Origin of the sequence: Pseudobacteriovorax antillogorgiicola (assembly GCF_900177345.1) — a bacterium.
GTDB lineage: Bacteria > Bdellovibrionota_B > Oligoflexia > Oligoflexales > Oligoflexaceae > Pseudobacteriovorax > Pseudobacteriovorax antillogorgiicola.
Window position 1 is genome coordinate 1 of sequence record NZ_FWZT01000033.1, and the last position, 56,810, is coordinate 56,810.

58 protein-coding genes and 1 other RNA gene (1 of these 59 running past the window's edge) are annotated in these 56,810 nt (G+C 47.6%); 40 read left to right on the top strand and 19 right to left on the bottom strand.

Going from position 1 to position 56,810, the window contains the following annotated elements; translation table 11 throughout:
• A partial coding sequence (locus B9N89_RS28385; RefSeq protein ID WP_159455704.1) for an FAD-dependent oxidoreductase occupies positions 1 to 782 on the top strand: 782 nt, incomplete at its 5' end.
• Here the strand turns inward: B9N89_RS28385 and B9N89_RS28390 are convergent.
• Complete coding sequence (locus B9N89_RS28390; RefSeq protein ID WP_132325573.1) at positions 779 to 1,012, bottom strand: hypothetical protein; 234 nt, start codon at positions 1,010 to 1,012, stop codon at positions 779 to 781. The two genes, B9N89_RS28385 and B9N89_RS28390, sit on opposite strands and share 4 nt — an antisense overlap.
• Complete coding sequence (gene rsmI / locus B9N89_RS28395) at positions 1,009 to 1,863, bottom strand: 16S rRNA (cytidine(1402)-2'-O)-methyltransferase (protein ID WP_132325571.1); 855 nt, start codon at positions 1,861 to 1,863, stop codon at positions 1,009 to 1,011. The genes B9N89_RS28390 and rsmI overlap by 4 nt, the downstream gene beginning before the upstream one ends.
• 205 nt (positions 1,864 to 2,068) lie before the next feature.
• On the opposite strand from rsmI, the gene ssrS reads away from it, so the two are divergent.
• The 5 genes from ssrS (at position 2,069) to B9N89_RS32015 (ending at position 8,085) form a co-directional block, all read left to right on the top strand.
• A non-coding RNA gene (gene ssrS, locus B9N89_RS28400) (6S RNA) lies at positions 2,069 to 2,188 on the top strand.
• Between the two features lie 198 nt (positions 2,189 to 2,386).
• Entirely contained in the window at positions 2,387 to 3,583 is a 1,197-nt protein-coding gene (locus B9N89_RS28405; RefSeq protein ID WP_132325569.1) for a pyridoxal phosphate-dependent aminotransferase, read from the top strand.
• A 10-nt stretch (positions 3,584 to 3,593) separates the two neighbouring features.
• Positions 3,594 to 4,664, top strand: coding sequence for a phenylalanine--tRNA ligase subunit alpha (gene pheS, locus B9N89_RS28410; RefSeq protein ID WP_132325567.1), 1,071 nt, complete (start codon positions 3,594 to 3,596; stop codon positions 4,662 to 4,664).
• 33 nt (positions 4,665 to 4,697) lie between these two features.
• Entirely contained in the window at positions 4,698 to 7,244 is a 2,547-nt protein-coding gene (gene pheT / locus B9N89_RS28415; protein ID WP_132325565.1) for a phenylalanine--tRNA ligase subunit beta, read from the top strand.
• Between the two features lie 19 nt (positions 7,245 to 7,263).
• Complete coding sequence (locus tag B9N89_RS32015) at positions 7,264 to 8,085, top strand: peptidylprolyl isomerase (protein WP_132325563.1); 822 nt, start codon at positions 7,264 to 7,266, stop codon at positions 8,083 to 8,085.
• An 84-nt stretch (positions 8,086 to 8,169) separates the two neighbouring features.
• On the opposite strand, the gene B9N89_RS28425 is transcribed toward B9N89_RS32015, so the two are convergent.
• Both B9N89_RS28425 and B9N89_RS28430 read right to left on the bottom strand, forming a co-directional pair.
• Positions 8,170 to 8,532, bottom strand: coding sequence for a fluoride efflux transporter FluC (locus B9N89_RS28425; RefSeq protein ID WP_132325561.1), 363 nt, complete (start codon positions 8,530 to 8,532; stop codon positions 8,170 to 8,172).
• Positions 8,533 to 8,540: 8 nt separating this feature from the next.
• On the bottom strand, positions 8,541 to 10,103 hold the full coding sequence (locus B9N89_RS28430; protein ID WP_132325559.1) for a hypothetical protein: 1,563 nt from the start codon (positions 10,101 to 10,103) through the stop codon (positions 8,541 to 8,543).
• Between the two features lie 154 nt (positions 10,104 to 10,257).
• Between B9N89_RS28430 and B9N89_RS28435 the strand changes: the two genes are divergently transcribed.
• Positions 10,258 to 10,701, top strand: a complete 444-nt coding sequence (locus tag B9N89_RS28435; protein ID WP_132325557.1) for a response regulator — start codon at positions 10,258 to 10,260, stop codon at positions 10,699 to 10,701.
• Here B9N89_RS28435 and bamE read toward each other — a convergent pair.
• Entirely contained in the window at positions 10,691 to 11,032 is a 342-nt protein-coding gene (gene bamE / locus B9N89_RS28440) for an outer membrane protein assembly factor BamE domain-containing protein (protein ID WP_132325555.1), read from the bottom strand. The two genes, B9N89_RS28435 and bamE, sit on opposite strands and share 11 nt — an antisense overlap.
• A 173-nt stretch (positions 11,033 to 11,205) precedes the next feature.
• Here bamE and B9N89_RS28445 point away from each other — a divergent pair, with 173 nt between their 5' ends.
• The 3 genes from B9N89_RS28445 to B9N89_RS28455 are packed head-to-tail and all read left to right on the top strand — an operon-like array spanning position 11,206 to position 12,521.
• Positions 11,206 to 11,817 carry an SCO family protein gene (locus B9N89_RS28445; protein WP_159455705.1) on the top strand — a complete coding sequence of 204 codons (612 nt, stop codon included), beginning with the start codon at positions 11,206 to 11,208 and terminating at the stop codon, positions 11,815 to 11,817.
• Positions 11,818 to 11,829: 12 nt separating this feature from the next.
• Positions 11,830 to 12,246, top strand: a complete 417-nt coding sequence (locus tag B9N89_RS28450) for a copper chaperone PCu(A)C (protein ID WP_132325551.1) — start codon at positions 11,830 to 11,832, stop codon at positions 12,244 to 12,246.
• A gap of 11 nt (positions 12,247 to 12,257) precedes the next feature.
• Complete coding sequence (locus B9N89_RS28455) at positions 12,258 to 12,521, top strand: DUF2999 family protein (protein WP_132325549.1); 264 nt, start codon at positions 12,258 to 12,260, stop codon at positions 12,519 to 12,521.
• 60 nt (positions 12,522 to 12,581) lie between these two features.
• On the opposite strand, the gene B9N89_RS28460 is transcribed toward B9N89_RS28455, so the two are convergent.
• From B9N89_RS28460 to B9N89_RS28480, 5 genes are all read right to left on the bottom strand, one after another.
• Positions 12,582 to 13,733, bottom strand: a complete 1,152-nt coding sequence (locus B9N89_RS28460; protein ID WP_132325582.1) for a cystathionine gamma-synthase — start codon at positions 13,731 to 13,733, stop codon at positions 12,582 to 12,584.
• A 143-nt stretch (positions 13,734 to 13,876) separates the two neighbouring features.
• On the bottom strand, positions 13,877 to 14,191 hold the full coding sequence (gene grxD / locus B9N89_RS28465; protein WP_132325547.1) for a Grx4 family monothiol glutaredoxin: 315 nt from the start codon (positions 14,189 to 14,191) through the stop codon (positions 13,877 to 13,879).
• Positions 14,192 to 14,253: 62 nt separating this feature from the next.
• Positions 14,254 to 15,339 (bottom strand): glycosyltransferase family 9 protein, encoded by a 1,086-nt coding sequence (locus B9N89_RS28470; RefSeq protein WP_132325545.1) that lies wholly within the window; start codon positions 15,337 to 15,339, stop codon positions 14,254 to 14,256.
• On the bottom strand, positions 15,336 to 15,776 hold the full coding sequence (locus B9N89_RS28475; RefSeq protein ID WP_132325542.1) for a GNAT family N-acetyltransferase: 441 nt from the start codon (positions 15,774 to 15,776) through the stop codon (positions 15,336 to 15,338). Before B9N89_RS28475 ends, B9N89_RS28470 begins: the two co-directional genes overlap by 4 nt.
• Positions 15,773 to 16,351: a hypothetical protein gene (locus tag B9N89_RS28480; RefSeq protein WP_132325540.1), complete on the bottom strand. Its 579-nt coding sequence runs from the start codon at positions 16,349 to 16,351 to the stop codon at positions 15,773 to 15,775. The genes B9N89_RS28475 and B9N89_RS28480 overlap by 4 nt, the downstream gene beginning before the upstream one ends.
• 245 nt (positions 16,352 to 16,596) lie before the next feature.
• On the opposite strand from B9N89_RS28480, the gene B9N89_RS28485 reads away from it, so the two are divergent.
• Positions 16,597 to 16,869 (top strand): HU family DNA-binding protein, encoded by a 273-nt coding sequence (locus B9N89_RS28485; protein ID WP_132325538.1) that lies wholly within the window; start codon positions 16,597 to 16,599, stop codon positions 16,867 to 16,869.
• A 36-nt stretch (positions 16,870 to 16,905) separates the two neighbouring features.
• Here the strand turns inward: B9N89_RS28485 and B9N89_RS28490 are convergent, their stop codons facing one another.
• Both B9N89_RS28490 and B9N89_RS28495 read right to left on the bottom strand, forming a co-directional pair.
• A complete protein-coding gene (locus B9N89_RS28490; RefSeq protein WP_132325536.1) occupies positions 16,906 to 17,250 on the bottom strand; it encodes a histidine triad nucleotide-binding protein in 345 nt (114 codons plus the stop codon).
• A gap of 2 nt (positions 17,251 to 17,252) precedes the next feature.
• Complete coding sequence (locus tag B9N89_RS28495) at positions 17,253 to 17,843, bottom strand: D-sedoheptulose-7-phosphate isomerase (protein ID WP_132325534.1); 591 nt, start codon at positions 17,841 to 17,843, stop codon at positions 17,253 to 17,255.
• 112 nt (positions 17,844 to 17,955) lie between these two features.
• Between B9N89_RS28495 and B9N89_RS28500 the strand changes: the two genes are divergently transcribed.
• The 9 genes from B9N89_RS28500 to B9N89_RS28540 all read left to right on the top strand — a co-directional run bounded on the left by B9N89_RS28500 (position 17,956) and on the right by B9N89_RS28540 (position 27,047).
• On the top strand, positions 17,956 to 18,633 hold the full coding sequence (locus tag B9N89_RS28500; protein WP_159455706.1) for a type 1 glutamine amidotransferase: 678 nt from the start codon (positions 17,956 to 17,958) through the stop codon (positions 18,631 to 18,633).
• A gap of 151 nt (positions 18,634 to 18,784) precedes the next feature.
• Positions 18,785 to 19,708 (top strand): flagellin N-terminal helical domain-containing protein, encoded by a 924-nt coding sequence (locus B9N89_RS28505; RefSeq protein WP_132325530.1) that lies wholly within the window; start codon positions 18,785 to 18,787, stop codon positions 19,706 to 19,708.
• Between the two features lie 173 nt (positions 19,709 to 19,881).
• Positions 19,882 to 20,799 carry an arginase gene (rocF, locus tag B9N89_RS28510; protein WP_132325528.1) on the top strand — a complete coding sequence of 306 codons (918 nt, stop codon included), beginning with the start codon at positions 19,882 to 19,884 and terminating at the stop codon, positions 20,797 to 20,799.
• A gap of 16 nt (positions 20,800 to 20,815) precedes the next feature.
• On the top strand, positions 20,816 to 21,910 hold the full coding sequence (tgt, locus tag B9N89_RS28515; protein ID WP_132325526.1) for a tRNA guanosine(34) transglycosylase Tgt: 1,095 nt from the start codon (positions 20,816 to 20,818) through the stop codon (positions 21,908 to 21,910).
• A 169-nt stretch (positions 21,911 to 22,079) separates the two neighbouring features.
• Positions 22,080 to 23,198 (top strand): branched-chain amino acid ABC transporter substrate-binding protein, encoded by a 1,119-nt coding sequence (locus B9N89_RS28520; protein WP_132325524.1) that lies wholly within the window; start codon positions 22,080 to 22,082, stop codon positions 23,196 to 23,198.
• 121 nt (positions 23,199 to 23,319) lie between these two features.
• On the top strand, positions 23,320 to 24,237 hold the full coding sequence (locus B9N89_RS28525; protein ID WP_132325522.1) for an ABC transporter permease subunit: 918 nt from the start codon (positions 23,320 to 23,322) through the stop codon (positions 24,235 to 24,237).
• A complete protein-coding gene (gene livM, locus B9N89_RS28530; RefSeq protein ID WP_132325520.1) occupies positions 24,237 to 25,481 on the top strand; it encodes a high-affinity branched-chain amino acid ABC transporter permease LivM in 1,245 nt (414 codons plus the stop codon). Before B9N89_RS28525 ends, livM begins: the two co-directional genes overlap by 1 nt.
• Before the next feature lies 1 nt (position 25,482).
• A complete protein-coding gene (locus B9N89_RS28535; protein WP_132325518.1) occupies positions 25,483 to 26,337 on the top strand; it encodes an ABC transporter ATP-binding protein in 855 nt (284 codons plus the stop codon).
• A complete protein-coding gene (locus B9N89_RS28540) occupies positions 26,337 to 27,047 on the top strand; it encodes an ABC transporter ATP-binding protein (RefSeq protein WP_132325516.1) in 711 nt (236 codons plus the stop codon). Before B9N89_RS28535 ends, B9N89_RS28540 begins: the two co-directional genes overlap by 1 nt.
• Positions 27,048 to 27,375: 328 nt before the next feature.
• Here the strand turns inward: B9N89_RS28540 and fliG are convergent, their stop codons facing one another.
• Positions 27,376 to 28,377, bottom strand: coding sequence for a flagellar motor switch protein FliG (gene fliG, locus B9N89_RS28545; protein ID WP_132325514.1), 1,002 nt, complete (start codon positions 28,375 to 28,377; stop codon positions 27,376 to 27,378).
• Between the two features lie 252 nt (positions 28,378 to 28,629).
• On the opposite strand from fliG, the gene B9N89_RS28550 reads away from it, so the two are divergent.
• The 16 genes from B9N89_RS28550 to miaB all read left to right on the top strand — a co-directional run bounded on the left by B9N89_RS28550 (position 28,630) and on the right by miaB (position 45,803).
• Positions 28,630 to 29,796 (top strand): competence/damage-inducible protein A, encoded by a 1,167-nt coding sequence (locus B9N89_RS28550; protein WP_159455707.1) that lies wholly within the window; start codon positions 28,630 to 28,632, stop codon positions 29,794 to 29,796.
• Between the two features lie 20 nt (positions 29,797 to 29,816).
• Positions 29,817 to 30,803 carry a tetraacyldisaccharide 4'-kinase gene (gene lpxK / locus B9N89_RS28555; RefSeq protein WP_207912385.1) on the top strand — a complete coding sequence of 329 codons (987 nt, stop codon included), beginning with the start codon at positions 29,817 to 29,819 and terminating at the stop codon, positions 30,801 to 30,803.
• A gap of 125 nt (positions 30,804 to 30,928) precedes the next feature.
• Positions 30,929 to 31,612, top strand: a complete 684-nt coding sequence (locus B9N89_RS28560) for a response regulator (protein ID WP_132325508.1) — start codon at positions 30,929 to 30,931, stop codon at positions 31,610 to 31,612.
• Positions 31,612 to 33,048 (top strand): sensor histidine kinase, encoded by a 1,437-nt coding sequence (locus B9N89_RS28565; RefSeq protein WP_132325506.1) that lies wholly within the window; start codon positions 31,612 to 31,614, stop codon positions 33,046 to 33,048. The genes B9N89_RS28560 and B9N89_RS28565 overlap by 1 nt, the downstream gene beginning before the upstream one ends.
• A 112-nt stretch (positions 33,049 to 33,160) precedes the next feature.
• Positions 33,161 to 34,093 (top strand): PstS family phosphate ABC transporter substrate-binding protein, encoded by a 933-nt coding sequence (locus tag B9N89_RS28570; protein ID WP_132325504.1) that lies wholly within the window; start codon positions 33,161 to 33,163, stop codon positions 34,091 to 34,093.
• Between the two features lie 11 nt (positions 34,094 to 34,104).
• Positions 34,105 to 35,016 carry a phosphate ABC transporter permease subunit PstC gene (pstC, locus tag B9N89_RS28575; RefSeq protein ID WP_200820813.1) on the top strand — a complete coding sequence of 304 codons (912 nt, stop codon included), beginning with the start codon at positions 34,105 to 34,107 and terminating at the stop codon, positions 35,014 to 35,016.
• Positions 35,016 to 35,963, top strand: coding sequence for a phosphate ABC transporter permease PstA (pstA, locus tag B9N89_RS28580; protein WP_200820814.1), 948 nt, complete (start codon positions 35,016 to 35,018; stop codon positions 35,961 to 35,963). Before pstC ends, pstA begins: the two co-directional genes overlap by 1 nt.
• Positions 35,960 to 36,712: a phosphate ABC transporter ATP-binding protein PstB gene (pstB, locus tag B9N89_RS28585; RefSeq protein WP_132325500.1), complete on the top strand. Its 753-nt coding sequence runs from the start codon at positions 35,960 to 35,962 to the stop codon at positions 36,710 to 36,712. The genes pstA and pstB overlap by 4 nt, the downstream gene beginning before the upstream one ends.
• Positions 36,713 to 36,816: 104 nt before the next feature.
• The gene (aspS, locus tag B9N89_RS28590; RefSeq protein WP_132325498.1) at positions 36,817 to 38,619 is read left to right on the top strand and encodes an aspartate--tRNA ligase; all 1,803 of its coding nucleotides are present in this window, start codon (positions 36,817 to 36,819) and stop codon (positions 38,617 to 38,619) included.
• Positions 38,620 to 39,552, top strand: coding sequence for a tetratricopeptide repeat protein (locus B9N89_RS28595; protein ID WP_132325496.1), 933 nt, complete (start codon positions 38,620 to 38,622; stop codon positions 39,550 to 39,552).
• Positions 39,553 to 39,563: 11 nt separating this feature from the next.
• A complete protein-coding gene (locus tag B9N89_RS28600) occupies positions 39,564 to 39,947 on the top strand; it encodes a RidA family protein (protein WP_132325494.1) in 384 nt (127 codons plus the stop codon).
• 95 nt (positions 39,948 to 40,042) lie between these two features.
• Positions 40,043 to 40,513, top strand: a complete 471-nt coding sequence (locus B9N89_RS28605) for a hypothetical protein (RefSeq protein ID WP_132325492.1) — start codon at positions 40,043 to 40,045, stop codon at positions 40,511 to 40,513.
• Positions 40,470 to 41,789, top strand: coding sequence for a hypothetical protein (locus tag B9N89_RS28610; protein WP_132325490.1), 1,320 nt, complete (start codon positions 40,470 to 40,472; stop codon positions 41,787 to 41,789). Before B9N89_RS28605 ends, B9N89_RS28610 begins: the two co-directional genes overlap by 44 nt.
• A 185-nt stretch (positions 41,790 to 41,974) precedes the next feature.
• Positions 41,975 to 42,583 carry an NADPH-dependent FMN reductase gene (locus tag B9N89_RS28615; RefSeq protein WP_132325488.1) on the top strand — a complete coding sequence of 203 codons (609 nt, stop codon included), beginning with the start codon at positions 41,975 to 41,977 and terminating at the stop codon, positions 42,581 to 42,583.
• A 240-nt stretch (positions 42,584 to 42,823) separates the two neighbouring features.
• On the top strand, positions 42,824 to 44,377 hold the full coding sequence (gene ffh / locus B9N89_RS28620; protein ID WP_132325485.1) for a signal recognition particle protein: 1,554 nt from the start codon (positions 42,824 to 42,826) through the stop codon (positions 44,375 to 44,377).
• A gap of 13 nt (positions 44,378 to 44,390) precedes the next feature.
• Positions 44,391 to 45,803: a tRNA (N6-isopentenyl adenosine(37)-C2)-methylthiotransferase MiaB gene (miaB, locus tag B9N89_RS28625; RefSeq protein WP_132325482.1), complete on the top strand. Its 1,413-nt coding sequence runs from the start codon at positions 44,391 to 44,393 to the stop codon at positions 45,801 to 45,803.
• Positions 45,804 to 45,983: 180 nt separating this feature from the next.
• Here the strand turns inward: miaB and B9N89_RS28630 are convergent, their stop codons facing one another.
• On the bottom strand, positions 45,984 to 47,024 hold the full coding sequence (locus B9N89_RS28630; protein WP_132325479.1) for a DUF1573 domain-containing protein: 1,041 nt from the start codon (positions 47,022 to 47,024) through the stop codon (positions 45,984 to 45,986).
• Between the two features lie 164 nt (positions 47,025 to 47,188).
• Between B9N89_RS28630 and B9N89_RS28635 the strand changes: the two genes are divergently transcribed.
• From B9N89_RS28635 to B9N89_RS28640, 3 genes are read left to right on the top strand one after another with little or no spacing between them, the layout of a single operon-like run.
• Positions 47,189 to 47,557, top strand: a complete 369-nt coding sequence (locus B9N89_RS28635; protein ID WP_132325476.1) for a hypothetical protein — start codon at positions 47,189 to 47,191, stop codon at positions 47,555 to 47,557.
• Position 47,558: 1 nt separating this feature from the next.
• Positions 47,559 to 47,828: a hypothetical protein gene (locus B9N89_RS31605; protein WP_159455708.1), complete on the top strand. Its 270-nt coding sequence runs from the start codon at positions 47,559 to 47,561 to the stop codon at positions 47,826 to 47,828.
• Between the two features lie 29 nt (positions 47,829 to 47,857).
• Positions 47,858 to 48,766, top strand: a complete 909-nt coding sequence (locus B9N89_RS28640) for an alpha/beta hydrolase family protein (RefSeq protein ID WP_159455709.1) — start codon at positions 47,858 to 47,860, stop codon at positions 48,764 to 48,766.
• On the opposite strand, the gene B9N89_RS28645 is transcribed toward B9N89_RS28640, so the two are convergent.
• From B9N89_RS28645 to B9N89_RS28665, 5 genes are all read right to left on the bottom strand, one after another.
• Positions 48,763 to 49,431, bottom strand: coding sequence for a hypothetical protein (locus B9N89_RS28645; RefSeq protein ID WP_132325470.1), 669 nt, complete (start codon positions 49,429 to 49,431; stop codon positions 48,763 to 48,765). The two genes, B9N89_RS28640 and B9N89_RS28645, sit on opposite strands and share 4 nt — an antisense overlap.
• 102 nt (positions 49,432 to 49,533) lie before the next feature.
• The gene (locus B9N89_RS28650) at positions 49,534 to 50,100 is read right to left on the bottom strand and encodes an RNA polymerase sigma factor (protein WP_159455710.1); all 567 of its coding nucleotides are present in this window, start codon (positions 50,098 to 50,100) and stop codon (positions 49,534 to 49,536) included.
• A complete protein-coding gene (locus B9N89_RS28655; protein ID WP_132325464.1) occupies positions 50,097 to 50,918 on the bottom strand; it encodes a hypothetical protein in 822 nt (273 codons plus the stop codon). Before B9N89_RS28655 ends, B9N89_RS28650 begins: the two co-directional genes overlap by 4 nt.
• Before the next feature lie 26 nt (positions 50,919 to 50,944).
• Positions 50,945 to 52,600, bottom strand: coding sequence for a caspase family protein (locus B9N89_RS28660; protein WP_159455711.1), 1,656 nt, complete (start codon positions 52,598 to 52,600; stop codon positions 50,945 to 50,947).
• Between the two features lie 131 nt (positions 52,601 to 52,731).
• The gene (locus B9N89_RS28665; protein ID WP_132325457.1) at positions 52,732 to 55,221 is read right to left on the bottom strand and encodes a hypothetical protein; all 2,490 of its coding nucleotides are present in this window, start codon (positions 55,219 to 55,221) and stop codon (positions 52,732 to 52,734) included.
• 231 nt (positions 55,222 to 55,452) lie between these two features.
• Between B9N89_RS28665 and B9N89_RS28670 the strand changes: the two genes are divergently transcribed.
• Positions 55,453 to 56,810: the 5' portion of a sigma-54 dependent transcriptional regulator gene (locus B9N89_RS28670; RefSeq protein ID WP_132325454.1), read on the top strand. The gene runs 34 nt beyond the window's last position; the window shows 1,358 of its 1,392 coding nt (coding positions 1-1,358); it begins with the start codon at positions 55,453 to 55,455; its stop codon lies beyond the right edge, outside the window.

Here is a 56,810-nt window from a genome sequence, read left to right on the forward strand (position 1 = left end):
AAGAGATAGCAGAGGAGTTAAAGCGCTCCATGGAAAATATGGGAGTAGAGTTTCGTTTAGGTTACAAGCTCGACCACATTGAGACCTGCGGCCCCAAGGTGAAAAGCCACTTTAAGAAAGAGGTGATTGAAAGCGATCTTTTCTTTTTCTCTGCGGGACGGGTATCAACCAGCCAGAAGCTAGGCTTGGAAAGGGTTGGGGTGGAAACCAATGACCGGGGTGCGATCTCAGTGAACGACTTTTTTCAAACTGCTGTTCCCAACATCTATGCTGCCGGGGATATTATTGGCCCTCCAGCCTTAGCTTGCACCTCAGTGGAACAAGGCCGTATCGCTATGTGCCATGCTTTCGGCGGCCCCAAGCTTCGCTTTCCAAAGGTTTTTCCCATGGGGGTCTACACAATTCCTGAAATGTCTTCCGTTGGCAAGACCGAAGAAGAGCTGATAGCAGAAGGCAAGCCTTATGTCGTTGGTAAAGCTCACTACGATGAGCTAGCCCGCGGCTACATCCGTGGTGATCATTACGGGATGCTAAAACTCATAGTGTGCCGCGAGACTCACAAGATCATAGGAACCCATATTGTTGGCTCAGACGCCGCCAACCTAGTGCATATTGGACAATGCTTTATGATGAGCGAGACCCCTATTGACAAGATAGTCGACGAGGTCATCTTCAACTATCCAACTTTAGCAGAGGCCTATAAAATTGCGGCAACCCAAGCTGCAAAGGAGCTTGAATCTCACCCAAGGGAATTCAAGAAGAAGGAAAAGCCAGCGGCTTAAGGAGCTTCTTTCTTCGGCTCTTGGAGAGGCGTCGAGGTTTCTTGTCCTTGACTCGGAGTCAAAGTAGAACTGGCTTCAGCTTTCTTTTTCTCCAAGTGAGCCTTCGTGCCACTCCATACGACGGTGAAGACCATCACACTACCACCCAGGAGGCCAATACATAGACCCAAGAGTGTTCGACGTTTAACCTGTGGATTGATAGGTAGTAGCTCAGGCGGAGTCCGTTTCACGATTTTTTTTCCTTTATGGTAATAAGCAATTGATACAAATCCTGGCGAGGTAAGCCACAGTCTTTATATTGCTTCAATATTTCTTTAAAGCGCTTACCAGCATCCAGTTCGGCTTTGAGCTGGTCTTCGAGACGACTTAGATCCATGGTCTCACCTGCATCTGCCGCCCCAAGATTTGCGACCATGACGGCAACCTCCCCCTTCAGGCTTTCGTGTCGCTCACACCAAAGCAAGGCGTCATCAATGGTTAGGCAATGAATTTCTTCATGGAGCTTAGTGATTTCTCGCCCAATAGCGATCTGCGCGCTGCCATGAAATCTCTTAATAAATCCCAAGGACTTCTTGAGCCTTCGGGTTGAATCGTAAAAAATAACCGACCCAGAGTACCCTTGCCAAGACTCAACTTCCCCTTGTAGCGCGGATTCTTTATGGGGCAAAAACCCGACAAATTGAAAGCGATCACTAGGTAGACCACTGGCAGAAACCAGACTTGTTAACGCTGACGCTCCAGGAATAGGAACAACCCGGACACCACATTGGTGCGCTTCTGCGACCAGACGGAAGCCAGGATCTGACACACAAGGGGTTCCAGCGTCTGAGATCAAGGCCATCTGAAGTGAGTTCTCCTTGATCCGGGCAATGAACTGGGGCGCCTTGCTGGCTTCCACGTGATCGTAGTAGCTGATAAGCTCCTTCTTTTCAATACCAATATGACTCATCAGCTGCTTTGCCCTGCGAGTGTCTTCTGCGGCAACTATATCGACATGCTCCAATACTTTTTTGGCTCGCAACGACAGATCGTCAAGATTGCCGATGGGTGTCGCGACCACGAAGAGCGTTGGCTCCGGCATGAGACCTCCTTACGTCATTCGAACACATGGGAATGCAACCTTATAGAGGGGGCTCCCAAATGGAAAGAGAAATTATCAGAAACTGCGCTTCCTCTCGGCTTTGAGGGAACGGGGGCGCTCAGAGCAACGAGCTTTCACTGGCAATCCTAGAAAAGTATGTTAGGTTTACCAACGGGATGTACCAGACGTTCTGATTGATGCAGGTGAACCGATGAATAGTAACTAGGGAGCCTGGATCCAGCCGTGGTGCGCAAGCCCCCCGCTCAAGCGACGGGGGAAGCCTGAAGCGTTTGGGAAGGCACCCACCTGTATGAGTGGTGGGTTCCCCTAGCAAATCAATACGTCTTTAATGGTGCGTCCCACCCCTCTTTTCTCGTCCTAAATACCCTTAAATCTGTTTCCCTCATAATCGTTGAAAGGCCGTGCCAACACCCTCTCACAGGGCCAATTAAGCCTTGTCAATAGCCACCTAAACCTGCTTAATAGGGACAACATACGACCACGATACAAACAGAGGTAGCTCATGGAATTGTCAAAGAGAATCTCGGCACTGAAACCGTCCCCCACTGTAGCACTGAATGGCAAGGCAAAGGAGCTAGCCAGAGCCGGCCATAAGGTATTTAACTTTGCGGTGGGAGAACCAGATTTTACGACACATCCTGAGATTATCGACGTGGCTGTTCAAGCCCTGAAGGAAGGCAAAACAAAGTACGGGCCCGCTGGTGGCAGCCCGCAACTTAAGGATGCGATCATTGAAAAGCTAAAGCGAGACAACAAGCTTAGCTTTAAGCCAGAGCAAATCGTAGTAGGCATGGGTGCGAAAGAGATCCTGTTCCATCTATTTTTGGCGACTCTCAATGAAGGAGATGAAGTTCTTATCCCAGCTCCTTACTGGGTCAGCTACACCGCACAAGTGTTAGCAGCAGGAGCTACACCTGTGATTATTCCTATGCCAGAAGATCATCAAGCACCACGACTCACCCCCGAAATGATCGCAGCCCATGTGAGTCCGAAAACCAAGGCTCTGATCCTGACATCGCCCAATAATCCAGCCGGCTACGTGATCAAGAAAGACGAGCTTCTCGCCATCGGGGAATACTTGAAAGATAAGCCCTGGTGGCTCGTTTCCGACGAAATCTATGAGTATATGTCATTTGCGGAGCCACACCACTCCATTGGTGCATTGGTTCCCGAGCTGCACGATCGCTATATTATCGTCAACGGCCTTTCCAAAGGCTTTGCCATGACAGGCTGGAGAGTCGGCTATATGGCAGGCCCTGAGCCCGTGGCAAAACTAGTCAAAACCCTGCAGACGCAGTCCTCTACCTGCTTACCACCGTTTATCGAGCTAGCATCGGTCGAAGCTCTGAAGCGGGGGGCAAACCTGATGGCCGACAAGATGGACCTTCTAAAAGGACGAAAAAATTTAGCCCAAGAGTTGATCAACTCTATGGAAGATGTCAGTATGGTCCCTCCCGAGGGGGCCTTTTATATCTTCATCGACGTAAGAGACGCCCTGGACAAGGCACCGGGGTATGAGAATCATAACTCTTTTAAATTCAGCGAATACCTGCTTGATACCCATCATGTAGCCATGGTACCAGGAGAGGCCTTTGGTGTTCCTGGCTTTCTACGCCTAAGTTACGCCACGAGTGATGAGGAGCTAAAAGAAGGATTGAGCCGTCTAGCACAGGCTCTTAAAGACGTAAAGAATGGATAACGGATAAAACATGAGTGACGTAACTCTGAACACAATACAAGATCAAGCGAATCAAGTGGAATCGGCTTTCGCTGAGCAAAAGTCAGCGTTAGCAGCCAACCCCTCTGCCAAAGGCGTGGAGGAGCTTCGGGTTGCTTTTCTCGGCCGAAAGGGACAGGTCACCAGCATCATGGAACAGATGCGTAACATCAGCAAGGATGACCGCCCTGAAGCAGGTAAAATCATCAATAAGACGCGCTCTAAAATTGAGTCAGCTATCGAGGAATTGAAGGCTGAAGCAGAGGAGTTTCTGATCCAACAAAAATTGGATCAAGCGCCGATCGATATATCGCTGCCAGTTCAAAGCAGCGGAGCCAAGGGATCGTTGCACCCAGTGACTCTCATGAGACGGGTGCTGCTAAAGGAATTTCGAAAACTGGGTTTCACAGTTTACGACGGCCCGGAAGTTGATTTGGATCTCTACAATTTCTCCTCTTTGAATTTCAAAGATGATCATCCGGCTCGCGATATGCAGGATACGTTCTTCGTCAAAGACTTTGACAAAACGGTCCTAAGAACCCATACGTCGAACATTCAAATCCATGCCCTCATGAATCAACAGCCTCCCCTGAGAGTGGTGTCACCAGGGCGAACCTATCGCTGCGATTCGGATTTAACCCACACTCCCATGTTCCACCAGATCGAGTGCTTGGTGGTTGACCAAAACATTTCAATGGGAGACATGAAGGGTGTCATCGACACCTTTTTGAAGGCCATTTTCGGCGACGACCTCGAAACTCGCTTGCGACCAAGCTACTTTCCTTTCGTTGAGCCCGGGGGAGAAGTCGATCTTCAGTGCGTATCCTGTCGAGGCAAAGGTTGTCGCATCTGTAGTCAGACCGGATGGCTTGAAATTGGTGGTCTAGGGATGATTCACCCTAATGTATTCGAAGCTGTGGGGGTCGATAGTGAGCGCTATACAGGCTTTGCTTTTGGCTTCGGTATCGACCGCATTGCCATGCTGCGTTACGGCCTTCAAGATCTCAGGCAGCTATTTGAGGGTAACCAGCAATTCCTCGGACAGTTTCCCATACAACCATAATTCTTAGTCCAGACAAGCAAAGAGCTAACGTATATGAAAGTTTCAATCAACTGGTTAAATCAATATGTAGACATCGCCGATGTCCCTGTAGATGACATCGCAAAAGCCCTCACCAACCTCGGCCTCGAAGTCGAGGGTAGCGAGGATGCAACGCCCCTGCAAGGCGATGTTGTCGTTGGCAAGATACTGCAAGCTGAGCAGCATCCGAATGCTGATAAACTTCAAGTTTGCCAAGTGGATGTCGGTGAATCTGAGCCACTCAATATTGTTTGTGGTGCCCCTAACGCCCGCGCCGATCTTACCGTCGCAGTCGCCAAAATCGGAGCTGTCTTACCTGAAGATTTTAAAATCAAAGCTGGAAAGATCCGTGGTGAAAAGTCTTTTGGAATGCTCTGCTCAGGATCAGAACTGGGCCTTTCTGATGATAGCGACGGCATCATGGAGCTTGACCCTAAACTAAAAATTGGTCGCTCTATAGTTGATGTATTCAATCTAAAAGACACGGTTCTGGAGATTGGCCTCACCCCAAACCGCAGTGACTGCCTTGGGTATGTTGGCCTTGCCCGAGACTTGGCTGCAAAGCTAGAGCTTGAACTCAAAGAACCATTCGTCCCAAAAACATTTGGTGATGGCACCCTCGAAACATCTGAACATGTGTCAGTTCGAATAGAAAACCAGGAAGAATGTGGCCGTTTCTGCGCTTTATACGTAAGAAATGTTACAGTAATTCCTTCCCCCGTGTGGATGCAATCCAGACTATTAAACTCAGGCATGCGTCCTATCAACTTAATTGTCGACGCTACAAACTATGCCATGTTAGAAAATGGTCAGCCTGTCCATGCCTATGACGAGCGGGATATCGGTGGGCAAGAAATCATCGTGAGGCGTGCAAAAGCAGGCGAGACTCTTGTCACCCTAGACGACCAAACCAGAACCTTAAGTAGCGATGACTTGGTTATCAGCGACGCCAACCAAGCCGTGGGTCTAGCAGGCGTTATGGGCGGTGCCAACAGTGAAGTCAAACCTGATACTAAAAATATTGTGATTGAAGTTGCAAACTTCCACCCTAGCTTGATCAGGAAGAGCGCCAAGCGTCACGGCCTCCATACGGAAGCATCACACCGTTTTGAAAGAGGGGTTGATATCGACCAGGCAGCATTTGTTGCCCGACGGGTGGCACAGCTGATCCAAGACGCCACCAAAGAACAGATCGACCAAGGTATCGAAGCTAATGTTCCCGTGGTTTCAGGGAATCTAATCGACATCTACGACCAAGTCCGGATCAAATCCAAAATCGCCCTCAGGCTCAGTCGGGTGCGGCAAGTCACAGGACTTCGCACGATTTCTCAAGAAACTTGCATCAAGCACCTCCAAAGCTTAGGCTTTGCATTCCTCGATAAGACTGATGATCGCATGCTTTTTGAGGTTCCTACATGGCGTCTTGATATCGAGAGGGAAACCGACCTAATCGAAGAAGTTGTACGTCTAGAAGGCTACGATAAGGTCCCTTATACTCTGCCTCAAATGGAGATCGGAACCCTGCCCGAAAACCCACTGATTGAATTCACAGACCAGTGCAAGTTTGCAATGGCAGAGCAAGGCTTTTCCGAAATCATAAGCTTCCCGTTCATTTCGACTGATGATCTGAAACGATTCAATGTTCCAGAGAAGCACCCGTTTCACCAAACAGTAGCCTTAGCAAATCCATTGGTGGAGGAGCAGAGCTTTCTACGCACCAGCCATTGTTTTAGCCTAGTTAAAGCCTTAGTAGAAAACCGGCGCCACGGTATCAAGGGGTCCCGGCTTTTTGAATCAGCGCGGAACTTCTACAAGATCGACGACAAAGTGGATGCAGCGTATCCTCTATGGAGCTACCTCGACACCAACGGCTGTCATGTGATAGGTCGCGCTCGGCAAGATCACCGACCCATCGAAAGAAATATTGTCGCTGGTATCATCGATCAGCCGTTCCAAGCGAAGTCCTGGAACCAGGTCGAAGTAGCCTCTAGTTTTTTCCACGGCAAAGAGGCCATTCTGGACCTCCTCGCAACCTTCGACATCCGCGATGTCAGCTTTAAAGCAATTACTGCTCAAGACATTCCTTGGCTCCACCCCACAGCCTCTGCCCTAGTCATGTGGCAAGATCAATTGCTGGGCTACTTAGGAGAGCTTCATCCAAGAACAGCTAAAGCAAGCGAGCTGGATTTTGAAAATCCACCGATTGTGTTTGAGTTAGATCTGGAGCCGTTGTACAAGGCTTATCAAGAACTGCGTGCGTACCAATCATCGACGATAAAATTTCCACCGGTCACCCGTGACCTGGCTTTTGTGGTCGGTAAGTCGGTATCTCATGATCAGTTTGCCGAGGCTTTCCAGAGCTTTAATCGGCGTAAAAATTTGAGTTCGTACCGTGTTTTCGATGTTTATCAGGGCGAGCATCTGGATGAAGGCAAGAAAAGCATGGCCTTTAGCCTCCAGTTCCAGTCCGACAAGAAGACATTGACTGACAAGGAAGTTGAGAAAGAAGTGAACGCTCTCATTGATTGGTTCAAAGAGCAGCTTTCCGCAGAATTACGTTAATTTTTTCCATGGAAGAGTAATGACAATGAAAAAAGCATTTCTAATCGCATCCTCAATCGCCGCTATAGCTACTCCGCAAGCTCTCGCTGCAAATGTTGCCACATTTGGCAAGGAAGCGATTTCTGTTAAGGAATACAAGCAAGCTGTCGAGGATCTAGGTGAACGAGGCGACATGGTTAAGAACAATAACCAGGTGCGCACCCAGTTTTTGAATCACATGATCGACAACACGCTCCTTTCAGAAGAAGCGAAAAAAGAAAAGCTTCAAAATTCCGATCGCTACAAGAAAATGGTCGAAGCCGCCCGCAAAGAAATTCTATCAAGACTCTATGTTGAGCAGTACATCGAAGCTAACACTAAGCCAGAAAAGTTAAAAGAATACTTCAAGAATAATAAGAAGCAGTTCAGCAACAAAGAAGTTCGTGCTTCGCACATCCTTCTCAAGGAAGCAGACAAGGAACTTGCCGAAAAAGTTCTCAAGGAAGCTAAGGGTGGTGCCGACTTCGCTGAGCTAGCGAAAAAGCATTCCACAGGCCCAAGCAAATCTCGTGGTGGTGACCTTAACTACTTCGGACCAGGCCGCATGGTACCTGCATTCGAAAAAGCTGCTTTCTCAACCGCAAAAGACAAGGTTCACCCCGAGCTCGTTAAAACTCAGTTCGGCTGGCACATCATCAAAGTTACGGACGTTCGTGGTGGTGACGACGTGAAGTTTGAAGACAAGAAAGATCAGGTTGAGCAAACGATCAAACGCAACGGTCGCAAGGATTTGATTGAAGAGCTTCGCAAGAAAGCCAATGTCAAAGTCAATGAGTCTGTACTAAACGAGATCAAATTCTAATTTGAACTTGAAGCATAACTGCTTACGAAATCCAAGGGCTTCGAAAGGCTCTTGGGCTTCGTAGGCCGACCTAGAACTATACCATTAAGCCACCTGCCTCTGCCCGAGAAATACCCCCAGAGCACAGCAGATAAACCCACCGACAACCGTTACTAAGATCCACGCAGTCAGTAGCCACCATCGCCTTTGTTCAGCCATTTGAAAAAGGTCCATAACGAACGACGACATTGTCGTCAAAGCGCCGAGTAAACCAGTAACAAGACCGAGTCGAACATCCAAAGGCCATGACTGGGCAATGCCATATACATAGCCAATTCCAAAGCACCCCAGAAGGTTGACAAGCAAGGTGCCTGCGGGAAGTGGAGTCCATTGGGCGATCAAGAGCTGGGCTCCGTATCGAGTCAGCGCGCCTATAATAGCTCCACCTGAGATCCAAAGAACTTGCATACCGCCTTTCACATCGCGTAGTAGCGAAACTCCCAATTGACCTCAGACGCCTTTAACGCCAGGTTATCGGGATCTGTAAACCACTCGAATCGAAGATAGTTGACACCTCTCGGTGAGTCAAAGACTAAGTCCAAACGGCCGTCAGCTGGAGCTTTCCTCACTAAGGAGTCACCATTTAGAAACACTTCAACTTCGCTCCCTTTCTTCAAGGGCTCTTCAACGATGATTCGCAGATGAGACTTTTTGCCTCGGAAGATGGTCCCCGAACTACCGCCGTCAAGCAGCACCTGATAGTAACCCTCAACGAAGCCCCACTCAATATCTGGTTTAGGATAGAAGCGAATATCATAGGTATTACCTGGCTTGTCGCGGAAGGGGTTGTTCGGATCAAGACCTACGGATTCAGCCCAGATGCTGATCACTTCATCAACATCCACATGCGGGTTTCCTCTCGAAGAGCTACCTGTAGGCGGCGCTGGCTCAAACGCCATCCAAAGGAAGTCGGGGTGACTCCGACGGCTCTCTCCGACCCACTCACCACCAACCACGCGCCCTTCCCCATCAAGTTCTAGGATGTAGGTATAGACGAGTTTACTGGGATCAGGCTTTGTGCCTGCTCCTTGAAAATCACTGCGAGCCTTTCGATAGGATATAGTCATTTCAATAAATTGCCATGACTTCGCATCAGGATTAAAGACCCATTGATCCAAGTTAAGTCCCAGTCTTTCCAGAGCCAGCTCTTCTGTTGCTAATTCTTCAGAGGTATAACTGTATTCATAGATAGGATAGTTCCACACCTGAATATCCCGATTCATATCGAAGATTACCGGTTGCTTTTTACGCCCTAGAAAGTTGACCAAACCAACATGAAAACTCGCGGGATTTACATCATCACAGTCATCCATGGTGGTGGGGTCAGTGCGAATTGCTGGGAGTGCATCCAACTCACTTTGCGGCTTGCGACATCGATTTCCGGAGATAAATTTAGCCTTGGCATTCATATTGATCTCAGATAGCAGCGCACGAATGTCTCGCGGCTCGAAAAAGTCGATGCAGGTATTGGTTTGCTCACAGCCCACGGGTCGCCCTACAGGCACTAAGGGGTTTTGAAAGCGAGCGGCCGCCACAGATGTTCCATTACAGTGCCCATACCAGCTCGGTTCCTCGCGACTGTTGTACTTGGCTTCCCAATCTGTTGCTAGCAATTCACTGCCATTAAAAACTTTGTCATACTTTGTCAAAGCCCCCTCGATGTTGGTTCCCTTTTGCCTTTCTGGATACCATGAATCAAGGTAAGGGATACGATCTAAGGTCACCGAACCTGATTTAAACTCGTCGAGCTTGCTCCACTCGGTCCAGTAATCGTCTTCGGAACCACCAAAGACCCTTTTGTAGAAATCGCTGATATCCCGCAGCTCCAGCTCATCCCGAGAATAGTTGCCGTAAGGGCTTACCGTATCAAGGTTGTAGGCGCGAGCCCGGGTGCGAAAGTGGTCGCAAGACCAATGTAAGCTCACTATCAACGCCATGGGTAATATTACTAGAGCGGTACGTACCATGGGTGGCTTCACTTCATACTCCCCTGTAAAAATCTGCTTGATTTTATTATAGCTGATAATCTTGGTGAGGTCAGACTGGGGTCCTGTCAGATACTTAGAGATTCTTTCTTAGGACACTTAAGGAATCCACCGATAGCTTGGTAACAGACGAAACAGGCGAAGATTTATGAGTATAAACAAGCAAGATAGCCAAGAAAAGCTCGGGACGATACTCTTAGTGGACGATAACCCTGATATCGTCGAGGTGCTTCAAGAAATCATTGAGACCCATACCAACTTCAGTGTGCAAACTGCATTGGGAGCGAAAGAAGGCTTAGATGTGCTCAAGAATCACCCCATCGATGTGATCATTCTTGATCTTCTCATGCCCGTGATGGATGGGATTGAGATGTTTCAACTCATCCGCAATCGCTCGATCAACGCACCCGTCATATTTTTGACGGGTAAGGGGGATGATGAGAAACAGGCGTTGGCCTTTGAACTAGGGGCTTTCGATTTTCTTCAAAAGCCTGTCAAGGCCCGGGACTTACTTTTACTCATTGACGAAGCGTTCAAGGTTGTCCAGCAGATCCGCACCATCCTATCCAAAAAGCAACAGTCTACGGCTTAGGCGCACGCAACGTCTTCATTCGGTCTTCTTTAAAGCTTGAGTTGAAGGAGAACGAATCAACTGTGTCGTCTTCCCAATACAGCTTTAGCTCCTTTGTTTGAGACTCACCAAAAAGACGAAATTTATAGTAGCCATAAGTCCAAGTTGGCCGGCCAGAAGAATAGCCCACTGCGAAAGGCTGACCTAAAACCTTTTGCACATCTGCTTTTTTGGTCTTATTCTCCTTGATCCAAGCGTAGTCACTAGAGAAATTCTCACCACGGGTGACACAGCTTGTGCTCAATGTTCCTAAAATCAAGCCGCTGACTGCAACTTTAAACATCTGCTTCATGATTGACCCTTTCACTTAACTATCGAAAAATCAGTTCTTTTTCAGGTTACCTAGCACTGTAGCCCCAAGGCTAAGAAAGTCTCAAGTTTTTATCGAAGTCCCTAGCGCTTAGTGGTATACCAACTTCTCCTGGTATCATGTTGAGATCGCTATCTCGGGAGGAAATTCTTCATATGTCTAAGAAATTAGGCTTACTGTTATTTGGAATGTTTTTAGGTGGAGTTTCTGGCACCAGTTACTTTCTTATCAAACAACTCGATTCAGCCAGTATCGAAAATGGCCGGAAATTAAGCGAGAGCCGTCCCCTTAAAGACTTTGACCTCACAGATCAGAATGGGGCCTCGTTCAATAAGAACAATCTACTTGGCAGATGGAGCCTGGTAACATTCGGCTTCACAAACTGTCCTGATGTTTGCCCCTCAGCCATGGCGAGCTACCGTGACGAACTGAAGCTCCTTGAAGACAGCATGTCACGATTGCAATTTATCTTCGTCACGGTCGATCCCGAACGGGATAGCAAAGAACGCCTCAAGAGCTATTTGGAATACTTTCATCCAGCCATCATTGGACTCACTGGTAGCCAAGAGCAGATCAAGAGTTTTGCTGGAATGTTCAGCGTCCACTTTCAAAAGCAGGGTGGCGGCGAAAATTACAATATGGCTCACAGCCCGCAGTTCTTCTTGGTCGACCCTCAAGGTAATTGGACAGCCATGTACAATCCTCCTTTAAGTCGAGGAAAAATTGCTGTAGACCTCACCCGTATCGCATCTAAAGATTCCATATAAAGGTTTGTTGAGATGTTCCATTGTCTTGCCGCATTCTTTGTATCTCTCGTTATATCAAGCTCCGCCTTGGGCTCCATTAAAGTGTCCAAGTCTTGGGCTCGCGAAATGCCTCCAGGGAGCAGCGTCACAGCAATCTATTTGCAAATAGCCAATCAAGGCAAGACTGCGGTCGCACTAAAGTCTGTTTCCAGCCCTATTGGCAAAGCTGAAATCCATGAAACAAAAATGGAAGATGGTATGATGTCGATGGAACCGATTTCATCCGCAACGCTAGGTCCTGGTAAGACTCTTACCCTGAGTCCCAAAGGCCTTCATATCATGATTTTAGGGGTTTCAAAGCCATTGCGTCAGGGAGATGTGATTCCTTTGACTTTGTCCTTTGAAACGGCCCATACTATCAACATTAAAGTTCCCGTTAAGTCGTACTGAAAGGTCAGGTCATGTCACAGATCGCAGAAATCATAAAGCAACTTAATATACCAGAAGAAAAGCTAAAAGAACTTGCCGAAGCTCTAAATTCAAACCCCATGGCAGCGATGGCTTTGGTTCAAGAGCTCAACATTCCACCACAGGTGATGCAGCAACTGATGGCCACAGTCATGGCAAACCCAGCTGCGGTTGTTGAATTCGCGAAAAGCCTAGGCGTTTCAGACGAAGCTGTTCAACAGGTTCAAGACCGGCTGCAAAATCCGCCTAAGAGCTAGACATATTTTTTGCAAAGGAAGCAGAAGATCGCTGGGACGACAGATGTCGCCCCATAGCAATCAGCCATTTAATGCTTGATCAAGGTCGGCGATCAAGTCATCAGCAGATTCAATACCAACTGATAAACGTAGAAGGTTGGGGCCAATTCCAAGCTCTTTACGGAGAGGCTCAGGCACAGAAGCGTGGGTCATCTTCTCGGGGTGATTGACCAGCGATTCCACCCCTCCCAAACTTTCTGCTAGCTCAAAAACGTTCAACCTCTGCAGAAAGCTAACGACATCGTCATAAGTTCCTTTGAGATTAAAACTTACCATTCCAGAGAAACCCTTCATCTGCTCACGAGCAATCTCATGATGAGAGTGAGACTCAAGGCCTGGATAAAAAACAGACTCAACCTTGCTGTGACCCTCAAGGAACTTAGCAATCGCCATAGCATTCTTCTGATGCTGCTCCATTCTTACTGCTAGAGTCTTGATGCTTCGCAGGAGTAAAAAGGCTTCAAACGGCCCAGGAACAGCTCCCGCTGCAAACTGGACATATTTGATTTTTTCGTGGAGTTCATCATCCGAAGTCATCACTGCACCACCAATGATATCGGAATGGCCACCGATATATTTGGTTGTGCTATGCATTACGATATCGGCGCCAAACTCTAATGGCGACTGGAAGATCGGAGACGAGAAGGTGTTGTCAACCACGAGAAGAGCGCCCAGCTCTTTAGCCAAGTGACTCATTTTGCGAATATCGATCACTTTCAGAAGCGGGTTCGTTGGCGTTTCAACCCAAAGCATCTTCGTCTTGCTGTTAGAGACTTTCTTAACCGCGTCTATGTCTGTCATGTCGACGAAATGAAACTTCAAATTGTACTTCGCATATAAGGTACGAAACAATCGCCCTGTACCACCATAGACATCATCGCAAACGATCACTTCGTCACCTGGATCGAGAATCTGGATGATTGCCTGTTCAGCTGCCAGACCAGAGGAAAACGCCAAGCCGTGTTTAGCACCTTCAAGAGCAGCAAACGAAGCCTCCAAAGCATCCCGGGTTGGGTTTCCTGCACGGGAGTAATCCCACCCAGTATGCTCCCCAGGAGCTTGCTGAACGTAAGTTGAAGTCTGAAAGATTGGGGTCATGATAGCCCCGGTTCGCGGCTCTGGTTCTACCCCCGCGTGGACAACTTTGGTAAAGTCGCTATGATTGATCGCCATCTTGGAATTCCTTATGGTAACCGGAATCCGAAACTTCATCGCCTGCCAACTTAGGCCAAGCCTGCATTCGCTGCTTTTCCGAATCCCATAGTATCTTTGGATAAAAAATATCCGGGATTTATGTAGCCTGTCAAAAAGCTTTCTTAGGCTTTTAGCACATCAGCTAATTGATCTTTTCTGTGCATTTCCATAACGATGTCGCAGCCACCGACGAACTTTCCTTTAACATAGAGTTGCGGAATGGTAGGCCAATTTGTAAACTGCTTCACACCTTCACGAATATCCCAATCCTCTAAGACGTTACGGGACTGATAGGCTACCCCGTAGGAGTTAAGAACCTGAACCACCTGTGCAGAAAAGCCGCACATAGGTTCCCCTGGAGTCCCCTTCATGAATAGGAAAATATCGTTATTTTCAACATCTTGTTTGATTGCTGCTAAAGCTTCTGCTTCTCCCATTGCCTTGGCTCCTTATGTGATGATTGCGAGCAACGTAGGAATACCCTACTAAACTGGTCAACTTACTCATTTCTTCTATTAGCCGCAAGCAACGATTGAGGGCTGTTTTCATCGATCATTTGCTGCAGCGTGACAAACACGGCGTCAGTGTCAATTTTACGCATACATTGAAAGTGTTCCAGAGGACAAACTTTAGGCCCGTGGTCGCTACAGGGTCGACAGGGGACCTCACCGATAGGAATGTCCACGACACGTGAGCCCATGGCCCGTGGCCCGAACCCCATCGCTGGAACCGTCGCCCCAAAAATTGCAAGGGTAGGCACTCCAAATGCTGAGCCGTAATGAATCGGTGAGCTATCGTTGCAAACTAGAACATCAAGGCTTGGAATCAAATACCGTAAATCATCTAAGTTTGTCTTGCCCACTAAGTTTAAAAACTGGTCATGATCTCCAACCATGTTGCTGACAATATCTGCCTGTTCCCTCTCGCCACCACTCCCCAAGAGCACAACTGACTGCCCTGCATCTAGGGCTTTCTTCACTAGGTCACCATACTTCTCAGCTGGCCACCGTTTTGTACCCCATACACTCCCTGGCGCCACACCAATCAAAGGTCGGTTCAGAGGCAGAAGCCTCTTACTCAAGTGCTCATTCATCGATTTGGGCAGAGACATGCGAGCCTTACAGATAGCCTCTCTAGAAACTCCCAATGGCTCTAGGAGAAGCCCGATTCTTGCAGACTCGTGGAGTGATGCAACCCGAGACACGGTTTGCGCGTTCCACGATAAACTGGTTTCCCCATAGGTGATTCGTTGAAAGCCAAGCCGTAGGCTAAGCAAACTCGATCGAAAGCTACGGTGAGCCTGCAAGATCACTGTGGTGCTTTTGTCTAGACTCGAACAACTCTGTTTAACGGCGCGGCTTGCCTGCCAAAAACTTTTCCCACCTTTATCAAAAACAACAACTTCATCGATAGACGGATGATCTTTAAGTGCCGCCTTACCGATCGGTGTTGTTATCAATACCTGTCGGATATGAGGTGCTTCTGCTTTGAGGGCATTGAATGCGGCTGTCGATAGAACAATATCTCCAAGAAAACTGGTTTGAATCCATACAATAGTCTCAATATCTGCAAGATGCTGGGTCATAATTCTTTCTTCATAACAAGAGCCGATTCGCCATCACGATAGTATCGTGGCCTTCGACCGATTAAACGATATTCTAGTGATTGATAAAGTGCCTGGGCACCCGTATTGGATTCTCGAACCTCTAAAAAAAGTGAATCTATCTTGAGTGTCTTAAGTGTGGCGAAGTACTCTTTCATAAGCCTTCTTGCTAGACCCTGGTGCCTAAAGTTATCGCGGATAAATAGAAACAGTAACTCGCTCTCCAAGCTAGCAATGCTGAAGAAAATCATGCCCGCAGCCTGTGAGTCTACGAGGACAAAAAAGAGTCTTTTATCTCCCGCTGCAATACTTCGGAGAATTTCATCACTTTTCCAAAAGTGATCGCCCCAATCTAGGCTAAGCTCCTCTAGACACCAAAGCAACATATCCTCGTATTCAACGATCTGAAGATTTTTCATAAGCTGCTTAGCCTCTGATGCTGATTGGCACCTTCAAAAAATCGAAACGGCATCCCTTTTTGAATTCTCTTAAACCAAAGAGCATCTCGATCCACACGATACAGCCAATCAGTTTGCGCGACTTTGTTCGCTTTACTTTTTAAATAAGCTTGAACTTTCAACAAAACAACTATCTGGGATTTAACTTCTGGCTCAGTAACTTTCAGCACGCGATATCGGTCACTAAGAAGCGACGATCGTTTGATTGATTGAAATATAATCTCACTTGACTTTCTAACCATATCAGCATTTGGCAAAAAGCTAACTAGCCTTTGAGCTTCTTGATTAAATAGGCCATTAATCAGCATTTCGTTTTTATAAGTTTCAAGCTGAGAACTCCAGGTTTCAGCATTCACAATGGTAGGTGCCACACCCTTACGCAGGAACAAGCCTTCTTTTGCGATCACATAAATCTCAAAATCTCTTTGAGTATAGACCTGTCGTTCAACCTCTAAAATATTGCGATTCAAGAGTTTGGCTTGAACTGTTCCGCTCCAGAAGATGGCACTGAGAATTACTAATACAATCGACTGCACTTTATAATCCTTCTATTTGCAATTCTTAAAGGCACTCAAAAAACCCTTTATTAATAAGCTCAGATCCATTGTTGGGCGAACCCTTTCAAAGCGTCAAGATGTATCTTATTTTGCGATCGGTAACAATTTTTCTTCTCCAAACAACATCTATTTTCCACTTCTCCTTGACAATCATCGTCACCCTTGTAAACCTTTACCAGCGTACCCTTACTACTACAAAAAAGATGAAATCTTTGGAGGTTCTCATGAACAAAGCCGAGTTGGTCGAAGCTATGGCAAAGATCACCAGTGCGACGAAGGCCGATACAGAGAAGGCTTTAGACGCATTTATTGACGTTGTTAGCAATAACATCAACAGCAAAGATGGGGTGAAGCTTGTTGGCTTCGGAACATTCTCTGTTTCAGACCGTAAAGCTCGCATGGGACGCAATCCTCAAACTGGCGAAGAGATCCAAATTCCAGCAAGAAAGGTTCCTGTCTTTCGCCCTGGTAAAGAGCTCAAGGAAGCCGTTAAGTAATTTGCGCACCCCCGATTCTCAAGCGGGGGCCATCCTCTAACCCGGAGGCCAAGTTAAGTTTCGACCACCAAGAATATGAGCATGAATGTAATCAACAGTCTGGCCTCCATTCTGCCCGTGGTTGAACACCACCCGATATCCTTCAGCATCAAGGTTAAGCTCTGCAGCGACTTTTGATATGCGCTGCATGTACTCGCCTAACTCCAGTGCTGAACGATCTTTCGCATCAGCCATGCTAACCATCTTCTTCTTCGGTATCACAAGAACATGAACCGGGGCTTGTGGATTAATATCACGAAAGGCAAGCACATGATCGTCTTCAAACACGATATCCGCAGGAATCTCTTTAGCAATAATCTTGTCAAATATGGTCTCACTCATCATCAGACCTCGTAAGTTTCGTTAAAAAGCTTTCGCTCAACCAACTCAATAAGAGTATGAATCACCTTGATATGAAGCTCTTGCACTCGATCTGCGAAGCGTCCACCAGGGGTACAGATTTCGACATCCGCAAGTTCGGACAAAGCACTGTTTGGTTTGCCTGTCAGGCAGATCGTTTTCACCCCCAACTCTTTCGCACGACGAACAGCCCGAATCACGTTTTCGCTTTTACCACTTGTAGAGATACCTAGGAGCACATCCCCAGAGCGGCCATGAGCTTCGATAAATCTAGAAAAGACTTCTTCAAACCCAAAGTCATTACCCGTACAGGTGATATGTGCACCATCCCCCATTGCAATAGCGCCTAGAGCTGGCCTATCCTTTCGAAAGCGACCAGACAACTCCTCTGCAAAATGCATGGCATCACACATGGAGCCACCGTTGCCGCAGGAATAAACATGCCCGCGACTCTCAAAGCACTCCGATAGGAGGTCTGCTGCCTGAACGATTTTGCCCATGGCTGCCTCGTTCTCCAGTAAATTTTCAAGGGCGGTCTTGGCCTCTGTAAGGCTTGCCTTGACGTGCTCAAGCATGGGATAACCTTCTTGTCTAGTTCGTAATAACAACAAAGGCTGATCATGCCATAGGAGCCATCGGCTTTCAATTATTATGCCCGGCCAGAGCCGAGGCCAGAGGAGCTTTTCTGTGAGCAGAGCCCACATCGCGATTATTGACCCAGCATCTCGGGTAGCCGAGATTGATTCTTTTAATAGACTCCAAGACTTAACGAACGCTAAGCTCACCTATCACTTGCCTTGTCTTTATGGCCTTGACTCTCTGAACCAGCTACGGGCTCACCCCGATGCTTTAGTGGTATTAGGCAGTGGCGCTTCAGTGCATGACGATTTAGCGTGGCAAAAGACTTTCCATCCCTGGCTACTGCAGAAGCTCAACGAGGGCGTCCCTACTTTGGGGTTGTGCTATGGGCACCAACTGCTCGCCCATCTACTAGGAGGCAGCATTGGCTTCGTAAGCCCCGACCAAAAGAAATTGGTAGGAATGAGAAAAATCATTATCAAATCAACAATTGAATTTTCAAGAGATCAAAAAGAAGGGTTGTTTATTGTCTCACATCGAGAACATGTGACGAGCTTGGGCCCCCAATGTGAGATCTTCGCTTGGAGTGACGACTGCCCTGTTGACGGTTTTTTCCATACTCAAAAGCCTATTTGGGGCATGCAGTCCCACCCAGAGGCGGGGCCTGGTTTTGTGATGAACCAAAGTTTACCTGTTGAGCTTGATGAAACCCTATTTGAGTCTGGGCAAGTATTTTTACGCAATTTCTTTAGCCACATTACAGAAAACTACAAACCCCCTTGCTAAAAAGGGGTAAGAAGTATTTTTTTTCCTAAGTTATTTCAGCCACCTGCCCTCGCGACCTCGCTTTTTCCTTAACAAGTCCTGAATGCAGTCGATCTGCAAAACAAATACATGACGTATTTTTCGTAACCATCAATTAGGACAGGAGGTCTGTATGGGCTTACGCATTCGCACCAATGTTGCCTCGCTAAACGCACAACGGCGATTAGCAACATCCACACAAGCCATTCAAGAAAGTTCAGGAAAGCTAGCTTCCGGTAAGAGAATCAACAAGGCCGCAGATGATGCTGCGGGTTTGGCGATTTCATCAAACTTGGGAGCTGACATTCGATCACTCAATCAGGCTAAGAGAAATGCTAACGACGGCATCTCCCTCGTGCAAACAGCAGAAGGCAGCTTGATGGAGACCACTTCAATGCTAACCCGACTCCGGGAGCTATCGATTCAGTCAGCCAGTGACACTATTGGCAACACCGAACGCGAGTTTCTGGATAAGGAATTTGTAGCACTTAAAGATGAGATTGACCGTATTGCCAACGCCACTGAGTTCAACGGAACCCGACTCTTGATTGGTGAGAATGACGTTTCCGACGAAATCGCTAATGCCGAAGGCACGTTCCCACTCGAAATTCAAATCGGTAAAGACTACTACGAAGAATCGGATGCTATCGATCAATCTAATCAAGTCAACGTTATCAAGATCGACTTGAACAATATCAACGCCTTCACATCCGGTGATGGATCGTTGGACATCGGGGCAAGTGAAGAAGGTACCCGAGTCAACACTAAAGAAGCAGCACAGAGCAGCATCATGAAGATGGACGACGCGTTGGTGAGGGTTTCAGAATATCGATCGTATCTTGGTTCGATTCAAAACCGATTACAATCGACCATCAACAACTTGGGGGTTCAAACCGAGAACTTAAGTGCTGCCAATAGTCGTATCGAAGATACGGACTTTGCAGCGGAGACAGCTCGCTACACCTCTCAGAAGATCCTTCAGCAAGCTGGCTCCTCTGTTCTGGCGCAAGCTAACGCACAACCGCAAATCGCCCTTGGATTGGTTAACTCGTTATAATCAACCCATCGACCCTAACTTTTGACTTCTTCAGTCCAGGGTAAGCCACCCTGGACTAGTTTAGCCTTAGGCAAGCATTGACCTAATCTTACGAATCAACTAAAACACCCTTTCCTGTCATATTGATTTGGCAGACTTGATCCTTGACATAAACATTAATCAGTGGGGTCCCGATGACACACGAAAAAGCCATTGAAATTATTGGTGTGCCTTCAGATTTGGGTGCAAATATGAGGGGAGCCTTGATGGGCCCTGCCGCCCTGCGGATCGCTGGCCTGAAAAAGAAGATAGAAATCCAGGGCTACAAAGTACGCGATATTGGCGATCTATTCGTCCCTGTGCGCGACTCCCTAAGCCAAGAAATTCAAGATGAGAAGTTTCTTCAGCCTTTAACCCAGATCTGTGAAGATCTGTGCGGCAAGACCCACAACGCGGTTCAATCAGGAAATATTCCTCTAGTTGTCGGCGGCGATCACAGTATTGCAATTGGCACCATCTCTGGTATCGCAAAGCACCACAAGGAACAAGGTGGGGAACTCGGCGTAGTTTGGGTTGACGCTCACGCTGACATCAATACCCCTGACTCTTCGCCTTCTGGCAACATCCATGGGATGCCGCTAGCGACCCTCATGGGTGATGGCCACCCTGAACTTTGTAAAATTGGTGGTGATGGCCCCAAGTTGAAACCTGAAAATGTCGCTCTTATTGGTATTCGCACCATCGACGACGATGAAAAGCGAGTGCTCAAAGCGAGTGGTGTGAATTACTATTCAATGCGCGATATCGACGAGCGTGGAATGTTTCGGGTGATGAAAGAAGCAATTGAAAAAGTTTCCGCCAATACCAAAGCACTGCATGTTTCATTCGATATTGACGGAATCGACCCCCGCTATGCGCCAGGAGTTAGCACCCCTGTGAGTGGTGGTCTCACATTGCGGGAGGCACATCTTCTTCTCGAAATGCTATATGAAACCAAAAAGCTCGGCTCCCTTGAGTTTGTTGAGCTAAACCCATATACCGATGTCGGAGCGCAATCAGCCAACCTCACCGTTGATCTGATTCTCTCAGCTCTTGGCAAATCGATTGTCTAATGTGAAAGGCGATCCCATGTTCAAGGTTCACAAAACTGATGGCCGAGCCCGGCTCGGCCAGATGACATTGGCCCACGGTGTGGTGAATACACCGATTTTTATGCCAGTCGGAACGGTTGGCTCGGTCAAGTCTTTGGTGCCTGAAGATCTTAAAACCCTTGGTGCTGAGATCATATTAGGAAACACCTACCACCTTTATCTTCGCCCTGGCCTCGATGTGATTCGTCATTTCAATGGCCTCCATAAGTTTATTCAATGGGATAAACCGATTCTCACTGATAGCGGTGGCTTTCAAATATTTAGTTTGGGCCAGCTCCGGAAAATCACTGAAGAAGGCTGTGTTTTTCAAAGCCATATTGACGGCAAAAAAATCAACCTAACCCCAGAGCTTGCGGTCGAAATTCAGGAAACCATTGGCGCTGATATCCATATGGTTCTCGATGAATGCACACCCTACCCTGCCACTCCAGAAGAGGCTAAGCACTCTATGGAGCGCTCACTACGCTGGGCAAAACGATGTCGGGAAGTAAAAAGCCGGGATGAACTTTGGCAGTTCGGAATCGTGCAGGGCGGTATGTATCATGACTTGCGCAAGCAAAGCTTGGAAGGGCTTGGTGAGCTGGGTTTTGAAGGTTTTTCGATCGGTGGTTTGTCGGTGGGAGAGCCTAAGCCAGCGATGCGAGAAACAACGGATTTTTGCTGCGAGCACCTGCCGGAAGATAAGCCTCGCTATCTGATGGGAGTGGGTACTCCACTGGATATTATTGAGTCGGTCAACTACGGTGTTGATATGTTCGACTGCGTGATGCCAACACGGAATGGCCGAAACGGAACCCTGTTCACCTCACTTGGTAAAGTCAATATTAAGAATCAGAAGCATCAGTTTGATGAATCGCCATTAGACCCTGAATGCTCTTGCTATACGTGTCAGAACTTCTCACGAAGCTACCTCAGGCACCTTTTTATTGCGAAAGAAATTACGGCACTCCGCTTACTTACCTTACATAATCTAACCTACTACCTACATTTGATTCACGATATACGGGATGCTATTAGGGAAGATCGATTCCAAGATCTCTTGAAGCATCATCAGCAGTTATGGGACAAGTAGCAGTTTGCTTTCACGGGAGACTCGCTTCAGAAAGTCTCCCTACTGCCTTAATTTTAGTTAACCCACCATTCTGAGTTTCGCCCCTTCGGAAAATTGCTAGAAATTTTGGGCCGGCCTTTCTATAACAAGGGCAGCTTTTCAACACTAGCAAGACTCTTGAGGACTTTTTATGCGTACTATTCTCAAACTCATACTTGGTTTGGCCTTATATTTTAGCAGTCATGCCCAAGCAGAATCGAAAACCATTAAGATCGCTGTCGCTGGTCCTCACACCGGGCCATACGCCGCGTTTGGTGAGCAAATGCTAAAAGGCGCTGAAAAAGCAGCTCAAAACATCAACAAAGCTGGTGGCGTCTTAGGAAAGACCCTTGAAATAGTCAAGGTCGATGATGAGTGTAAGCCGATGGGTGCTGTGAATGCTGCCAATGAAATTGTATCCAAGTACAAGGCCAATGCTGTTGTCGGGCATTTCTGTTCTGCATCGACCATTCCCGCATCAAAAACATACATGTCCCATAACGTTATTATGGTGACTCCAGCATCCACGAACCCTAAAGTTACAGAACGTAAACTTCCTAACGTTCTCCGGATGTGCGGCCGCGATGATCAACAAGGCCAAGTTGCAGCTCGATTTATTTCCCAGGACCTAAAAGCGAAAACAGTTGCTATTGTACACGATAAGACCACCTACGGCCGTGGCTTAGCAGACGCAATGAAAGAGAGTCTAAGTAAGGTTGCACCAATGGTGAAAGAGGCCCTATTCGAGGGTATTACTCGCGGCGATAAAGACTTCAATACTCTTGTGACTAAAATCAAAGCAAAGCAGGCAGATGTTGTATACTTTGGTGGTCTCCATTCGGAAGCAGGCCCCTTACTCAAGCAAATGAGGCAACAGGGGCTCAAAGCCCACTTTGTTTCCGGTGATGGGATTGTTTCCAATGACTTCGTTACAGCAGCAGGCGGCTCCCAGTTCGTTGATGGCGTCTATGTAACCTTTGGTCGCGATCCCTTAAAGTACGACACTACTAAAAATGTGGTCGCAAGCTTTAAGCAGGATGGCTATAAGCCTGAAGGCTACACACTATATGCATATGCTTCAGTGGAAGCCATCGTTGCCGCGATGCAATCGACTAAAAGCACCAAAGGGGTAGCCCTTGCCAATTGGCTAAAAACCAACGGTAGCAATACGATCATGGGGCCGAAAAAGTGGGATAAGTTAGGAGATCTGACCAAGAGCGACTATGTGATTTACCGTTGGGACGATAAGGGTAACTACAACGAAATCTAAACTTGAATTCCTACCATTTACACTTGATGAAAAGCTATTGCAGCAAGCTAACTGCTGCAGGCTGCCTTACATCTCTAGCCTATTCTAATAATAGGTCAGCACACTACCCACGGAGACACATATGGATCTCTATACCATTGGTCAACAGCTCATCAATGGCTTGGTTCTAGGTTCCACTTACGGTTTAATAGCGGTTGGCTATACGATGGTCTATGGAATCATAGGAATGATCAACTTCGCTCATGGTGAAATCTATATGATCAGCGCCTATTTAACTGCCATTTGTCTCGCGGTCCTCACCTGGATGGGCATAACATGGATTCCGATCACGATTCTCCTAGTTTTATTTGGAACTATCATCTTTACCAGCATCTATGGGTTTGTGATCGAGCGAGTAGCCTATAAACCCTTGCGAGGCTCGTCGCGACTAACACCATTGATCTCAGCCATCGGCATGTCCCTTATCCTACAGAATTACGTGATGGTCAGCCAAGGAGCGCGAAACCAAGCTGTTCCAACCCTTATAGAAGGGGCGATTACCATTGGATCTGAACAGCACTATCTTAGAATCACCTACGTTCAGCTTGGAATGATCGTCGTTTCGTTTTTAGCTATGGCCTTACTTACTTTTATCATTGGCAAAACCTCCCTGGGCAGAGCCTGCCGCGCGACACAGCAAGACATGATGATGGCGCGCCTTCTAGGAATCAATACCGATAATATCATTTCAAGCGTTTTTGTAATTGGTTCGATAATGGCAGCCATCGCCGGCCTCCTCATCACGTTTAACTACGGGTCATTCGACTTCTATATCGGTTTTAAAGCTGGTGTTAAAGCCTTTACTGCAGCGGTTCTCGGCGGAATCGGTTCCCTCCCTGGAGCGATGTTAGGCGGCATCATCTTAGGAATGTCCGAAGGCTTGTTTTCAGGCTTTGTTAATAGCGATTACAAAGATGTATTTGCCTTTTCCCTACTTGTAGTTTTCTTGATATTTCGTCCCAGCGGATTGCTTGGTCGACCTGAGGTTGAAAAAGTCTGATGAATTCTAATTTATTTGTTTCCATGAGGCATGCGATGCGATCTGCTTTAATTTCGGGCCTATTTGCCCTTGCTGTCTTTGGGCCAATTACAGGCCTTGTATTGGATGGCTATGACTTCAAAGCGCACCCCACGCGGCCTTTTATTCTTGCCACTTTAGTCTTAGCTGGTTCGTTCGTTTTCAATATCATACGAGGCCTAGGGCCTCAGCTTTCTGTAGGCATGACCAAACGTCCTCAGTTGAAGCTATCGCGACCGCAGCAAAGATCGCTTCTTGCTGGCTTACTAGGCCTCGCTATCGTGCTACCCTTCATCGGTCAATCTTGGATTACAAGCCTTAACTTCGCTCTAATATATGTTCTTCTCGGACTTGGGCTCAACATTGTCGTTGGACTTGCTGGCTTATTAGATTTGGGCTTTGTCGCCTTTTATGCAGTGGGAGCGTACGGCTACGCTCTCGGCAATCATTATCTGGGACTTGGCTTCTGGGGAGCGATTCCATTCGCAGCTGTCACCGCAGGAATCATGGGTGCAATTCTGGGTTTTCCCGTATTAAGGATGCACGGTGACTATCTCGCGATCGTGACCTTAGGCTTCGGCGAAATCATTCATCTTGTTCTCGTGAACTGGGTTGATTTTACAGGAGGGCCGAGCGGCATGGAGGCCCCACCTCCAACCCTCTTCGGAATGGAGTTCAATGCTTGGTCCATGACGGGTGCACCTTTGTTCCATGAGGTCTTGGGAATCGAGTTTGATCCTTCTTACGGCAAAAGCTTTATCTACTTTAGCTTATTAGCTTTTGTTATCGGCGCTTGTTACTTCTGCATACGCCTCAAGGCGTCTCCCTGGGGACGAGCTTGGGAAGCTCTCAAGGAAGATGAAATCGCTTGTCGCAGCCTTGGCATCAACCACGTGACAGTCAAGCTATCTGCTTTTTCCTTGGGAGCTATGATTGGTGGTGTTGCTGGTGTTTTTTTCGCAGGAATTCAAGAGCTCGTAAATCCTGACTCTTTCACATTCTTTGAGTCCGCAATCATTCTTGCCATCGTTGTCTTGGGCGGTATGGGTTCCATTCCTGGGGTCATCCTTGCAGCTATCACCCTAAGGATGCTTCCCGAGGTTCTTCGAGATTTCCAAGAGTATCGCATTCTAATCTTTGGGGTTCTCATGGTGGCTATGATGATTTGGCGACCCAGCGGTTTGGTGAAAACTAAGCGAAAATCTTATGCGAAGCTAGAGGTTTGATATGGACGATATTTTAAAGGTCGATTCCCTAGGAGTAAGCTTCGGTGGCATCAGAGCCCTTGACCAAGTGAGTTTCGAAGTTGCAAAAGGATCCGTTACAGCCATTATCGGGCCGAATGGTGCTGGTAAGACCACTGTTTTCAACTGTCTTACAGGATTTTACAAGGCTAGTGATGGCAGAATTCAGTTCCAAGATAAGAATCGAACTCACTCCATTGAAATAATACTTGGGCAGCCTTTTACTCTCCAGGACTTCGTGAACCCAATTTCGTTCGGACGAAAACTATTTTACAAAATGTTTGGTGGCTCCCATCAAGTAGCGGCACTAGGCATCTCACGAACATTCCAAAACATACGGCTATTTAAGGACATGACAGCCATCGAGAACTTGCTAGTTGCCCAGCACCGAAGCTTAAACAAAAATATTCTAGCAAACCTTTTCAATACCAGGTCTTTTCGAGATTCGGAGGCTCAGGCCATAAAGAAAGCCAAAGAGTGGCTAGCAATCGTGGGTCTTACTGCCGATGCGGATCGTCTCGCTGGAGAGTTACCCTACGGACACCAGAGACGCTTAGAAATCGCCCGAGCCATGTGTACCGATGCCAAGCTTATCTGCTTGGATGAACCAGCGGCGGGGTTGAACCACAATGAAACCAAAGATCTATCTAACCTCATCAGTCGCCTGCGCACAAATCATAATGTAACCGTATGTGTGATCGAACATGATATGTCTCTCGTCATGGAAGTTTCCGACCACATTATCGTTTTAGATCACGGCAATGTAATCGCAAGAGGAACTCCTACGGAGATTCGTAATAATCCCGTTGTTCTAAAAGCTTATCTAGGAGAAGAGTAATGGATCAAGGGGTTCTAACAATCGATCACATCAATGCATCCTACGGCCCCATCCAGGCTCTTCATGGAGTTTCTCTAACCATTAAGGAAGGGGAGATTGTCAGCCTCATCGGTTCCAATGGAGCGGGAAAGTCTACGCTTCTCATGAGCATATTCGGCAATCCCAGAGCTCAAGGGGGAAAAGTGCGCCTCTTCGGCGAAGATATTACCTCTTTACCAACCCACCAGATCGCCAAAAAAGGCATTGCTCTCGTGCCAGAAGGCAGACACATCTTTCCTAAAATGACTGTTGAAGAGAATTTAAAGATGGGCACAATTGTCAATCAAGGTAAATATGAGGCGGAAGGGCTAGCTCATGTATACGAAACATTTCCTCGACTAAAGGAACGAAAGGACCAAAGAGCAGGCACCCTGAGCGGTGGTGAGCAACAGATGCTGGCGATAGGTCGCGCCCTCATGAGTCGCCCCAAAATCTTACTACTCGATGAACCGAGTCTCGGCCTAGCCCCGATTATTGTAAAGGACATTTTCAGGATATTAAAAGAGATCTCAGCTACTGGAACCACGATATTTTTAGTCGAACAGAATGCTAGCCAGGCCCTCAAAATTGCTCATCGAGGGTATGTGCTTGTGAATGGCAAAGTCAAGTTGAAGGGGAACAGCGCTGATCTATTAAACGATCCGCAAGTAAAGGAAGCCTACCTGGGTTGAGAGTTGGAAAAGACTTCGATTGCTGCGTTATGCTTGGAATAAAAAATCCTCACGTACCATGGTACGCTCCGGTTTTTTATTCCAAGCAAGCCTTGCACTCAAAGCCTTTTCCAACTCTCAACGCATCAACGCATCACCTCAAGGTAAACAAAGGCGAGCCACGAGCAAAGCGAGTGCGAGCACAAACAAAAAATCCTCACCACGCAAAGGCAGGGGAGAAATGAGGGGAGAGCAAGGCGCGAGGGAGGCGAGGACCGGAGTTTACCCAGGTAAATGAGGACCGGAGCCGACCGAGCAACGCAGCTATCGCCTCATTTCTCCCCTGCCTTTAAACGAAGGCGGCTTCTCCGCCTTGTGCTATGATTATTTTGCCTTCTTCTTCTAGTTTGCGAGCAACTTGAACAATCTCAAACTGCATCGATTCAACATCAGACAACTTCACAGCCGACATCGCCTCCATATCCTCCTTGAGCATCTTCGCTGCCCGCTCCGACATATTTCGGAAGACCAAGTCTGTTACCGCCTCAGAGGCTGTCTTCAAAGCAATCATCCACTGCTCAGGCTTCACATTCTTTATTATCTCTTGAATTCCACGATCGTCGATCTTCGCCAGATCATCAAATACAAACATAAGCTGCCTAATTTGCTCAGCGAGATCTGGATCACGTTCTTCCAAATTGTCAAGAATTTGCTCTTCCGTAGCTTTGTCGATCAGGTTCAACATCTCAGCAATTGGTTCAACACCACCAATTTTCTGGGATGAAATGGAGCCCATAGCCTGAATTTCGTTTCTGAGAACGTCATCAATCTCATCAATAATTTCCGGAGCAACAGCATCGAGATTTGATATGCGCAGGATAATCTCTGTATGAAGAGCTTCTGGTAGCAACTTAATCACCTCTCCACACTTTCCGGGATCAAGGTGAGCTAGAATTAGGGCAATGGTTTGTGGATGCTCATTCCGAATAAAGTTTGTCAAAGTTCTAGGATCGATCAGCTCCAGGGCATCAAGATTAGCCGACGAACCCAAAGCGAGCTGCTCAATCAGGTCATCAGCCTCACCGCCCTTGAAGGCACTACCAATAACCTTCATGGTGAAGTCGTTTCCACCGTAGAAGAACTTCTTGTTCTGTTGGAGGATCTCGTAGAACTCCATCATGATCTCATCGATCACTTCTTGCTCTAAGCGTCCCAAGCGACTCATCGCACTACCGATACGCTTGATTTCAAACTCGGTCATATTTTTGAAAATTTCGGCCGAGATTTCTTCTCCAAACGAGAGTAGCAGGATCGCAGCTTTTTGGGCACCTGTGTACTTATTGGTTGCCATAGCACACCTTTCTGAACAAGTTTGATCAAAGCGATGGATCGTGAGGCCTGAGGGGCCTGAGAGTCTGGGACTGTATCCGTGGAGGACCACGGCTCCACTTTCTATTTTATGAAATTTTGACGCCCTCAGACAACGTTAAGACCGTCAAATTTGCAATTACACACTTGGGCAAAGTTCAGGTATAACAGTATTTCCCTTGCATTCAGGGGCTGTAGGTCAGCCCTAAAAATGTTGCCTAGAAAGAGTGTTTCAATGAAAGCAGCCGTACTAACAATTGGTAACGAAGTTAGCTCTGGACAGATTGTCAATTCCAACGCAGCTTGGGTTAGTCAAGAATTGGAGCACCTTAAGATAGAAGTGATGTCTCATCTAACAGTGCAAGACGATCACCGCCAGATCCTTGACGCCATAAACTTTTTGACTCCCCATGTTGAGATTCTCATGATCACCGGAGGCCTTGGGCCCACGCGAGACGACCTTACTAGGCATAGTGTCTGCGCATGGCTAGAAGATGAGCTCACATTTGATGAAGAGTCTTGGCAACGAATTGTGGCACGGCTTACCGAGTTCGGGGTTCCAGTCGTTGAGAGCAATCGACAGCAGTGCTACTTTCCCAAAAGCAGTCGTATTATTTCTAACGCAGCAGGTACGGCCAATGCATTCTATGCTTTTAAGAACGGTGTTCATGTTTGGTGCCTGCCAGGCCCACCTCGCGAGATCAAAACTATCTGGCGAGACCACATCGGGGATCAGTTGGCGCAAGACATTGCACAGGGTGTTCAAGGCCTTAGCTTGTTTCGGTGGCACTGTCTTGGCCAATCAGAGTCAGCCCTTGGGGAGATCGTTGAGGAAGCCATCGCTGGCAGCACTCTGACCAGCGGCTATCGGCCACACATTCCATATGTGGAAGTTAAAATATGGTCTCCCGATCAAGACCTCGGAATCAACAAGATCTATTTGGAACGCTTGGAAGCGGCGATCCGCCCCTGGCTGATAAGCAAGGACGACAACGATATTGCATCAAAACTAGTCACCGAAATCCTTCCCGAGTATCCAGCTGTTAAAGTCTTCGATCTAGGTAGCTTTGGAGTCTTAGCTGAGCGCATGGGTCGCGCTACTCAGGAAGGCCAAGGTCCTCATTTTAGTATCTTAAGTCAGTGTCAAGAGGATCGAGAGTTTGCCAATGAAACTGTCCTTAAAACTCTCGAACTCGCCGATCCTGAAGTGCTTACCCTTTCCCTAGGCGCATTGAATTCCAACGGGGCTTGGACGGTTGGTGTTGCTTTCGATGGCTTTATGAAAACCACAGTTCTTGAATCTCCATTTAAGCCAGGCAAGCGTTTAGACCGATTTCGTAAGCTACAAGTAGAAAAGACTATTTTCACTTGGACTCAACTTCTCCAAGATATCAAAGGCTAATTGTGAATATTCGCCTTCTTATGTTGCCACTAAGTTATCTATATGGCCAAATCCAAGCATTTCGCCGAACCTTGTTCGATCGCAAGATTTTGACGAGCCACCGACTGCCTAACCAGGTGATTTCTGTCGGCAACTTAGAGGTCGGCGGCACTGGCAAATCCCCGGTAACTGTGGCGATTGCCAATTACTTGCTTAAGCAAGGGTTTCATCCTGTAATTGTTACCCGAGGCTATCGATCAGGGCTTGACGCAGATGATAACGCAGTCCTATTAGATCGCGAACTTGTCTTGACTCCCCAATCCGGTAAGGATTTTCATGCCGATGAAGCTCGGATGCAATCTGCGCTTTTACCCAGTGTTCCAGTCATTATCGGTGCGAAACGAATCGATGCGTGTCGTCGCTTTCTGGCTCACTTTCCAGAACCTACCCATTGGCTGCTAGACGATGGTTTTCAGCACTGCCAGATCAAAAGAGATCTCGATATCGTATTGCTAGATGCGGATCGTCCACTAGACAATGGGCACGTCATCCCTTGTGGGCGTTTGAGAGAGTTTCCAGGCACGCTTGAGCGGGCTGATATCATCCTCCTAACGAGAGCAAGATCTAACCAGGTGCCTCCAGTACTTCAAAACTTTCGTGATCGCATTCGCTTCAGTACGTTTGAGCATAAATCTCTCAATGTGGTTCACTCCAGCAGAAGTGGCGAACCATTTCCAACCCAAGATCTTGCCGTTATTACGGGGATAGCGAAGCCCCAAAAACTATTAACAAGCGTTCAAGAGCTAGGCCTCGGCATAAGCCAAACTCACATAGTCAGGGATCACGAGCCATTTAGATTAAGAGAGATTAAAGATAAGATAAAGAACTGCCGTGCAGTGCTTACAACTGAGAAGGACTACTTCAGAGACCCCAGTATTTTCGATGAGTTAAGTATTCCTGTCGCGACCCTTCCCCTCAGCGCAGATATCCAGGAAATACACAAAAGTCTGGTCCTTTCTGCGACTTAGATGCAAGCCAATATAGCGCGCCTATTTTTCCACATTTTCCATGGGTTTTCCTTTGCAATTAATAGATAGGTGGCATATAGCTAGTGCGAATCAAAAATAGCATTTGAACCTTTGCGAGGTAAAACGTGAAGAGATTGCTTGTCGTAGAAGATGATCCCGATATTCGAGAACTTTTGAGATACAATCTTACCCGAGAAGGTTTTGAAGTTTTACAGGCAAACAATGGGGCTGAAGGCCTAAAAATGGCCACAAGCGAAGCGGTCGATTTGATCATACTCGATCTCATGCTTCCACAACTCAGCGGCATTGAGGTTTGTAAGAAACTGAGAGAACTGCCAAACACCAAGTCCGTCCCCGTAATTATGCTAACCGCTAAAGGGGAAGAGACAGACATTGTGTTTGGACTTGGCGTTGGCGCTGATGATTACATGGTCAAACCGTTCAGCGTTAAGGAACTCGTCGCTCGCGTCTACACCAGACTTCGTACGATTAAAGCTGAGGAGAGGGAAGAGGCAGACGTCATCCGTCAGGGGGCGGTTGAAGTTGATCGGGCCAGGTTCCAAGTTAAAGTGGACGGCGGCCAAATCCCAATGACACTTGCTGAGTTTCGACTGTTCAATGCTCTTATTTCACGGCCAGGAATCGTTCTTTCAAGAGATCGATTGCTTGATGCTGTCACCGGCGGTGATGGGGTTCTCATAGACCGCAATATTGATGTTCATGTTCGCTCTATTAGAAAGAAACTTGGCGAATCGCGGGATCTTATCCAAACAGTACGCGGCCTAGGCTACAAGTTTAAGGAACTTTAATGCTGATGTTTCGGTCTCGTTTCTTCTGGCGCAACCTTCTTTCTTACGCCATTGTTATAAGCTTAACCACATTTGTGGTTAGCTATCTCCTCACCGTTCGAACCGAAGAATTTGTTAAAAGCGATAGCAAAGACATGCTCCTAGAGAAGCTCACGCTGATCGCTCCCATATTAAAAGATCGCAATCGTTGGCACCCTGACCAGCTCGCCGAACTGTTTGAATCAGCAGCTAAGAACACTGATACCCGGATTACAGTGATCGATAGTAGCGGGCATGTACTCTTCGAATCAGAAGTGAATCACATCAACTTTCAAAACCATATCGATCGCCCCGAGATCGCCCAATCTATGAACCAGCCTTGGGGGACAGCAGTCCGATCCAGCGATACTCTTAAACTCCCTATGCTTTTCGTCGCCAAAAAAATCACTAGTGGCGACGACCATGTGTACCTGCGCTTTGCTTTACCGATGTCAAAGCTCGATAAACGCCTTGAAGACATTCGCTATGTTCTAGGAATCGGCGCTTTGGTGGGTATGTTTGTTTCACTATTGATTGCTTTGTTTTTAGCCAAACGAATCACAAGACCTATATCTGCCATCACTCACGTGGCGGAAGCGATCAGTCGCGGCAACTATAACGCTCGCCTACGACACCTTCCTAAAAACGAACTCGGTACTCTTGGCAAAGCCATCAACCGACTGGCGGAAGCCGTACAAGCCAATATATCAAAACGTGAGAAGATGGAGCAGATTCGTCGAGAATTTTCTAGCAATGTATCCCACGAACTCAAAACGCCGCTCACATCTATCAAAGGTTACGTTGAAACTCTTATCGAAGGCGGCGCTTTAGACAGCAAAGATGATGCCAAACGATTTCTTAAAATCATCGAAGCAAACATAGAGCGCATCACTTCACTGGTAACAGATCTACTGCGACTATCAACCATCGAAGCTAATCAAGGCCTTATTTCTCTTGAATCAGTAGACTGGAAACCAGTTATTAGTGAAGTCTTAATGAGACAAGAAATCAACCTTAAGAAGAAGAGCATTCGATTTAATCTCAATGCCCCCGATTCAATTTCAAAGGTTATGGGGAGCCGTAAGGCGATGACTCATATTCTCGATAACCTTCTACAAAATGCACTTAACTACACTCCAGAAGGTGGCTCGATTACAGTCGGACTAACTCAAAAAACGTCCCAGGTCGTGCTCACAGTAGAGGATACAGGTATAGGTATTTCAAAAAGGGATCAATCCCGAATCTTTGAGCGGTTTTACCGAGTTGATTCGGCGCGATCTCGTGATGATGGCGGCACCGGACTTGGCCTTGCCATCGTCAAGCACCTTGTCATTCAGATTCAAGGAACTATTAATGTTCAAAGCGAATTGAACAAAGGCTCTATCTTTACGGTAACTCTTCCAACGCCTCAAACATAAGCGAGATGCCGGTTTTATTTGCTGTTCATTGATAGTACATTTTAGATGATTTAGACGTAAGCAGTGTGCCAGCTTGCAATTAGACCAAGGTTTACAAATAAGGAGTACTTGTATGAAGCTTTCCCATCTTTCACTAGGCATGTTTCTCACCATGTCTTTCGCTAGCCCAGCCATCTCCGCTGGTAAGCTCAAAGGAACCGTTAAGCTCGATGGTTCAAGTACCGTTTTTCCTGTCGCTGAGGCAGTCGCTGAAGAGTTTCAGAAGGTTCAACCAAGAGTTCGGGTCACCGTCGGGCTTTCCGGTACTGGAGGTGGATTCAAAAAGTTTACATCTGGTGAAACTGACATCAGCAACGCTTCCCGTGAAATCGCTGAGAAAGAAGAAAAGTTAGCAGAGAAAAATCACGTAAAATACATCGAAATTCCCGTTGCTTTTGATGGTGTTTCTGTTGTTCTTCACCCTAAGAATGAATTTGCCAAAAATCTCACCATGTCAGAGCTAAAGAAGATCTGGGAGCCCAACAGCAAGGTAAAAACTTGGAAAGATGTGCGCAGCACCTTTCCGAATGAACCGATTAAACTCTACGGCCCTGGCGCTGATTCAGGGACCTTCGACTTCTTCACCGAAGCTGTCATGGGCAAGTCCCGCCGCTCTCGATCAGACTATGTATCTAGCGAAGATGACAATGTTCTTGTTCGCGGTGTCAGTGCTGATCTCTACTCCATGGGCTACTTTGGATACGCCTACTACCAAGCTAACGAAAGCAAGCTAGGCCTGGTCTCTGTTGCAGATAAAGGTGACAATTATGTAACTCCTACCCCTCAAACCATCGAGAGTGGCAAGTACGTTCTGGCTCGACCTCTATTAATATACGTTAGTTTGAAGGCTGCACAACGAGAAGAGGTTGCAAAATTCGTAGAATTCTTTATTGAGAATGCAGCAAGTCTTTCAAAGGAAGTTGGCTACGTCCCCCTTCCTAAAAAGACTTACGAGAAAGCACTAGCTGACTTTCGTAAAGCCGTAAAATCCAGCCAATCTCACTAGGGAGAATCAAGGTGTCAAGCCAGCTCTGGGTCAAGAACCGTCCCCTTCAGAAGTTTCGTGAAGGACTCGTCACAAAAGCCTTGCTCGGCTGTGCCCTGGTTTCGATCGTCACGACCATCGGAATCAATGCCGTCTTGCTCTTGGAAAGCTTCCATTTCTTTGAAGAAATCTCGATCTCTGAATTTTTGTTCACGACCCGCTGGGCGCCTTTATTCGAGCCTCGATCCTTCGGGGTCCTTCCGCTCATCTCGGGTACACTCCTGGTAGCGGTGGGTTCTCTCATGGTGGCTCTACCCCTCGGGCTGGGTATTGCCATTTACTTGAGTGAATATGCATCAAGTCGATCCCGCTCTATACTTAAACCTATGCTGGAAGTTCTCGCAGGAGTCCCTTCCGTTGTTTATGGCTACTTTGCTTTGACGACGGTCACTCCGTGGCTTAGGAGTATGTTTCCAGGTGTCGAAGTTTTTAATGCGGCGAGCGCAGCCATCGTCGTTGGGATTATGATCCTGCCGACCATCGCTTCCATATGCGATGATTCGCTGGCAGCAGTTCCAAAGGCACTCCGCGAGGGTGCCTTTGCTTTAGGTGCTCGTAAGTTTGAAGTTGTGACTCAAGTCGTAACACCAGCTGCTCTCAGTGGAATTTTAGCATCGTTTATTCTCGGTTTCTCCCGCGCTATCGGAGAAACCATGGCTGTTACTCTAGCAGCGGGTGCCACACCACAAGTTACCGTCAACCCGTTTGTAGGCATTCAAACCATGACCGCCTACATAGCCCAAGTGAGCTTAGGGGATACACCACATGGTTCGATAGAATACCAATCTATTTTTGCTGTTGGCCTGCTGTTGTTCCTCATGACTCTAATGATGAATCTTGTATCCCAATATATCGTCAAGACCTTTGCGAGGAGATATGAGTAATGACTCAGCAAGCGGATACTCTATCTAATAGGTCCTTAGGATCTAGCGAGACTACACAAGGAGACTCCATGGCCTCGGAGCGAGGTTTGTTCCAACCCAAACATAATACCCGGCGCCTGAAAGAGCGTGCCTTCCACGGAATCATAGCCTTGGCTACATTCGTCGCCCTCGGCACCCTATTTGTGCTTTTGGCAAGGGTCTTTGAGGAAGGCTGGCACTGGCTTGACCTTCAATTTCTTGACAGCTTTCCCTCTCGTTTCCCAGAGAAGGCTGGTATCAAATCAGCGATCTGGGGTAGCATCTGGCTCGGCGGCTTAACGCTTCTATTCTCAGTCGTATTCGGAGTCGGTGCTGCCATTTACCTCGAAGAGCTTTCTCCCAAGAATCGCCTGAATCGCTGGTTAGAAGTTAACATTGCAACCCTAGCGGGTGTACCGTCAATCATCTACGGTATGTTGGGCCTCACACTCTTTGTTCGCTTTATGAATCTAGACCGATCTGTTGTTGCTGGAGCGCTTACTTTAAGCCTGCTGGTCATGCCAGTGATTATTATTGCCACCCGGGAAGCCCTGAAGAGCGTTCCTGACAGTATCCGGCTCGGAGCTGCTGCCTTGGGCTCAACTCGCTGGCAGGCTGTGAGAGATCACGTGATACCTTCTGCACTTCCAGGGATTCTGACTGGTATCATTCTAGCCATGGCACGTGCTGCAGGGGAAGCCGCACCATTGATTATGATTGGTGCACTCACTTATGTCGCCTTCACTCCTGAAGGACCACTGGATGCTTTTACTGCGCTACCGATTCAAATCTTTAACTGGACTTCAAGGCCACAGGTTGAGTTCCACGAGCTTGCCGCAGCTGGCATCATTGTGCTCCTTGGGTTCCTAATAGTATGTAATTCATTGGCGATTATTCTACGCCTCAAGTGGAAGGAAGAGAAACGATGAGCACTCCCGTATTGCAAACCAAAAACTTATCGTTGTCCTACGGAGACTCGCAGGTCGTCAACGATGTGAACATCGATTTCAAGGAGAAGTCGGTCACAGCGCTCATTGGGCCATCTGGTTGTGGTAAGAGTACTCTATTGCGCACTCTCAACAGAATGAACGATTTCATCGATAGCTTTAGCATCGCTGGGGATGTTCTATTCCGAGGAACCGACATCTACAATAGCCCCATTGACGTCACCGACTTTAGGCGCCAAGTAGGCATGGTTTTTCAGAAACCAAACCCCTTCTCTTCGTCTATCTACAAAAATATCACCTGGGGTCCTAAGATTAACGGCTACCAAGGAGATATGGATGAATTGGTGGAAACATCCCTGCGTCGTGCTTCCTTATGGGATGAGGTTAAAGACAAACTGAATAGCAGCGGTCTCGCTCTATCCGGTGGTCAGCAACAGCGGTTGTGTATTGCCAGAGCCATTGCCATGGACCCTGAGATTATCCTGATGGATGAGCCATGTTCAGCCCTTGACCCTCAGTCCACCTTAGCTATCGAGCGCTTAATCACCGAGTTGCAAGAAAAGTATACCATCATCATCGTAACCCATAACATGCAGCAGGCGGCTCGGATCTCAGAGTACACGGCCTTTATGTATAATGGCGATATGGTGGAGTACGACGACACCAGCAAGGTTTTCTCGACTCCGGCGAACCAACTTACTCAAGACTACATTGGTGGACGCTTCGGCTAGTCCTCCCTAAAGCGCGGCAATACCGCGCTAGGCTTCCCGCCTAATATGTGCCATCATTGCTCTACAATCATCACAAAGATCAAGTAGAGCATGAGGCTACCTCCATGAGCAAGAGTTGGACAAGAACCCACCACTTGGGCGAAATTTCTGAACGTAGCATTGATGAAACTGTCACCATCATGGGCTGGGTCCATCATCGTCGAGACCACGGCCACGTGGTTTTTATCGATCTACGTGATCGCTATGGTGTCGCTCAGCTGGTGCTCGATCCAGCAATATCTCCCGACGCCCATCAGGTTGCAGAGTCATGTCGTCATGAATATGTTTTAGCAGCAAAGGGAAGAGTTCGGCGCAGACCTGATGGTATGGATAACGATAGTATCCGCACAGGCGCGATAGAAATTGAAGTGCACCAAGCTAAGATTCTTAACCCTTCGGCCACCCTCCCGTTTCAAATCCAAGACCAGTCAGAGACTCATGAAAACATCAGGCTCAAGTATCGCTATTTGGACCTTCGTCGCCCCGAACTTCGCGACGCGCTCGTTCTAAGAGCCAAGGTTGCTAGCAGCTTCAGAAGGGCTCTCGAATATGAGCGTTTCATGGAGATAGAAACTCCGTATCTCTATAAATCCACTCCAGAGGGAGCACGAGAGTTTTTGGTACCTTCTCGTATTCATCCGGGCTCTTTTTTTGCTTTGCCTCAAAGCCCCCAAGTCTTTAAGCAAGTTCTGATGGTGTCTGGCTTCGATCGCTACTACCAAATTGTCAAATGCTTCCGCGATGAAGATCTAAGGAGCGACCGACAGCCAGAGTTTACCCAGGTTGACTGTGAGCTTTCATTTGTGGGCCAAGAAGAGGTCATGACTCTGATGGAAGAGATCACGACTCAAGTCATCAAAGACGTTAAGGGGCTAAGCCTTCCGCCATTCAAAAGAATATCCTATACCACTGCAACGGAGCGCTATGGCACCGATAAGCCAGATTTGCGCTTCGACCTGCCCCTTGTCGACTTAAGTAGCATTGCTTCGGATACTGAGTTCAAAGTATTCAGCCAGGCAATCAGCCTCGGAGGCATCATTAACGGTCTTGTTGTTCCCGAGAACTGTGGCAATTTGAGTCGAAAAGATATCGATGCCCTTACAGAAATAGTGTGCCAACATGGAGCTAAGGGGTTGGCTTGGGCGAAAGTCAAGGAGGGTCAAGGAGTCGAAAGCTGGCAGTCACCCATTGCCAAATTTGTGGGAGATCAGGCCATTGCAGAGATAAACAAAACTTTGGGCCTTAAGCCTGGTGACACCATCTTTTTCGGAGCCGACGACTACAAGACTGTAAAGCAGTCCTTGGCCGCTTTAAGAATCGAACTTGGTAGGATCTTGCAGCTTTACAACCCTCAGTCTCTTTGTTTTGCATGGGTTACAGACTTCCCTTTGTTTGAAACCCTTCCGAATGGAAAGCTTGCAGCATGCCATCACCCCTTTACCTCTCCTCTGGAAGACGATATACCTTTACTGTCAGCAAAGCCTGAACAGGTCAGGGCTGCAGCCTATGATCTAGTCTTGAATGGACACGAAATAGCAGGTGGCTCCATTAGAATTCACGATGCTAACCTTCAAAACCAAGTGTTCCAAACCCTTGGTTTATCACCGTCGGAAGCAGAGGAAACCTTTGGCTTTCTTCTCGAAGCTCTTCGTTATGGCGCTCCTCCCCATGGAGGTATTGCCTTCGGCCTGGACCGTCTGGTGATGATATTGGCAGGGGCTACGTCTATTCGAGATGTCATAGCTTTTCCCAAAACGAATAAAAGCTCGTGCTTGATGACATCCTCACCCCAGGAAGTCAGCAGCGATGAGCTTCGCGACATTCATATCCGCGTTCAGAAGATGAGTTTGAACGCCAAGGAGACGTAAATGCAACAATGGTTTCAATTCCCCATGGGGCCAACCACCCGCAAGTATATTGGTATTAGCGACCAGCAGTACAAAGGTGATTCCGAAGGTCATCGCGAAGCCGATGCAGCAGGATTTCAAAGCGACCTCCTAGCTTTCATTCCAGATCGTCGCCCCGATACCATTCTCGATCATGTAGATTTGATCGAGGAGCTTACTAACATGGGTATGAGTCAGGCTGCTGTATCGCTTTATGAAAGCCACAGCTTTCCAGAGGCTACAGAGAACTTTCGAGCCATGTTGGCAATTGGCTCGGCATACATGATGGAATCGGACCTAGAGCAAGCTGAGTTGGCGCTGCGAAAGGCTCAAGAGCTTGAGCCTAGTGAATCGTCTCCTTACGTCAATCTTGCCAGTCTTTTTTATGCTCAGCATAAAGATCAAGATGCCCTCGTCTGGGCCAAGGCAGGACTGAGTGCAGAGCCTAATCACCATCGCCTTTGGGAAACCATTGCATCAGTGTTTATTAGCTCAGACCAACCAAGCGCAGGCGAGAAGGTGCGAGACCTGGCCGAGGAGCATAATTCCTATGCAGGGCTGTCTCTAGCTGCCCATCTGATTGCTCCAGACGACCCATTGTTCAAGGCTCAACTACTAGAGTTGCCGTTTGAATCTGGGATTCGCGATGAGGAGTACCTTGTCGAGTATACAGCAGCACTAGGCTTGGCCCAGCAATTCGAAAAAATTCCCAATATCATGTGGCAGCTGGAACGGGTAGAAGGCAAGAAGGCCTCATGGAAAATAAAATCTCACGTTGCTCAGGCTTTCTTTGCCTTGGACCAAGAGGACGAAGCAAAAGAAATCATTGGTCAATTGGAAAAAAATAGCGATACTCCTCAGGGGATCCTGCAAGACCTCAAACAGACTTATGACCAACAATTCACCGCACCCTAGGGAGAATACTTATGTCGATTGAAACCATCTCAACCGAATCGGCCCCCAAAGCCGTTGGCCCTTACTCACAAGCAGCTTGCCACGGGCCATGGATTTTTTGTTCGGGCCAGGTGCCTCTCGACCCTCAATCTGGCTCACTCATCGAAGGCAATATCCAGGAGCAGACACATCAGGTCATGAAAAACTTGCAAAATGTCCTGGAAGCAGCGGGAGCCAAGCTCTCCGACGTGATAAAAACAACTATTTATTTGCAAGATATGGAAAACTTCAGCAAAGTAAACGATGTTTATGCTGGATATTTCACTCCACCTTATCCAGCACGAGCAACTGTTGAAGTCGCTAGGCTGCCATTAAATGCTGATGTTGAAATTGAAGTGATCGCTTGTCGCAGCTAAGCCAGAATTCAGAAATTTGAAATCGTTGTAGTTCAAAAACTTGACGGCCTGTGCTAACCTTTTTAGTGAGCCAAACTGAATTATTAGGGAGAATCATGTACCGCAATAAGATCATATTGCGCGTGGCCTTGCTTCTGGTTCCCATGATTGCGGTGATTGCCGTAGGAAGCCATCAAATTAAGGCGGCCTTTTACAACCCTGTCCTAACTACCTATGTCGAAATTGATGGCGTAAACTATGGAGCCTTCGACCAGATCGATGGCCTGCAGCTCTTCGCCGAAGACGGATACCCAGATACTGACGGGGATACTTATCAAACCGTACGCCTATCGAGAGAGTTTGTAACCGATCCATCCCTATACCTATGGGCAAAAAATCGGATGCAGCGCAAGATGGGGCTGCAGGATATCCACCTGATCACCGAAGATGAAGATGGCAACGTTGTCTCTCAGTTGGTTCTGCAACTTTGTCAGCCCTTATCTTGGTCGGTAGAATCTACTAATCCGTCGCTCGGCGGTTTCAATGAGACGATTGATTTTGCAGTTCAAAAAATTACCAGCTTTTAAGTCGTGCCTGAGAGCCATCGCAGTTAGCACCCTGCTGACATCTTGCGAAATGATCAGTTCCCAGCCCTTTCAGGAAGTCCCAACCCGTACTCTAGTCTACTTTGATGCCAACGAGTCGTCGTTTGTCATGGTCGACCCCGACCAATGCCCAAAAAGCATCGACCAGATGTTTTTCGACTTTCGCAGCCCTTACGGCCATCACAGGGGGAAGATTAGTTTTCCCAAGGAAGGTGGAAACACCACGACCATCGAAATAGATGGTAAAAAACTTTGGGGGCAACAACCTCCTCTCTTCTCATCCGAAGAAACCCAACAGATCTGCAACGAAGCCCAGCAGGGTAAGGCCAGTGTCAAGCTTGAGGCCAAAGCTCTCCAGGAGCGATTTGTAAACCTGCTTCGGGAAGCTGCCCCATTCTGCCATTTTGAATATCGAGATACAGGATTAACATGCTTGCTACCTAGCTTGAGCGCAGTTCAAGGTAAGGAAAAAATTAAGGAGCTTGAGAAGGATCTGTTCCGGTTTCGCCAAAGGCACCCATATGTTCTTGCCCGGCGGGTTGCCCTGACTCGTAAGCTCCATCGAGCCTTGGCAAACCCGAAGCCCGAGCGATTGCAAGAACTCTGCTCCATTGTGTCGCTTTCCAAAAAGCTGGAGCTGCCGGTTTCTATGACACCTGCTCATTGGCAGAAAGCCCTATGTGCCCAAGAGATGCCCACTGAGCAAATCAACCAGGCTCTGGCAGCCAGCTTTTATGACTCTTATCACGAACTCCATAGCCTTCTAAAAGCCTTCAAGAACACCCGAACAGGAGTGCTCACATTGCGCCTGCCTCAGGATCAGATTCCCGGGAAAGACTTTTGGGTTATCCTAGAGCCACAGACTATCCAAACAGAAAGCCCAGAACTGTCCACATGCTTCTGGCACCCACTTTATCAGGACGATCTATCGCTTATTCTCTTTAACAATCTAACAGGGCGGGAAACAAGCCCTCAACTTGAGTGCCAGCTTCATTCCGGCTTATCTAAAGAGGATCTAGCCCAACAGCTAAACGACCATATTTCGTTTAGCGTCTGCAGTGAAACCGAATTTGCCATCAGCAACGGCCGAGGGAAGGTTCTAGCCCTACCGCAAGGGACCTATCGTTATAAGCTACGCCAACACTCAGGATTGTTTTCTTCAGAACTCAGTCTCGCACCAGAAGATGCCACAACTTTATCGGAAGGTTCGATTCAGTGGTCGCGACGACGCCCTTACCCGGTTATCAGGTCTTTCTGAGCCTTGCCTCTCCACCCACATTCGATTTAGAGTAGGCTTCAGCAAGCCAGGCAGACACTTGTTAGGGCGAAAAGAGCCTTAAGGTAAGTAGCTCTTGAGCTTTCCTCTTACGGCTGAGCCCATGAGAGACAATGCAGAAAACAGTAAGCGACAGAATTCCATCGATTCTAGTGAAGGAGAGATTCTTGAAAATAACGATCGTTAGTGGTAGCCACCGAACCCCATCGCAAAGCTCTCGTATCGGAGGCTATATCGAACAGCAGCTAAAAGATATGGACCCATCACTCAAAACCTTCCATTTTAACTTAGGCGGCAACCCTCTTCCTCTTTGGGACGAAAGCGTCTGGAGCGGTGGTGAAACTTGGAAAAAGTCATGGAGCCCCATTGCCCTGGAGTTGCAAGAATCGGACGCATTTGTCTTCGTCGTACCAGAATGGGGTGGAATGGTGCCTCCTGGATTCAAAAACTTCATGCTTCTCTGCAGCAATAAGGAGCTAGGGCACAAACCAGCTTTGCTCGTAAGCGTATCTGGGTCTCGAAACGGCGCTTACCCCATCGCCGAACTAAGAATGACAGCGAGCAAAAACAACAGGGTGGTTTTCATCCCTGACCACGTTATCGTCCGATCAGCGGAGCACGTTCTTACGGACAAGGTCGCAGAATCGGAGGAGGATCAGTATCTCCGATCCCGCCTTCAGTACTCTCTCAAGATACTAAATCAATATGGCCTATCTCTAAGAGCGGTAAGAGAGAGTGGGGTTGTGGACTTCGAATCCTTCCCCAATGGGATGTAATATTCTAATATAATTAAAGTAAATTGAGTTAGGCAGCATTTCATGAGAAACTGCTGCTAGCCCATCGCTCGCGCTCCGTAATTTCTCTTTTGACTCATCACCTTTAAAACGATATACGCATAGTTTGCTATATTTACTGTGGTCTATGTGTGTCTTACCATGCCCTTTAGACGCCCAATCGGGGCCATCATAAATACGCTAGATTGATCGACGATTAAACAAATAACAGGAAGACGCCCAATGCTCGACGTAATCAGCAGTGGTTTTAAGGAAGCAAAGCTCAAGTTCAAAGGCAAGGCAACCCTTACTGAAGAAAATATCAAAGAAGCTACCTCAGCCATACGGAAAAGCCTTTTAGAAGCCGACGTCGAGTACGGGGTCACAAAGACCTTTATCAAAAGGGTTCAAGAAAAGGCCCTGGGCCAAGAAGTAACCCTTAAAGCTGGTAAGGCCCAGAGCAAGATGAAAGTCTCTCCTGCGGACCACTTCATCAACATCTGCCAAGAAGAGCTTGAGGGCCTCATGGGTCCTGTGGACTCGGAGCTTAAGTACGCTGTCAACCGCCCCACATCGATCATGATGGTTGGCCTGCAAGGTACGGGTAAAACGACCACCACAGGCAAAATCGCAAGCTTTCTAAAGAACCAAAAGAAACGCAAGCCGATGCTAGTCGCTGCTGATATCTACCGTCCCGCAGCGGCTCAACAGCTCAAAGTCCTGGGCGAACGCATTGGGGTTCCAGTCTTTCATATTGAAGGTGAAAACCCCGTTGTTATCTGTGAAGAAGCAAAAAAGAAGGCTTTCGAGTGGGAATGTGACACCATTCTTTATGATACTGCCGGCCGCTTAACCATCGATGAAACCTTGATGACTGAGCTAGCCGATATCAAATCATCCACCAGCCCAGATAACATCTTGCTTGTCTGCGACGCTATGATGGGTCAGGACGCTGTAACCACTGCTAAGTCATTCGATGAGCTGCTAGAGATCTCTGGCGTCGTCATGACAAAGCTTGATGGTGATGCTCGCGGCGGTGCCGCTCTCAGTATCAAAGAAGTCACCGGCAAACCGATTAAATTCTTGGGTATGGGCGAGGAATTGGATCGCCTCGAAGAATTTCGCCCGGAAGGGCTTGCGAGCCGCATCCTAGGCATGGGTGATGTGGTCGGCTTGATGCAAGACTTCGAACGGGTGGTGGAAGACGATCAAGAAGATCAAGCCATGCGCATGCTCCAGGGGCAGTTTAGCTACACCGATTTCTATAAGCAGATCGAGATGATTCAAAAGATGGGATCACTCAAAGACTTGGTTGCCAAGCTACCCATGCAAGACATGTTCCCCCAGGGAGCTGAGGTCGATGATCGCGAGCTACTCAAAATCAAAGCTATGATTAGCTCTATGACTAAAAAAGAACGCCTGGGTGCAGACAACCTTGACCAGAGTCGGATGCAGCGCATTGCCAAGGGTTCTGGTCGTGCCGTAAAAGAGGTGCAGGAGCTTCACCAAAAGTTCACTGGCATGAAAAAAATGATGAGCATGATGGGCAAAAACATGGGTGGCATGATGGGCAAGATTCCAGGCATGGGAGCACTCAACCAGATGAACAACATGCGCAAGATGGCCAAGGGCGGAATGCCAGGCATGGGTGGAATGCCGGGAATGGGAGATTTATCCAGCATGCTCGGCGGCGGTGCTGCAGGAGGTGGCTTAGCGAAGCGACCAGTCGACCGCGATAAACAAAAGAAGATGCGAAAAGCGGCTAAAAAAGCTCGAAAAAAGAATCGCAAGAAATAGTAGGAATAAAAACATGACAATCAATCAACCAGCCGAATCCTCCGTGCCCAAGAAGAAGGTCCTTATCGAGACCTGGGGCTGCCAGATGAATGTCGCTGACAGCGAAAACATGCTGAACATGCTTCAGAAAGAGAACTACGAGGTGACTGATAAGGCCGAAGATGCTGATCTGGTTCTTCTCAACACCTGCCATATTCGAGAAAAAGCGACTCATAAGGTTCTCAGCCGCCTCGGACGCCTAAGGGAAATCTCTAAGGACAATAACCCAAATATGAAGATCGCTGTCGCAGGATGCGTGGCTCAAGCTGAGGGTAAGAAGCTCATGGCTAAAGCCGACAACATCGACATCCTTCTCGGCCCAGGTAAAATAGATGACCTACCTGAACTGTTGGGGCAACAGGAGCAAAGCGGCAAAAAGGTGATGTCAGTCGGCTTTCGACCAAAAGCGCAGGGTACGGCGAAATCAGAGCTAAAGTACTCCCAAACCACGGAAGCCAAGCCGACTATTTCTGGCAAGAGCGACATCAGCCGCTACATCAACATTGCTCAGGGTTGCAACAACTTCTGTACCTTCTGTGTGGTTCCCTTCACCCGTGGCCGCGAAATCTCGCGACATATCGACGAAATAGTCACAGAAACGAAAAACCTTGTCCAGGAAGGGGCAAAGGAAGTCACCCTGCTAGGACAAAACGTCAACAGTTACGGTTTGGATCTAGTCGAACAATCTAAGTTAGAGCCGTCAGCAGCAGGGCCATTTGTCGATTTGCTAGCTGCCGTTGCTGAAGTGCCAGGACTTGAACGCCTCCGTTTTACCACATCCAACCCTCATGACTTTTCGAAGCCTATCGCAGACCTTTTCGGGGCCCAGCCTAAGTTGGGGCGGTATATCCACCTTCCCGTTCAAAGCGGCAATGATGAAGTCTTAGAACGGATGAAGCGCAAAGTTACCGTCGCAGAGTACTGGGAGCGGGTTCATTGGCTACGTTCTATCGATCCAGAAATGGCTATTTCCACAGACTTAATCGTTGGCTTCCCTGGAGAGACGGACGAGCAATTCGAAGACACACTAAAGCTTGTAGAAGAGCTACGCTATTCGTTCATCTTTGCTTTCAAGTACTCACCTCGCAAGGGAACTGCAGCAGCTCGTTTCCTTGATCAAGTTCCCGAAGAGGTCAAATCTGAGCGGCTCGCACGCTTGAACGACCTACAAAACAGAATCACAATTGAATTAAATGAGCAGGAAATAGGTCGTAAGCGAAAGGTTCTGTGCCACTACGAAAGCAAAAAAGAGCCCGGGATATTCTATGGTCGTACAGAGCAGTTTCGTCTCGTTCGAATTCCATCTGGTCGCAACCTAGTGGGACAGATGGTTCATGTGGAGATCATTGGCGCTAATAAGACTGCATTGGTGGGAAAGCTGGTTTAGTAACCGAAGCCACATCTAACGACACCTGATCGTGCAAGCCACAAGCTCCTCACTCTTGAGGAGCTTTTTCTTTATGCTCTTTGAGGCTTTTGAGATGCTCGATTGCGAGAAATCCATACCAAACCATGGGCAGAAAAAAGACAGCCGAAAAAAGATAATAAAGCGGCATATACATATCATTTACTCCTGGAAGAATGCAAAAAAGTCGAGTCTGATGGTCTTATGATTTGGGTGATCTGTAAAAACCTCAATATCTCCATGGACAGCGCCTACAAGATGATCGCGATTATGGAGCTCAATCGTCATCTTATGGCGGTCGCTGGCGTCCCCCTTCAGATCTAAGGTGAGGTAGTCCTGGCTATTGACAGCTTTGCCATTGATCTCCATCGCCACTGCCGTGTCTAGGATTCTGAAGTACTGATTGCCAGCCAGCTTAAGCTCTTTGGTTTTTGTGCGATTATCACCAACAGCCCCAAACTCGATATACTGAGGCTCGTGAATAATTTTACCTTCTACTCTAGCGACTACCGGAATCGTCAATTCCGGTAGGTGTTCCAAATCTGTCTGTAAAACGATAATGTCTTTCAAAATACCCGGCTCCTGGGGACGAATGTAGATATCAACGGCCCACTTTTTTTCACTCAGCGCCGCAACTTGGACATCAAAACTCGGATCGTGTAGAGAACCCTTAATCTCCAAAGGCTTTCCATGAATCGAATCAATTTCTACCCGGCGATGAACCACAATATCCGACGCAATATCCTTGAGGTCCACAAGCGGAGGCTCTACACGGAGGCTATTTTGGACAACAGCCTTCACCGTTAGCACTCGAATACTATTGCGGCGGTCATTGCTCATGATTGTCAGATTCTTACTTACTGGCCCACTAAAGTCCGCAGTATCAAATACTACCCTCAGATGGCCAAGCTCTCCCGGCTGGTATACGCGGCCTGGGTCAATTTCCGTTGCGGTGCAGCCACAGCTTGCATGGACACCCTGAATCACGAGCTCACCATCACCCACGTTTTTAAAGGTGAAGTCATGGCTAAGCTTCTGGCCACGATGCACGCTTCCAAAGTCCTTTAACCGACCCGTAAATCGAATTTTGCCAGGCTTCTTGCTAATCTCGGACACAATATCACGTTGGACTCCCAAGGCGATTGGCGAGACCACTATCAAACACTCCAGCAGCGAGCATAACATCCATAATTTTTTAAACATTTATACATTATCCTTTGCGAGTCTCTGCAAGATCCTCATTTCGCTTTATGGATTTCATTATAGGCAATTAGGCCCAATGAGCTAGTTCTATCGCAACTCGGCAAAAATTACCTTCAATGGCTACCCCTACCCCACCGACGCAGTACTTGAGTGTAGGAGTGAGTATGTTTCTTGATTGGCTCAATTTTATCAATGAAGATTTTCGCACGGCCTTGGGTAACCTTGAACCGAAAGACTTCGCCTATCCGTCGTATACGCTTCTATGGCTCATTATCCTATTCTTTCCTTTGGCCGGTATTGATCGGCAAGACCCTATTGCCGGCATGGTTTACATACTTTACTGCCTCGGCGCGGGGGCCACACTACTTTTCGCTCTACCTAATAATTTCGATAAGTTATCTGATTTTTCCATTCACCTGACATCTTTAATTCTGATGGGGTTGGTCGCGGGATACCGTTGGTTCCACCGCAACAACCAGACCATGACCAGGGATGAACATGAAGAGAATGTAGCTAAGAAAGGGACGAAGTAGCATGGACGTAAGAGACTCTCAGTTTGATACCAAACTTTTGGTTTACCGCACTCGCCAGATTGCCCTAGCCCTTATTATTGTCATCGTAACCGCGCTCTTCACTTTTTACATCCGTGAAGGGATCGCAGCAGGTCAGTCATGGCTAGCCATTGGCTTCCCTCTATGCATTGTTTCGCTCGCCTTTATTTTATTCCCTTCTACCGAGGAGTGGGAATACAAAGCTTGGCAAAGCAAGGCACAGAAGATCGAGCAACAAAGTTCAGGAAAGTGAATATCATGGGAGCCCTCAGATGCATATCAATGGCAATCTGTTTACTCAGTCTTGGGGCATGTAGCAGTGTGCCCTTTGAGCCTAAGGACTACAGCCGCGGCTACAGTGATATCCGACTCTTGATGAACCATCGTCCGCCTACTGTCGACGACTTTTTTAATCAAGGCCCAGTGCTATTTGAAAGGGATCAAAACCTTGAAATCCAGCTCACACACCAAGAGTCTATTCTAGTAGACTTGTTTTTACCCAAGCAAAAGAAACCATCGCCGCTTTTGGTATTTCAACATGGCAACCATTCTTCTAAAAACTACCATCAGTACCAGGCCTTGCTCGCCGCGAGCTGGGGCTTCAATGCCATGACTGTAGAGCAGCCCAACAAGGGCCAGTGGCTAGAAAACGGCAAACGTCTGAAAAAGCTAGTAGACTTGCTTTCCACCTGGCCAAAGTTTCTCGACAGTCGATATAATCCTGATAAAATTATTTTGGTTGGTCACTCTTTTGGAGGCTCTGCAATCGCTATTGCAGCAGGTATGGGTGCTCCTGTCGATGGACTAATCTTTCTTGATCCGGCTCTAGTTCATCGTTCCGTCATCCAGTCTTTGAAGAAGATCAATGCACCCTCAATTCTATTGGGAGCAGACGAAAAGGTGTTTCGTTCTCGCCGACGTCACCAATTCTACCGGCATGTTAAGGGTCCAATGCTGGAGGTATCGATTAAGAACGCCACCCATAATGATGCTCAATTTCCCAATATGTTTTCCTGGAAACAAGCCTTTGGTCTAGCTCCCACAACCGATGAAGATCGGCAGAAACAGTTTGCTGCAGCGATCGTCGCGGCAGCTTTTAGCATCGCTGAATGGGACAGCCCTTCTTACTTCCTAAAAGCCGCCCAGAAATCTGAAAAGCTGGCCCTGAAGCGTTATCGTCAACGCCTCTAAGGTCGGCCCCGTTCAAAGCTCAAGGAGAGTTTCACCCCTGGTCCTTGGAATTCATCAATGGCTTGTTGAGTCCAAATCACTTCGATTTCTGTTGGTACAGGAGCCAATGCATCATCCCCGAATAAAACCGGTTCCTTTGATCCTGGCTTAACTTGTAAATTTAAGATGGTCTTTGTCTCTGCTCCCTGCGTCCAGCGAAGGCTCAGAAATGCTGGATCGAACTCACAAAAACCTACAAACGCTACGTTTGCTTTGGCTTGTAGTTGATTCACAGCATTGGCAGTCAGTTTACTTAGTTCACCATCTTGCCAAGCGTGCAGCTCGCATCCATCCGATAAAGACTGTCCTGTAGTCCCACTTTTATATCCCAAATAACCTTGGACCCCGTGAGGTTGGTTATCAACTTGCGGAATCATTAAAAAACATAGAACTGCTGCCGCAGATAGTAAGCCTGTCAGAGCTACCGTTCTTCGATGATTCTTTTTGGATTTGAAGTGAACAACAGGATTAGATTCGGCGCCGCCAACTAGCCTACGGAGCTCGTGTTCGACGTCCTGTTCAAGCTCAGCATCGCTCAGCTCTTGGGTTTCTTGCTCGACGTCTCGCGCTATGGCAACGAGCCGTTTCATGTCCTCGTGATCGAGATGTATCTTCTTTAATTTCATGACGTCCCACCCTGTGTCCTCAAAACATCCTACCTTTTGTTTAGACAGTGCCGGACCAGAGATATTGCGTCATTTAAAAGATTCAGTTATTTCGGGCTTTTATCAATTGAGCTCAAGCCCATGCTCCTCAACAAGGCGGACCATAGCCTTGGAAATGACGAGCCGGAAGCGGCGAAGATGGGACAAAACCGTGTTTTGCTTCATATCGAGAGTCACCGAAATATCCTTAACTGCCTGTTTTTCAAGATAAAACATTCGAGCAATGGTCGCGCGAGGCTCGCCCTCATGATTCTGGATCAGCTCTCTCAAAAGCTCGATCGACTGTTCGAAGTGAATGGATGCCATCACATCGTCAGCAATCAGCACCACATCCGCTGGGGCACCGTCGCTCTCCTCGATATGGTCAGTTCCCGTTATGGAAACTGTCTTCTTGGTCTTTCGGATCTCATTCAAGCACTTATTGCGAGCAATGGTTAATAGCCACCCTCCAAAAGCCTTGGGTTCTTTGAGGGTAGAGAGGCTCTGCCAAGCTTGGATGAAGATATCTTGGATCAAGTCGTCTGCGGCGCCATTACGAAAATTGAACTTTTGAACCGTCGCAGCAACAGCACCATAGTACTTCTTGTAGATATCTTCGAAACTTCCGAGTCCTATCTCATCCTTTGTCATTGAATTCCTTTCAATTTCAAGTCCGCGTCGATACCCCATCCAACAGGAACAGATCCAATCGCTTCTGCTGTAAACGAACTCGGCAGCTGGATTCCTTCTGCCACCGGCTCTGCTGTAACGAAAATGGTTGCCGTTGTCATCTCATCGATATCGATGGCTACCACCTCTCCAGCATCCGTCACATACCCCTTAGCACTGTCAATGCGAGCATTGATCACTTGCGATACCGTAACATCACCAGCAATTCTCAGATGAACATAGCCGGAAGAGCTCCCTCGACAGTCCATCTCTAAATTTACTGGCTGCCCTTGAGGCACCAAAAATATGCCATTCTCGACATCTAAATCACCACCAGCGACGAACTTATAGTCGCAGTCAATCTGGCCATCATGACCCTGCCCTTTAAATCCCGAGTAACCCGCGTCTTGCGATACTGGACCGGGCTGCTGATTGACAACGATAAGCACCAATGCGGCTGCGGCAACCATACCCCCCATCCAACGCCAAGAACCTTTGCTACGATGCTTCTCAAGATTGACAACATTGCTAGAGATCGGTAGCTCCGTAGCTGGTTTAGCTGACAGCTTCTCTTGAATACGCTGCCAGTTTTGCTGTTGATTCGGAGATGATTCAGTGAGGGTAGCTTCATCAGGAGCATCTGATAGAAGGCGAGATAGGTCTTGAGACAGTTGTTGCTCTTCGTTAGCCAATTCATCGTCCGAGAGATTTAAAGCATCCAGCTTTTTCTCTTCTTCAGCCATGAGCTGAAGAAGCTTTTTTTTGTCCTCGGAGGAAAGGTGAACCTTCTTTGTTTTCAAAGGTCAGCTCCTCGTAGTTTAAGTCATCACCAAAACGTTCCCATGTAGATGCTCGAAGATGCCGACCAGATCACAGGATCTGACTCGTTGGTAAAATTCTGATAGGCGCTCAATTCCGCATCCACTCCTAATTTTACCAGATGATAGGGAAGGATCATATCCAAGCCAACGAGCGCAGTGCCACCAAGTACCGCTGTGGCCGAATTAGGCGTGTCAAACGCTTCTTCCTCGACATCCCTTTTAACAAACATCACGGACGGGCCTGCACCCATCTTAAGCTCTGTTCTAAGGGACTTGTCAGATGCAGTCAATGATCTGAGGCTATGGCGAATGCCTAAACTTGCTGAGACGATACCAATTTGGCGATCTTGCTTGAACTTTCGCCCCTCTGCCGTGATCGTTTCGCTGATGCTCGGCAGATAGCTAAGCCCAAGGGATAAGTCATAAATATCGATGGCCTCGTCTAGGCGATATTGCAAGCGAACTCCATGGATCGTCGATGGGGCGTAGCCCTCACGGATATTGCTCTGTGCAAAAGCCAAGCTATGACTACCAACTGTCAGGGTGTGGGGCAGTCGAGGTATCAGGTAATTTGCTACCGAGTACTCTCGTCCTGCTTCAAAACTAACCACCCGATCAGCAACAACTTTCTCACTTTCTGGGTCTCTCAAAGTCAAGCGAACCTTGCCTTCAGGAACAACAATACCTTTTTCAAGAGCGCCCATGTCTTTGCCATCAACCGAAACTAAGAGGCGAGAGAAACGCCCCATGAGCGAGTACAAGCTTGCCCGAGATTTATTGTTGATCGTTCCTTTAACTACCATTGGATCAGCTCCAAGCAACTCCATGATTGCTGAAGGACGTTGGCGACCCTGGGTATATTGGTAAGTCATATTCGAAGCAAAAGTATGTGCCTCGGTAATCGATACAGCACCATCTCCGTTCTGATCTTGCTCCAAACCTTTCAAAAGAAAGTGGGTGTAGACATCGTTTTGCAGGTTGGAGTCTTCCAGTGCAGGCTCTTTCCAACCACTTGCCGTCAGGACAATTGAACCTTCAGCACGCTCGTAGATTGGCTCTTGGAAGTAAGCAGACTTCAAGGAGGCCAAGGCCCGCTTCATCTGAGGGGTTAGAATAGATTTTCCAACGCCTGAGTGACAAAAAGCAAGGATCAGAACTTTCTTTCGAGACTTCAAACGAGAGAAGGATTCCATCAACTCATCGTAGTCAATCGCTGTTTCTTTAAGGTTCTTAGGATCAGTGTCGCTAGTGATAATATAGCGACCCAAAGTTTGACCACCGTCTTTATAAGCAACCGTACCATGGGACGATATGTATACTACGATCATATCTTCATCGTTTCGATTCGATTGATACAAGCGCTCAAATGCTTGCTCGATCTCTGCTTTGCTTACCGTTGGGCTTGAAGGAGTCTCTGTTACCAACATCCCCCCATCAAAGCCGATAGACTCAGATGTGAATGCCTGATAAACATCCTGAGCATCTTTACTTGCATAACGAAGATCATGCCAGAGGTCTGACTGAAACTTGTTGACTCCAATCGAGAGAACAAATTTTTTGGGCCGGAGGCTTTCCTCAATCTCGGCTCGGCTGGCACTCGTTCCCGGACGTGCGACCAAGAATATGGCACCTAAAACAAGGAAATTTAACAGTTTTGACATAAAAAAAACTCCTGAAGGACTCCAAAAGGTAGGCCTTTTTAACATAGCACTGCAATGCTATCAAGAGTTTTATAGTATTGAGCAACATTTTTTAAGCAAAACTTGACAATCACTAATAAAAAATCAGGATTCTAAACCCTTAGTGGGCTTGCCGGAAGGCGACCTGACAGGTCTAGGCTTGATGACGACGCCATTGTATGCCTGATTTTCGAGTAAGTATCTGAAATTATGAATTTCTCTAAGTTCCAACGGAATCTTGCGGAGCACTCCATTTTAGACACGCTCCCCAAAGCGTCTAAATGGTCTTGATACATGACCGTTGTCACCCGAAAAATCAGGTCTCCAAGAACCTGAAAACCTTGACTATTATCCATCTTCGAAGACAGGCTTAGGAGCTGGTACCAAGCCTTTCTCTGCAAGGGGCTTAGGCCCCGCAACCATTTACCAATTTTGCCGTGGGCCTGACCATCTTGAATCTTGTGGAGCTTTGGTATCAGCATCTCAAGCTGATCATGGAGCCAGGAAAGCTGCCAACGCCAAGCGCTTACCCCAAGGCGATCCGCAACCTGGATCATGACACGCACCCAGGGGGTCTCAGGTAGGGAAGGAATAAAGATTGGGCGCTCATGTTGGTACATTTCAGGGTGGCTCGAATAAACTCGCTTGCCTTGAATCAACCAGGGGGTCTTAGATAGTATCCCTTCAAATTTACGATCCTCTTTGGAGGCTGCCTGGCGCTTAATCGGCCTCACCTTCCGATCGACCGTCGATAGCAACTCGGGAATCTTCGCTCCAATGAGCAGTAGAGACTCGGCTAGCATGCGCGCATCTCCAGACCAATCACCGTATAGGTGGATCATGTGGTCTACAGGCACGGGTCGTATGGTTTGCTCACGGCGCTTCTCTCCCGATAGAATCCAAACCTGCTCGACATCACGATTGAGCACCTTCCGATCATGGAGAATTGTAGCGATTCGCCAGCAAACATCGGCACGTTTCTGATGGCTATGCAGTTGCCAAAGACGCCCTAAAGCCTGATTTGTGAAATGGCTCAGCTGGGCCTTCTTATGAATCAAGGCAATTTCACAAGGCTCGTCTTGCCTCTTTCTAATGGCATCCATGAGCCGATCTATCGCGGGAAAGTCGAAGTGATTCATCTTTGTTATATAGGCGCTAATTTCTTCACTAGTAACGTCAAGATAATGGCCCACAACTCGAACTCTAGCCAGGACCTCTTCGCGATCTCCTTCAGCAACGGCAGGTGTTCTACTCAACCAGGACATGAGTTCATGGTGAATTTGGCTCCAACTAAGAGCATCGGGAACAGAGTGAGTTTGGTCGATACTTTCCTTCGCCAACCAAAGAAGGCTTTCATCACGAAAACCATTGGCCACGAACTTATGAAGATTAGCAACACCTCGCCAGTAGCGTACCTTTTCTGAGTCTACACTTTGGAAATAGAGCATTGGTTCCCAAATAGCTCTTTCAAAGATTGGGGCATGGAACTTCATTTGATGAGTCTTGAAATGCGCAAAAAGGTTGGGTAAGAGGTATTCGAGTTCCACATGATCCAGCAACGCCTGGCTAAGCTGGTTCCACGCTTCAGCACTTTCTGGAAACCACTTGCTGGGACTCCGAAGTATTTGATTGAGAGCATTTCTTTCTTGGTGCCGAATACCATTCTTACGATCCAGAGATTGGAAAAACGACCGGAATAGCTTAATACGGCCCTGCCAAGTGCCTTCGCTCGCCAGTTTTCGTCCAAAAAGACAGTGACCATTACGATCGAGATCCACTTTAAACTTTATAAGCATATCAAGAGCTTCTTTAAACTCAGGCGCATCAGGGGGAATCTGTTCTAGAAACTCTCGGGCTCTATCCTGCTTGCCGAGGCTGTAGGCAAGCTTTCCTAATTCGAGATCAAACAGAGAACGCCTAAGGTTCAGCTGCGGCCCGTATTCCTGAACCGCACTAAAAATATCAGCCTGTGACTTTGTCAAAAACTGCCAAGCCTTCACCTGATTGGTACAACCATAGAGCGACCAAAACACGTAGAGCTTTTCAATGCGAAGCAACTGACCCTGGAAGCTCTTCTGATGGAGGAAAAAATTTAGCACCCCTTCCTTGCCCTGCTGCCAGAGCTTGAGCACAATGTAGGGCCTCAGATCTACACCTACTGCAAAGTATGAGGCTGGGTTACGAGTTTTTAACTCAAGGAGTAAGGCAGTCAAATCTTGGCTTCTGCCATGCAAATAGGCAAGTTCTATCATCTTGCCTCCAATCTCAGCATTGGGCCAACGATCGAAGATATCCCAGGCGTAGGGCTTCATATCTTGCCAATGGCTTTCCAGCGAAATCAGGCGCCGAAGAACGATTTCAGACTCTTCTTCACGATGAATCAATATCGATCTTTGCTTTGTCTGACTCTTTTCTCCTCCTTGTCGGCTTGCATTGTTTACTGCTTCTTGCTCCGGTTTAGCTTGTGCTGGAAGATGAGTTGCAGTCTGCTTTTCAGTTGGCTTCTTTACACTTGGCTCTGGCGGATGAAGATCAAGCTTCCGCATGAGTTTGTTCAGCCTGAGTCGACGCAATCGATCAGAAAGTGATTTATCGGAATTCATGGTTATCACCTATGGCCATCAATTTTATTCGACGTACAAGTCTTATTCTACCACGGCGGCTTTGTGATAAGTTGCTTCGACAGAGCCGTAACGAAGGACCCACATACGGAGCAAAAAACTCGCTAAAACCCAGAGATAATAATAATATTGACGCATATTAGGCTTTGTTATAAAACGGGCGAGACCCTGGCACTAAAGCAAAACATCGATGTTATGAGATGAGGATCTTTTATGACCAATATTATGGTCTTAGACTTTGAGGGAAGCTTTGAGGAGCACCTTGATATTGTCCGCGGGTCAAAAGTATCTTATGTCAAAAGTACTCTTGAAATGTATGAGCTGTGCCAAGAAGATTGCTATGAAGCAGCCATCATCGACTTCGATCACCCCTTGGCTCACGTGGATTCTGTCGAAAAAATTAAATCCGTAGCGCCAGGTATCCATATTCTTGGCTTAAGCACTATCCCGGACGTGCAGCTGATTGTAAAAGCTGTTCAATCAGGCGCCGGAGACTTCATCGCCAAACCGGCATCGAACGAAGAGATCAAATCATTTCTAGATATAGTTAGAAGGACGAAGGTCCTAGGAACGTCACCTCATGCCACGATCACTCTGCGTGATGGGCGGCCTATCATCGGCAATTCCAACCCCATTCGGCAAGTTTTCACCCTGATTGAACGCCTATCAAAAGTTGACACAACGGTTTTAATACGCGGCGAAAGTGGCACTGGTAAAGAGCTTGTCGCCCAGGCTCTACATAATAACTCTAGCCGAAAGGACCAGCCTTTCGTTGCCGTCAACTGTGGTGCGATACCCGAAAATCTTATCGAGAGTGAGCTTTTCGGCTTCGAACGGGGCACATTTACGGGAGCTGATCGCCGCAAAGTCGGTAAGTTCCAATTTGCCAACCGGGGCACAATCTTCCTCGATGAGATAGGAGACGTTTCCCCCCAGATGCAGGTTAAATTACTGCGGGCTCTCCAGGAAAAGAAGGTGACTCCGGTGGGTAGCCACGAAGAGATACCGATTGATGTCCGAGTCATTTCAGCAACCAATAAGCCTCTAGAAACCATGGTAAAAGAGGAAACTTTCCGATCCGATCTTTACTACAGGCTGAATGTGATGCCGATCCATCTGCCTCCTCTTAGAGACCGCACTGATGATATCGAAGCTCTTTGCCAGTTCATGATCGAAAAGTTCAACCACCTCCATAGCCGCTCAATCCAAGGGCTTAGCATCGAGTCACTGGATCTTCTGCGAAGCTATTCGTGGCCTGGTAATGTGCGTGAGTTGGAAAACGTCATCGAACATGCGTTTATCATTGAGAGCACTCAGACCATTCATCGCGAGGCTTTGCCTCATTACATCGTCGACCAAACGGGTCCTGATATGGGCTCCCAAAGCAACGGCGAAGGGGAAGGTTTTCCTCTGTTTTCCGGTAAGCAAGATGATCTTAAGTATCCAATGCTCAAGGAGCAGTTTGAGAAAGAGTTCATCAAAACTGCACTAAAAACGTACCGCGGACGAATCAATCTCACTGCTGAACAAACCCAGATGACCAAAGTGACTTTGCTGAGAAAGCTGGAGAA

Coding starts and splice junctions, on each gene's coding strand:
- rsmI (WP_132325571.1), bottom strand. CDS start 1,863: ATGCCGGAGCCAACGCTCTTCGTGGTCGCGACACCCATCGGCAATCTT.
- B9N89_RS28405 (WP_132325569.1), top strand. CDS start 2,387: ATGGAATTGTCAAAGAGAATCTCGGCACTGAAACCGTCCCCCACTGTA.
- pheS (WP_132325567.1), top strand. CDS start 3,594: ATGAGTGACGTAACTCTGAACACAATACAAGATCAAGCGAATCAAGTG.
- pheT (WP_132325565.1), top strand. CDS start 4,698: ATGAAAGTTTCAATCAACTGGTTAAATCAATATGTAGACATCGCCGAT.
- B9N89_RS32015 (WP_132325563.1), top strand. CDS start 7,264: ATGACAATGAAAAAAGCATTTCTAATCGCATCCTCAATCGCCGCTATA.
- B9N89_RS28425 (WP_132325561.1), bottom strand. CDS start 8,532: ATGCAAGTTCTTTGGATCTCAGGTGGAGCTATTATAGGCGCGCTGACT.
- B9N89_RS28435 (WP_132325557.1), top strand. CDS start 10,258: ATGAGTATAAACAAGCAAGATAGCCAAGAAAAGCTCGGGACGATACTC.
- bamE (WP_132325555.1), bottom strand. CDS start 11,032: ATGAAGCAGATGTTTAAAGTTGCAGTCAGCGGCTTGATTTTAGGAACA.
- B9N89_RS28445 (WP_159455705.1), top strand. CDS start 11,206: ATGTCTAAGAAATTAGGCTTACTGTTATTTGGAATGTTTTTAGGTGGA.
- B9N89_RS28450 (WP_132325551.1), top strand. CDS start 11,830: ATGTTCCATTGTCTTGCCGCATTCTTTGTATCTCTCGTTATATCAAGC.
- B9N89_RS28455 (WP_132325549.1), top strand. CDS start 12,258: ATGTCACAGATCGCAGAAATCATAAAGCAACTTAATATACCAGAAGAA.
- B9N89_RS28460 (WP_132325582.1), bottom strand. CDS start 13,733: ATGGCGATCAATCATAGCGACTTTACCAAAGTTGTCCACGCGGGGGTA.
- grxD (WP_132325547.1), bottom strand. CDS start 14,191: ATGGGAGAAGCAGAAGCTTTAGCAGCAATCAAACAAGATGTTGAAAAT.
- B9N89_RS28470 (WP_132325545.1), bottom strand. CDS start 15,339: ATGACCCAGCATCTTGCAGATATTGAGACTATTGTATGGATTCAAACC.
- B9N89_RS28475 (WP_132325542.1), bottom strand. CDS start 15,776: ATGAAAAATCTTCAGATCGTTGAATACGAGGATATGTTGCTTTGGTGT.
- B9N89_RS28485 (WP_132325538.1), top strand. CDS start 16,597: ATGAACAAAGCCGAGTTGGTCGAAGCTATGGCAAAGATCACCAGTGCG.
- B9N89_RS28490 (WP_132325536.1), bottom strand. CDS start 17,250: ATGAGTGAGACCATATTTGACAAGATTATTGCTAAAGAGATTCCTGCG.
- B9N89_RS28495 (WP_132325534.1), bottom strand. CDS start 17,843: ATGCTTGAGCACGTCAAGGCAAGCCTTACAGAGGCCAAGACCGCCCTT.
- B9N89_RS28505 (WP_132325530.1), top strand. CDS start 18,785: ATGGGCTTACGCATTCGCACCAATGTTGCCTCGCTAAACGCACAACGG.
- rocF (WP_132325528.1), top strand. CDS start 19,882: ATGACACACGAAAAAGCCATTGAAATTATTGGTGTGCCTTCAGATTTG.
- tgt (WP_132325526.1), top strand. CDS start 20,816: ATGTTCAAGGTTCACAAAACTGATGGCCGAGCCCGGCTCGGCCAGATG.
- B9N89_RS28520 (WP_132325524.1), top strand. CDS start 22,080: ATGCGTACTATTCTCAAACTCATACTTGGTTTGGCCTTATATTTTAGC.
- B9N89_RS28525 (WP_132325522.1), top strand. CDS start 23,320: ATGGATCTCTATACCATTGGTCAACAGCTCATCAATGGCTTGGTTCTA.
- livM (WP_132325520.1), top strand. CDS start 24,237: ATGAATTCTAATTTATTTGTTTCCATGAGGCATGCGATGCGATCTGCT.
- B9N89_RS28535 (WP_132325518.1), top strand. CDS start 25,483: ATGGACGATATTTTAAAGGTCGATTCCCTAGGAGTAAGCTTCGGTGGC.
- B9N89_RS28540 (WP_132325516.1), top strand. CDS start 26,337: ATGGATCAAGGGGTTCTAACAATCGATCACATCAATGCATCCTACGGC.
- fliG (WP_132325514.1), bottom strand. CDS start 28,377: ATGGCAACCAATAAGTACACAGGTGCCCAAAAAGCTGCGATCCTGCTA.
- B9N89_RS28550 (WP_159455707.1), top strand. CDS start 28,630: ATGAAAGCAGCCGTACTAACAATTGGTAACGAAGTTAGCTCTGGACAG.
- lpxK (WP_207912385.1), top strand. CDS start 29,817: ATGTTGCCACTAAGTTATCTATATGGCCAAATCCAAGCATTTCGCCGA.
- B9N89_RS28565 (WP_132325506.1), top strand. CDS start 31,612: ATGCTGATGTTTCGGTCTCGTTTCTTCTGGCGCAACCTTCTTTCTTAC.
- B9N89_RS28570 (WP_132325504.1), top strand. CDS start 33,161: ATGAAGCTTTCCCATCTTTCACTAGGCATGTTTCTCACCATGTCTTTC.
- pstA (WP_200820814.1), top strand. CDS start 35,016: ATGACTCAGCAAGCGGATACTCTATCTAATAGGTCCTTAGGATCTAGC.
- pstB (WP_132325500.1), top strand. CDS start 35,960: ATGAGCACTCCCGTATTGCAAACCAAAAACTTATCGTTGTCCTACGGA.
- aspS (WP_132325498.1), top strand. CDS start 36,817: ATGAGCAAGAGTTGGACAAGAACCCACCACTTGGGCGAAATTTCTGAA.
- B9N89_RS28595 (WP_132325496.1), top strand. CDS start 38,620: ATGCAACAATGGTTTCAATTCCCCATGGGGCCAACCACCCGCAAGTAT.
- B9N89_RS28600 (WP_132325494.1), top strand. CDS start 39,564: ATGTCGATTGAAACCATCTCAACCGAATCGGCCCCCAAAGCCGTTGGC.
- B9N89_RS28605 (WP_132325492.1), top strand. CDS start 40,043: ATGTACCGCAATAAGATCATATTGCGCGTGGCCTTGCTTCTGGTTCCC.
- B9N89_RS28610 (WP_132325490.1), top strand. CDS start 40,470: ATGAGACGATTGATTTTGCAGTTCAAAAAATTACCAGCTTTTAAGTCG.
- ffh (WP_132325485.1), top strand. CDS start 42,824: ATGCTCGACGTAATCAGCAGTGGTTTTAAGGAAGCAAAGCTCAAGTTC.
- miaB (WP_132325482.1), top strand. CDS start 44,391: ATGACAATCAATCAACCAGCCGAATCCTCCGTGCCCAAGAAGAAGGTC.
- B9N89_RS28630 (WP_132325479.1), bottom strand. CDS start 47,024: ATGTTTAAAAAATTATGGATGTTATGCTCGCTGCTGGAGTGTTTGATA.
- B9N89_RS28635 (WP_132325476.1), top strand. CDS start 47,189: ATGTTTCTTGATTGGCTCAATTTTATCAATGAAGATTTTCGCACGGCC.
- B9N89_RS31605 (WP_159455708.1), top strand. CDS start 47,559: ATGGACGTAAGAGACTCTCAGTTTGATACCAAACTTTTGGTTTACCGC.
- B9N89_RS28640 (WP_159455709.1), top strand. CDS start 47,858: ATGGCAATCTGTTTACTCAGTCTTGGGGCATGTAGCAGTGTGCCCTTT.
- B9N89_RS28645 (WP_132325470.1), bottom strand. CDS start 49,431: ATGAAATTAAAGAAGATACATCTCGATCACGAGGACATGAAACGGCTC.
- B9N89_RS28650 (WP_159455710.1), bottom strand. CDS start 50,100: ATGACAAAGGATGAGATAGGACTCGGAAGTTTCGAAGATATCTACAAG.
- B9N89_RS28660 (WP_159455711.1), bottom strand. CDS start 52,600: ATGTCAAAACTGTTAAATTTCCTTGTTTTAGGTGCCATATTCTTGGTC.
- B9N89_RS28665 (WP_132325457.1), bottom strand. CDS start 55,221: ATGAATTCCGATAAATCACTTTCTGATCGATTGCGTCGACTCAGGCTG.